Below are 57,671 nucleotides of genomic sequence, written 5' to 3'. Positions count from 1 at the left end.
TCCCATCATCCTGCTGTGTGAAAAAAGCAGTGTTTTTCTTTTTACTCTCTTTTTTAAATAACAATGTGTTTGTCCCCCCATGATCATCAAAAATATCAGACTTTATGTTTTTTATCGGATAATATTGGATTTTTTAAAGGGGAAACAGTGAAATTTTACTGTTCTTTATATGACCTTTTTAGTGGTTTTTTCGCCGGACCTTCTACTACTTCTCCCGTAATGGAGAAACGAGACCCGTGACAAGGACAGTCCCACGTGCGGTCACTATTATTCCACGCGACTTCGCAGCCTAAGTGAGTACAGGTTGTATCGACAAGAAAGAGATCGCCGTCCTCTGACTTAAAAGCGCCACATTTTTTGTGCTCATAAGATACAATGCCGCCTTCACCCGGTTTTAAATCATCAATTGTTTGATCAGCTCGCTTTAATTTACCGCTGATCAGCTTTGCTGCAACATTGGTGTTTTCTTTGATAAAGTCTTTTACGAATGCGTCTGACACGAGTCTTGATGGAGTAAAGAGGGATTCGTAAGGATTCGATTTTCCTTCGATCAAATCTCCGATCAGTGTCGCTGCTACGTGGCTTGTGGTCATGCCCCATTTTCTAAAGCCTGTTGCCACAAAAATATTCGAATGATGTGATGTCAGGCGGCCAATGTAAGGGATTTGATCCATTGTGACCATATCATGAGTGGACCAGCGGTAAAGGACTTCCGTTATACCAAGGGTGGCTTCACCAAACCTTTCTAGTGCTTCATAGTGTGCGGATTCATCTCCGCCTTGTCCGGTTTTATGACCTTGTCCACCGATGAGCACGACATCTTCTCCATGGAATCTCGCCGTTCTTAATGAATGGGCAGGCTGATCAATTCCTAAGTACATGCCGTCTGGGAGCGGTTTTTTTGTTTTGGCTGCGACGACATAAGATTGCTCAGGATGGATTCGAGTGAAATACAGTCCTTTGCCATCGTAAAAAGGAAAGTGTGAGCATGAAATGATAGAGCGCCCCATCAGATGATGGCCACTTTTTGTGATGACAGCAGGGTGTTTTCCTTCTTTTACATCGACTGCCGTTGTCTGTTCAAATATGCGCACGCCTCGGTCAATGAGCTGATCGATCAGTGCATGAAGATAATGAAGAGGATGAAATTGTGCTTGCTGCGTCATGGCGAGGGCTGCCTTGATGCCAGCATCAAACGGGAGCTCTGTTTTCCATTCGCGATCGATACCGAGCTGTTTGTACGCATCTAATTCCTTCTTTAACTTTTTGACGCCGTTTTCTTCTGTTGCATAAAGGTAAGCATCTTTTACCTCAAGATGACAATCAATGTCATACTCTTTCACACGTGCTTGGATGAGTTCCTTTGCTTTTTCATTTGCTTCTACATATAAACGGGCTTTCGGCATACCTATATGCTGAATCAGCTCATGATAGTACACATCATGCTGGGAGGTAATTTTCGCTGTCGTATGTCCGGTGGTTCCTTGCAATACTTGATCAGCATCTATGATGATGACATTCAGTCCGCGTTCTGTCATTTCAAATGCAGTAGCGATACCGGTAATACCGGCACCGACAATGATGACATCTGCTGTAAGATCTTCGCTGACAGTAGGAAAAGAGGGCTTCTCACTATCAGCTAGCCATAACGACTTTGCTTGCTCCGATCCTTTATGTTCTTGTTCCATGTTGTCGCCTCCAGTCACTTGTTGTGTATAATTTTTCCACGATGCTGAAAATCATACATTTTAGTGAAAACAAGAGCGAAATACATAAAAAAATGAGCAACACATAAAAATAAACGAGATAAAAAGGAAGGAGTGGACTGACGTGTCAACAAAGCAGCCAAAGAAAACGTTACCGCCTCAGCATCAGAACGAACGTCCAGGACTTGAATATAAAATGAACCCTAGACCTATCTTTGATCGAGAGGTGCAAGGCAAAAAGCTGACAGGGAAAACGGCGATTGTCACAGGTGGAGACAGCGGGATTGGACGAGCAGTATCTGTCTTATTTGCGAAAGAAGGAGCCAATGTAGCAATTGTTTATTTGAATGAACATCGCGATGCGGAAGAAACGAAGGATTATATTGAAAAGATGGGAGGACGCGCCATTTTAATAGCAGGTGACCTAGGGGATGAAGCTTTTTCAAACGAGGTCGTCAAAAAAACAAAAGATGCTTTCGGTTCGATTGATATTTTGGTCAACAACGCAGGTGAACAGCATCCGCAAAAAAGCATTGAACAGATTACTTCTCACCAGCTTCTTCGGACATTTCAAACGAATATATTTGCCATGTTCTATTTAACAAAAGCGGTGCTCCCTCATTTAAAGAAAGGAAGCAGTATTATTAATACAGCATCGGTCACTGCTTATAAAGGTCATGAAACCTTAATTGATTATTCATCGACAAAAGGGGCGGTTGTAACGTTTACAAGATCATTATCTCTATCTCTGATTAAACAAGGGATTCGGGTAAATGGGGTAGCGCCTGGACCGATTTGGACACCGCTGATTCCATCCACATTTACGGAAAAGGAAGTGTCTGAATTTGGTGGTGATGTCCCAATGGAGCGGCCTGGTGAACCAGTAGAGTTAGCGCCGAGTTATTTATTTTTAGCGAGCGAAGACTCTTCTTATATAAATGGACAAATGATTCATGTGAATGGCGGAACCATATTAAATGGATAAAAACAAAAAACTTGCGGTAAAGAGACAAGTTTCTGTCTCTCTGCCGCAAGTAAAATCATCATGATTGATGTAAGCAGTGTTCTGCATATTGAGCTGACAGGTCATTAAAACGTTTTTCATCACGCTGATCTAGCGCCTTGTCAATCTCTTCTCTAAGGAAGGTTAAGCGCTGTTTATAAAGCGCCTCATCTAAAACCATTTGAATATAAATGTCTAAAATAGTAACGCCATTCTCTTCGGTTTTTTGGGTGTTGCGGGACTTCATGAGCTCAGCATACGTTTTTTTCTCTTTCATAAAGAATCCCCCCGATGCCTTTTTTATAGTATATGGATTGGCGGAGAAAAAATCAACAAGAATTTATAATTTTTAGACAATTTATTTTTGAGCCATATCGACACCCCTTGTCCAGTCGACAAGATGCGATATATCTTTAAAAATGGCTTTTAGATAGATCGAATGTACTAAAAAACATGATAAAAAGATAATTTTAAATAAATATTGAAAAAATCCTGTCGTTTCTTATACGTTGGTGATAGATTAATAGTATCTAAAATAACCAAAAATTAACACAGGAGGAAATGAAGTGTCAGGAATTAGTGAAACACCATTAGATTCATACGTCATTAATCAAACAACAATGGCGGTCCTTCCGGTTGAAGAAGGAAAACGAGTATATTCAAAAGTGATCGAAAGAGAGACAAGCTTTTATGTTGAATTAAAGCCGCTGCAAATTATAGAACGCAGTTGCAGGTTCTTTGGCTCAAGCTATGCAGGCAGAAAAGCGGGAACATATGAAGTAACAGGTATTTCCCACAAGCCTCCCATCGTGATTGACTCATCCAATCATCTGTATTTCTTCCCAACCTATTCATCCAACCGCCCTCAATGCGGATGGATCTCCCACAAATACATTCATATCTTTCAGGAATCATCCCTCGGAGACACGGTTGTTACTTTTACAAATGAGCAATCGGTCAAACTAGATGTCTCATATAAGTCATTTGAGAGTCAGGTACACCGAACAGCGTATCTCCGAACGAAATTTCAAGACCGACTTGATGGAGGTCTTCCTAAGAAACAAGAATTTATGCTGTATCCAAAGGAACAGCAGCTCAACCTTGTGTATGATTTTATCTTAAGAGAACTTCGTAATCGTTATTAGTGAGAGACCAGCGGCAGACAGCCGCTGGACTGCTTACTCATCGCCATCACTTTTTTGCAGAAAAAACCATTGATTATCGTATAAAAAAATATATAATTTATCTATATCGTATAATTTTTTATATAACGAAAGGGGTCATGGGGATGATGTATGAAGAGCTGGACACGCCGGCACTACTCATTGATAAACGGGTGATGATGGAGAATGTAGCGGCGATGCAGCAATACGCAGACCGTCAGCATGTCAAATTGCGCCCTCATACGAAAACGCATAAAACGCCTGCACTTGCCAAGCTGCAGGAAGAGAAAGGTGCATCTGGCATTACGGTAGCGAAAGTAGGAGAGGCTGAAGTAATGGCAGCCCATGGGCTCAAGGATATTTTTATCGCCAATCAAATTGTAGGTGAGACTAAACTCAAGCGGATTCGTAAACTGGCAGAGTCGATACAGATTTCATTCGGTATAGATTGTGTTGAGCATGTGAAGCAGATTGAGCAAGTCTTTTGTGAATCAGAGAAAAAAGCGGAGGTTTTAATTGAGATAGAGGTTGGAGAGGGAAGGTCTGGTGTCATTGAAGAACGTGATTTCTGCCACATATTAGAGGCGATTCAAACAAGTGATGCCGTTCATTTAAAGGGGATTTTTTCTCATGATGGTCATACGTATCAAGCGGAAAGTAAAGCACATTGCCAGACATTATACAATGAGGCTGTAAATCGAACGCTCCGTTTTGCGCAGATTGCAGAAGAAGCTGGTATACCGCTAGAGGTCGTCAGTATTGGATCAACACCGCCATTTTTATTTCAATTTGATATTCCAAAAGGAGTCACAGAAATACGGCCAGGCACATACATCTTGATGGACGCTTCCCAGTCCAATGTAATCGGCACATATTCACATTGTGCAGCATCTGTGCTGACGACGGTCATTAGTAAACCGACAGAGCGCCGGGTGATTACAGATGTAGGGGCCAAGGGGCTGACGGCACAAACGCGTACAAAAGGGCTGACCAAAACAGAGGGTTTAGGCAAAGTGAAAGAACATGATGATGTATTTGTTTCAAGCGTATTTGACGAGCATGCCATTATCTATCATGAAGGCTTTCGTCAAAGTGTACAGATCGGTGAGAAGGTACAAATTATTCCGAATCACATCTGTCCTGCTGTGAATCTTCATGAAAAAGCATACCTCATTCAAGATGGCGAAGTGGTAGAAGAGCTGGAGATTGCTTGTAAAGGAAAGTTGCAATAAATGGGTAGGATCATAGAGGGTGTTGCCGCTATGCACAGCAGAATATAAGGCAGCTTCCATGCTAAGAAAGATCATCATTTGAAATCCATACATCTAAGGAAAAGGCGCCGAAAGGGGTCTTTTTTATTTGAGAAAAAATGACGAAGATGAAATAGATTGAAACCAAATGTGCCTTTCTCGTCGTCTATTGACTGTATCATCATGAAATGGCAGGGAAATGTGAACCATTAGAAGGATTTTCATTCATTTCCGCATAAATCACAGAAGTGATACATGCGGTCTGTTACAATAAAAATAAGTCATTTCTTGCAATGTGTTCGTATGAGGTAAAAGTTGATCATATTTGACCGATATGAACAAATGGGAAAGAGAAATGGGGGCCCTGTATGAAAAAACGATGGCATTTGATGCTGCTATTTACCGTGACAGTGACACTACTCACGGCCTGCAATCAAGCAGGTCAGCCGCCTTCAAAACAAAACACAAAAGAAGCTGCGTATGAACAATGGGTTCAGCGTTATATGGATGAGTTAAATGAAGCATATGAAAACATGACCGATCAATTTATTTCAGATGGACATGGAAAAATTCAAGTAAATGAAAAATTGACAAAAGCGACGAAAGCATTCGACCGTGTCATTCAAAAAGGGCTTACTCATCAAGAAGTGCCAGCTGTGTATCAAAAGGCAGACAAACAATTAAAGACAGGTCTTGCTTCATTTGAAAAAGGAATGAGCAAGGTAGAGCAGCTGTTGAAGCGTCCTGATCAAGAAAAGCTGTTTATGTCAGCAACTCAACATTTTCAAGATGGATTGCAAGAGACAGCCTCTTTCATTGAAGAAGTAGGAAACGTTCAGCAATCACAATGAAAAGCCTGGAAGAGAGACTTCCAGGCTTTTTTAGATGTGCAGTGTTTGCTTTAATCGGCGTACACCTTCTTGAATCATGGCTTCATCCGTACAGGCAAAGCCAAGCAGCAACCCTTTCCTTTTGCTTTCATAACAATAGGGGCTTAATGGATAAATGCCGACACCTGCCGCTTTTGCGGCCTCAATCGTGCCTTGTTCATCAAAGTCTGATGTTCCTTCCAAAAAGACGTGAAGGCCTGTATCGGTTCCATATAAACGGAAGTGTTTGTCAAAGTGATGTGTCAAAAGAGCATCCATCATCGCTGCCTGCCGTTTTTTATACACCTGTCTCATCCGCCTGACATATCGCGTAAACTCGCCTTCTCTGAAAAAAGAGGCAAGAGTGATTTGCTCCATGATCGGCAGCTGTCTTTGAATAAGTGATTGCAGTGCAGCGATTTCTTTGATGACTGCTTTGGAGCCGATGATGGCAGCAAGGCGGATGCCTGGTGCAAGCACCTTGGAAAAACTGACAATATAGATCACATGATCGGGTGCTTCTGAAAATAAAGAAGGAAGCGGTCCGCCATGATAACGATAATCCCCATCAAAATCATCTTCTAATATGTAAGATTGATGCCGCACAGCAAACTGCAGCAGCTCCCGTCTTCTATTGACGCTCATACAGACACCGGTTGGCCGCTGATGAGAGGGCGTTACAGCGATCAGCTTTGTACGTTCTGGCAATGTATTCACCATCATTCCTTCTTCATCGACTGGTGCGGGGTAAATAGTCATTTCGCGATGTAAAAAGGACAACCTAGCTCCAGGAAAACCAGGATCTTCAACAGCGACTGTATCTCCTTTTTTGAGCATGACTTGTGAAATTAAGTCAATGGCTTGCTGTGTGCCCCCTGTTAACACCATTTGGTCTTCTTCTATATCAATGCCGCGTTCAACCGATAAGTATTGGCGAATTTCTGAACGCACTTCCCATAATCCATGCGGAGAAGAATAGCCCCAATCCTTCATATTTAAGCGCTGTAGTGCTTTTAGAAGCGAGCGTTTCCATATGTTTTGAAAATGGTCGTCGATGGCTGGTTCTTGATGGCGGAAATCAATCTCAAGTGTGTCATGAAATTGATTGGCCGAGAGCCAGTGATCCATTTGTTTTTCAGCCTCGTCAAAGTGAGGTCTTGTCGGAAGTGCAAAAGGCGGTTCGTTTTGATGTGGGGGAGAAGCAGCATAGTGATTACTTGAAATGACCTTTGTCCCGCCTCTTCTAGAGGTGCTGACATAGCCTCTTGCTAGCAGTTCATCATAGGCAAGCTGTACGGTGGATCGAGATACGTTGAGCTCTTGTGCTAATACTCTTGTCGGAGTCAACTGATCATCAGGATTCAGTGTGTTTGTATGAATTTTTTGAATGATGCCATTGACGATTTGCTGCCAGAGCGGGGTAGAGCTGGAACGGTCTAAATGAATGTACACAGTGCACCTTCTTTCCTTTGTCATGTCATCATTGATGATGACATGGAATTATGGACTGGTCAATAGCTTCATTTTTGGATGTGGGAAGAAATCCAAATGATGTGTACACTGGTTCATATCATTTACACAGAGGAGAGAGTCCCATGATTCCTGCATCAAAAGAAGAAACAGCACAGCTATCCATGATTCCGTTTGTGTTCGTTTTATTTAGCCTTTTTATGATTACAACAGCAGTGAACCTGCAAGTCCCTCTTTATACGGAATATGCAGAGCAGGCAGGATACGGAAAGGCGTCAACAGCCCTTGTGTTTGCTGCGTATGTTTTCGGACTGATTCCAGTATTACTGTTACTTGGCGGCATGTCTGACCGGGCTGGACGAAAACCGATTTTATTGATCGCTCTTTGCTTTTCATTATGTGCCACCCTGCTCATGATCGTGCATCCGACCATACAAATGCTCTTTGTCGCCCGGCTGCTGCAAGGAGTGGGACTTGGGTTAAGTGTTGGCACATGTACTGCCTACTTGATTGCTTTATATCCAGAGAAATCGGGCTGGATCCCAACGTTTATCGCATTATGCAGTTCAATTGGATTTGGTGGAGGTGCTCTTTTTACAGCGATTCTTTCTTTTGAGCAAGTGTCACTGACGCCTCTTAGCTATTGGATTGTGTTGGTCTTGATTATGTTGACGATTGTTGCTGTATTCTTTTTGGTGCCGCCTGTACAAGGGGATGCAAGTAAACCGCTCATGAACATGCCGAGGTTTCCAAAAGGGACAATGCCTGCGAACATAGCCATTGCTATCGCATGGTCTGTGTGCGGTCTTGTCATTTCGATTTTGCCAGCACAGCTTAAATTAAATGGCTATGAATTGTGGGTAGGCCCGGCGCTGTTTTTTATTAATATGGCAGGTGTTCTGATGCAGCCTTTTGTCCGAAAGATGAATAGCAGTGCAGCGCTTCGTATCGGTTTTATTTGTCTTCCGTGCGGATATGGCCTGCTGTTATTCGGTGCTAATAGCGGGTCTATATTCCTTGTCCTTGCTGGAACTCTTTTAGCGGGCACAGCTTGCTATGGATTTACTTACTTAGGCGGTCTCCAGCTGATTGTTGAGAAAGGGAAGAAGGAAGCGGCTAGAGCCGTTGCTGGATATTACTTGTTTGCGTATCTAGGTCTTGGCATACCAAGTGTGTTCGTTGGTCTCTTTGCTGATATGTACGGTACTCAGACAGTGTTAACGCTCTTTTTCATGCTCGTGCTGGCAGCCTGTCTGATCTTGTTTAGTTTAAGTTTCAGAGAGAGGCAAAAGTGAAATGGATTCTTTCTCTTTCCTCTCCAATTCGTTTAAAATAAAGACAGAAGAGGGGGAGGGAAATGAAAAAAGTACAGCTAAATGGAGCGATGTGCAGATCACAAGAGGAGCTTCATGATCAACTAAAAACAGTGTTACAACTTCCTGATCATTACGGGAAAAATCTTGATGCCCTTTGGGACTGTTTAACAGGAGAAGTGAGCTTGCCTGTAGAGCTTACATGGATTCATTATCAAGCAAGCAAAGACGAGCTTGGTGATTATGCAGAGAATTTGCGGCAGTTATTTCAAGAGGCTGAAGAGGAACTGCAAGGGCAGTTTCAATTGAATATTGAAGTGTAAAAAAGCAGCTGATCCCAAAAGCTGTTTTTTTATGCAGTTTTCACCCTTTCTCATTCTACTATTGAATATTTCACTAAATATGATAATATATGAACTGCCGTTAATTGATAATGATAATCATTTGTGGCAGAGAGCTTGATAGAAAGTGTGAACCCTGTATGAAGTTGTACCAATTAAGTTTGTTGTTTGTGTGTTTGGCATGTGCGTCGCTGTTTGTCGGAGTACAGGACCTGTCTCTTTTACAGTTGTTTCATCTATCAGATGAACAAATGAACACCTTATTTTCAAGTCGCATCCCGCGGCTGATGAGTATTGTGCTTGCTGGCATGAGCCTGAGCTTATGCGGTTTTATCATGCAAAGCATGACGAGAAATAAATTTGTCTCTCCAACGACTGCAGGAACAATGGATTGGGCCAAGCTGGGTATTTTAACCGCTATGCTTGTTTTTACACAGGCAAGCCCGCTGATGAAAATGGCGATTGCGTTTTTATTTACGTTAGCTGGCAATCTATTATTCTTAAAAATTCTACGCCATATTAAGGTGAACGATACGATCTACGTACCGTTAGTCGGCTTAATGTTTGGCGGAATTGTTAGTTCAATTTCCACGTTTATAGCCTATAAATATGATTTGATCCAAAACGTATCCGCATGGCTGCAAGGGGATTTTTCTCTTATTGTTCAGGGGCGTTATGAACTGCTCTATGTGAGTGTTCCTCTATTGATCATCGCGTATTTATATGCTGACCGCTTTACAGTGGCTGGTATGGGTGAGAGCTTTGCCGTCAATTTAGGTTTAACGTATAAACGTGTCATGGCAGTTGGTTTGGTGATTGTTTCGATGATTACTTCTGTAACGATTTTGACTGTTGGCATGCTGCCATTCCTTGGCTTAATCATTCCGAATATTGTATCGATCTACCGAGGGGATCACTTGAAAAAGAGCCTGCCGCATACGGCTTTATTAGGGGCCATTTTTGTGCTCATATGTGACGTGCTCGGACGGGTGATTATTTATCCATATGAAATATCTGTCGGGCTTATGGTCGGCATTATTGGAAGTGCGATCTTCCTGTACATGTTATTAAGGAGGAAGCGCTATGCATAAGAAACGAACATTATTTCTCATTGCAGCCATTGCAGCCGTATTCGTTGTCATCTTCGTCACCTTTCAAATGGGGTACTGGGAGTACACAGTGCCGAGCCGTTTAAAAAAGGTGCTTGCCATGACTTTGACAGGAGGCGCGATTGCCTTTTCCTCTGTTGTGTTTCAAACATTGACCAATAACCGAATCTTAACGCCAAGCATTTTAGGGTTAGACGCGCTTTACTTGTTTTTGCAAACGGCGATTATTTATCTTTTTGGTTCGACCAACTTGATGATCGCGAATAAGAACCTGAATTTCTTTCTCTGCGTTGGATTAATGATTCTGTTTTCTGTGCTTCTCTATACGGTCATGTTCAAGCGCAAAAACAAGCATATTTTCTTACTCCTGCTTGTCGGGATTGTGTTTGGAACATTGTTCAAAAGTCTTTCTTCCTTTATGGAAATGCTCATTGACCCGAATGAATACCAAGTCGTACAGGACAAGTCCTTTGCCAGCTTTAATCACATGAACACAGATATTTTACTCTTCGCTTCTCTTTTATTTGCGGCGCTTTGTCTTTATATTTGGACCTTCCGCGCGAAATTAGATGTCATGTCGTTAGGAAAGGAACAGGCTGTGAATCTCGGGATTGACTATGACGGGATCACAAAAAAGATGCTGATCGTCATTGCCGTCCTTGTTTCTATTGCGACGGCCCTCGTCGGCCCGATTACGTTTCTTGGCTTACTCGTTGTAAATGTGGCAAGAGAGCTGTTTCGTACATATCGGCACACGTACTTGCTATTAGGCTCGTTTTTCATTAGTGTCATTGCGCTTGTAGGCGGGGAATTTCTTGTGGAAAAGGTATTTACGTTTCAAACACCGCTTAGTGTGCTGATTGATTTAGTCGGCGGACTGTATTTTATTTATCTACTTTTAAAGGAGAGTCGTTCATGGTCGTGATGAAGGGAGTTAGTAAGACATATAACGGAAAAACAGTGCTTCACGAAACAACTGTCAGTGTAAAAAAAGGACAGCTGACCTCTCTCATTGGTCCAAATGGCGCAGGCAAAAGTACGCTTTTGTCCATCATGAGCCGCCTGATTCAACCTGATACTGGGGAAGCTTATTTAGAGGACAAACCTTATCGTGCGTACTCTCCTCAGGAGCTTGCGAAAAAAATGAGCATCTTGAAGCAGTCGAACCACATGAGTGTGCGTCTGACCGTTCGTGAGCTTGTCAGCTTTGGCCGCTTTCCTTACTCTCAAGGCCGCTTGACAAAAGAAGATGAGAACATGATTGATGTGTCGCTTCAATACATGAGACTCGTCGAAATCCAGCATCAATATTTAGATGAACTAAGCGGCGGACAAAGGCAGAGAGCCTTTATTGCCATGGTGCTGGCTCAGGATACGGATTATATTTTCTTAGATGAGCCTTTAAATAATTTAGATATGAACCATTCAGTTGAAATGATGAAGCTGTTTCAGCAGCTCGTGAAAGATCTTGGAAAAACGATTGTTGTTGTTCTCCATGATATTAACTTTGCATCTGTCTATTCAGATCACATCGTCGCCTTAAAAGAGGGTCAGGTAATCAAAGAAGGAAGCGTTGATGAAGTGATTCAAACAGAAGCACTTGAACACATTTATGACATGCGCATACCGATCGAAGTCATTCGTGGTGAGCGTATTTGCTTATATTTTTCTTGAAAAAATGAAGAGGTGATCAATCATGAAAAAATGGATTTGGATGATAACAGTATTAACAGCGATTGCTGTCCTTGCTGCCTGTGGTAACCAAGGAAAAACAGCGGGAACGAATGAGGAAACCGTAACAGTAAAGGATATGTTGAATAAAGACGGTGTGAAGGTCAAGAAAAACCCGAAAAAAGTCGTCGTTTTTGATATGGGAAGTCTCGATACACTTGATAAGCTTGGTGTCAACGTGACAGCCTTACCAAAACAAGTGATTCCTCACTATTTATCTAAATATGAAAGTGACAAATATGAGAATGTCGGCGGGTTAAAAGAGCCAAACTTTGAGAAAATTGCAGAGATGAAGCCTGACTTGATCATTATTCAGCACCGTCAAGCAGATGCATTTGATGAATTTTCTAAAATTGCTCCGACGATTTATATGGATGTAGATAATGCAAACTATATGGATTCATTTAAAAAGAATGCTGAAACATTAGGGAAGATTTTTGATAAGGAAGACAAAGTCAAAAAAGAACTTTCTGCCATTGACCAAAAAGTGGCTTCATTAAAGAAACAAGCCAAAGAGTTAAAGAAAAATGGTCTCGTCATCATGGCGAACGACAGCAAAATGACGGCATTTGGTCCTAAGTCAAGATATGGTCTGATCCATGATGTATTTGGGATCACACCAGCAGATCAAAAGCTAGAGCCATCTGATAAACACGGACAAAGCATTTCGTATGAGTATATGGTCAAAACGAACCCAGATTACTTATTTGTCGTGGATCGCGGCGCGGCGATTGGAGAAGAAACGTCTGCGAAACAGCTTGTTGAAAATGATTATGTGAAATCAGTCAAAGCGGTTAAAAACAATCATGTGGTGTATTTAAACTCTGACATGTGGTATTTAGCAGGCGGCGGCCTTGAATCATTGAATGCGATGATTGATGAAGTGAAAAAAGGAATTGAACAAAAGTAATGGATGAAAAGCTGCTCATTTTGAGCAGCTTTTTTATTGTGGATACATAAAAATATGTTGCATGCAGGAAACTTTCATCAAAATATGTTATAGTGGAACCTACATTGTGAGACTAAGATAGAGTGAGGGTTCGGAAAGGATGAAGGAGAAAACAAGATCAAAAAGAAGGCTAAGACCTTGGGTGAAAGTCGTGCTGTTTATCATGGCATTTGTCATGATCATGGCAGTATCTGTCACAGGATACGCATACTATAAAATTTCAAAAGCGTCGAATAAAGCGCAAGTATCTTTAGAAAGAGGAGAGACCTCGCAAAAGCGTGTGAAAGCTTTTGATCCAGGAAAGGATAGCTTTTCGGTGCTGCTCTTAGGGATTGACAGCCGTCCAGGTGAAACGGTAGACGAAGCAAGAAGTGATGCGGTCTTACTGGCGACGGTGAATCGAACAGACAAAACGATCAAGCTCCTAAGTATTCCTCGTGATTCTTATGTTGATATACCGGGGAGAGGATATGATAAAATTGCTCACGCCCATGCGTTTGGGAGTGCAGATTTATCAGTCAAAACGGTAGAGAATTTGTTAAACATCCCGGTAGACTATGTGATTGCAGGAAACTTTAAGGCGTTTCAAGACATTGTCGATGAGCTAAATGGAATTGACGTAACGATTGAAGATGAAGGCATTGCAAAACAAATGGAAAAGGATTCAAAAGGAAAAGTTCATGTGGAAACAGGCACGCATACGCTCAGTGGTGAAGAAGCATTAGCGTTTGTGAGAACGAGAAAGGCAGATAGTGATCTCATGCGCGGAAAGCGCCAAATGGAAGCACTTCAAGCCATCTTTGAAAAATCCAAATCCATTTCTTCCATACCGTCTTATGACAACATCATTGATACACTTGGGGATAACGTCTCCACCAATTTATCCATGAAGCAGTTGATCGGTCTATTCCCTTTACTGAGTTCATTAAAATCAGTGGATACCATTCAGTTAAAAGGGCACGATTACCAGCCTGGGAATGTGTATTACTTTGAGTTAGATGGACCAGGATTAGAAGAAGTGAGACAAGAGCTGAGAAAACAGCTCGAATTATCATAATGGAGAAAGAGCCTGCCGCTGTGGCAGGCTTTTTTTAATAATAGAGGGTTGCAGGCATCGTTGGGTACCACACACCATTTAAAGCAAGCGCCCAGCCATACACCTTTTGACCTGATTCAATCTTGTCCTTTACCGAAATGAGTGCTTCGTATGAAAAGACTTGATAAGCCTGTCCAGTTTTTTTAGCGACAATGACCGATAGAATATTGTCATTGAATACACTTGGCTCTTCGTCCGTACTCGTCCAAGCAATTCGATTATAGTAATTCATGTTGAAAGGATTTTCGAGTGCTTTCACTTCAAACTTCACTCGTTTTCCAACGATAGAAACCGTTGTATAGGCTACACTTGTTATTTGTGCAGATGCTGCTGGGGCTTGTTTTCCTGTCTGCAGTGGTTCTAATGCTGACACTGTGCTTGGCACAAGTAATCCTGCTGCTAAGGTGAGAGCTGTTATTTTTTTGAACATGAGTTGGAACCTCCTAATTTTTGGTATAACAATCAATTCGTCAAAAACTGAAGAGTTCCTTCTATAAATGTAAAATATAACCATTTTATTTTCCTGAATGGAGGAAATAATGGGTGAGCATTTCCTCTACACGATGACGTATACGGGGATTAAAATATTTATGCTTTTCTTCATAGCCATTGATCAGAAATAAATATGTCGTAAATCCTTCATCGTGTTCAATTTGCTGTACGTTCATTTTTTCTTTACGTAACTGTTGTTTCAGTTGATAAAGGGCTTTTTGTGCTTCTTTTAATGAAGAGGTGACTAGCTGAATATATGGTTCATTTAGTTTGAATGTTTGATGTTTTTTAAGGTGCGTCAAATCACGATTGAGGATGGAGATGACCATTGGAAGAAAGATGGCCTGTTCCATCATCTGAAGTTGTACGCTTGATAATCTCGTCATGTCCATGCCTGCTTTCTTTGTGTATAGAACACTTGTTCTTATTTATTATATCGGATGAGTTAAAAAATCTCAAGAGGGGCTGAGAGGGATTCATTTGTATATTTTTATGTTTTCCATGTAAAATGAAAGATAGACAAACCTTGAAGGAGTCAAACAAGTTGCCATCATTTCTTGCTATATTTACTCATGAAAATATCACATCATTTTTTGAAAGCTACAAGGCTTTTGGACCCATTGTGGCTATATTACTCCCTTTAATAGAAGCATTTCTACCGTTTTTACCTCTCGTGGCATTTGCGGTGGCCAATGCAAATGCTTTTGGACTATGGGAAGGCTTTTTATTGACCTGGATTGGTGCAAGTGCAGGATCTATCCTTGTCTTTTTATTGATCAGAAAATTTGGACAGATGAGGATGCTGAACTTTATTAGCAGACACCCTTCTATTCAAAAGCTAATGCTTTGGGTTGAAAAGCGGGGATTTGGTCCGTTGTTTATTTTACTCTGCTTTCCTTTCACACCTTCTGCTGCCGTTAATGTCGTAGCAGGTCTATCAAGAATCAGCGTCTGGCAGTTCTCATTAGCTGCTTTATCAGGGAAGTGTGTCATGCTCTTTATTATTAGTTTTATCGGCTATGACATTTCTGCTTTAGTAAAGAATCCGTTAAGAAGTGTTTTTGCGGTTCTAGTCATTGCTTTATTATGGTATGTTGGAAAGAGAGTAGAAAATAGGTTGAATATTCGGATGAGTCAGCGTGAGGACAAAGGAGGCTCTTAATGAAAAAGAAGCCATTGCTATGGTTCATGATTATTACATGCATCGTCTTGTTGTTCCAAGTAAAGAATTTCATGTTTGTCACGTACAAAGTAGAAGGGGTTAGTATGGACCCGACATTTACAGATGGAACAGAATTATTAATTAACAAGTTCTCGCCAAAACTCACGAAAATTAGCCGGTTTGACTATGTATTATTTCATGGCCCTAAAAATCAAATCTTGATCAAACGGGTCATTGGACTTCCAGGAGAAACAATTAAATATGAAGATGATCAACTGTTTGTTGATGGTGTAAAGTGGAAAGAGCCGTATTTAAAAGAGCAGAAAAAACATAAAATGGGCAACGTCCTAACAGGTGATTTTCAGCTGAAAGCCATCACCGGTCGTCAGAACATACAAAACAATCATTACTTCGTGATCGGAGATAATCGAATACATAGCTTTGACAGCCGGCATTTTGGAACGATCTCAAAGGATCAAGTAGTCGGTGTAAAAAGGAATCATGATGAATAAAAAAGAGCCGCTCTGCTTATGCAAAGCGGCTCAGCGTGTAGACAAACCCTCGCATTCGTTGTCATGTCTGCGCTCCAGTGCTCACGAATGTCAAATTCGCTCCGTTCTGGTGCTCGACCTTCCTAGACTTCAAAGGTTTTCTATCACGCTGAAAAGAAGATAACGGGCTAAAATCAACATCATTTTAGCCCGTTGTCAGACAATCTGAAAGCCGCTCTGCTTATGCAAAGCGGCTCTTTTTATTTAGCGGCTTTATAATCAGTCTGTCTTTTTGCCCAGACATGATGTAAGAAACGAAAAAACGGTGGCAGCATGGCGATGACCAAAATTATTCTGACGACTTGTACAGCCACAACAAAGGTGGAATCCTCATGAAGTGTAACAGCTGTTGTGGCCATTTCTGCAATACCGCCAGGCGAAAAAGCAAGAATGGCTGTAATGACAGAAATACCTGTTATTTCTGCGATGGCAATTGAACTGAGAACGGTCGCAGCAATCAATCCGGCTGAGCTGACGACGGCCACAATCAAGGTATTTTTTAACCCGACAAACATTTGTTTATTCATTTTTGACCCGATGGTTGCCCCTAGAAATACCTGTGACGCAATGTTCGCTTGGGCTGGCCAGTAAGGAATCAAATCATGACCTGTCAAGGCGCCTGCCCCTACTTGGAGAGCCGCCACACCTAACATACTGCCGATGAGCCAAGGGGCGGGAAAGTGAAGACGCACGGCTAGGCGTGACATCAGCCATGCCCCTAAAATGAGTGCAGCAGTCCAAGAAATGTTTGATATTGTGAAAACGCCTGATGAGAAGGCGCTGCCTTGGGCGACTACCACATCTGATTGGCTTTTTGTATTTAAATAAAATACCGTAAATGGAATGGTCAGTACGACCATTAACACACGTATCGTTTGTACAAGACTCACTACAGCTGTATTTGCTCCAACCTCTTGGGCGATGCCCGGCATAGCGGAAAGACCGCCGGGGGCAGTGCCGACAAAGCTGGTCAGCATATCTGTTTTACTCAGCTTCCATAAGACAAACCCGGAGAGCATGGCTAATAAAATAGAAAAGACGAGCATGAAACTCACGGGAAGCCAATTTTCAGCGAAAATGTGAAGGACTTTCATGTTCATTTTTTGTCCTAGTTCGATTCCGAGAATGAATTGACCAAGGAGTAGCCATCTGCTGTGAATACGTAAGGTATTCTTTCCTTTACGCTGAAACAGGGCGGGGCGGCGCATGGCAATAAATGCAGCTGTCATTAATGTGCCAATCATCCAGCCGATAGACATCCCTGTTAGAGATAAAAGGAATCCACCTAAACCGCTTACCGCAATCAAAATGAGATCGGTTCGAAGGCTGTTTCCTTGCTTCATCACGTATAAACCTTCTTCCTGTATATTTGTTCAGTAAGTGAAATGTTGTTATCTTCACTATAATACAAAAGTCTCTATAAATAAAATACGAATTTTTTTAGTATTTTCATAAGATTAACTTATGTTTAACTCTGTTAGAAAAAAGATTGTTTTTGATATAAATGACATATAATTTTTGTCAAAAACAAATACAATATACAACGATTTTCCCCTATTTTTGTTATCTGTTGACTATCATTTTCAATTACACTACAATGCTTAGTGTGAGGTGATGACATGAAAATTCCTTCTTTTAAATATAACGAAAAGGGATTGAACCGCTTTTTCGGTCCTTTAGAAGGAAGGATTATGGAGATCCTTTATCAAGGTGAGGATATGCCGATTAAAGAGGTACAGCAGAAACTGTCAGATGAGAAGCCAATTAATTTCAACACGGTCATGACGGTACTCAATCGATTAACCGAAAAAGGAATTGTGGAAAAGAAAACAAAAGGGCGTTCATCTATCTATAACCCTGTTTTAACAAAAGAAGAATTTCTAAATGAGCAAACGAAATGGATTACTCAAGGACTGATGGATGATTTCGGCCCCCTTGCAGTCAATCATATGGTGGACGCAATTGAAAGTGCTGATCCTGAATTACTGAAGGTACTCGAAGCAAGGCTTGCATCCAAAAAAGAGGAGAAACGACATGATTAAAATGAAGTCGAGTCTGCTGTTTTTAGGCGGTATATTGATTGGCTTAGTGATCTTTTACCAGATGGGCTATTATGTACTCTCAAGTTTTTTTGGCTGGAATCAAGCATATAACCTGATCCATGTGTGTCAATCTGTTCTCGAATTTTATGGATTCACTCCGTTAAAGTATTTTCTGGATGCGTTCGTCTTGTATACGCTTGGTTTTGCCGTTTTCTATATGACGAAGCAGGTCAGAAAGTATCTTCATTTCAAAAGAAATATGATGATGGCAGTCGATCAACATTCAACGCAAAGTCTATCAGACAAGTATAGAAATGAGATCATTGTGTTTCATTGCCATGAACCGCTTGCTTTCGCAATGGGGATGCTTCGGCCAAAAGTGTATCTCTCAACAGCGCTTATAGACATACTGGATGAAGGAGAAATCGATGCTGTTGTCTATCACGAATTACATCACAAATACAGCTACGATCCTTTAAAGACTTTCACTTTCTCTATGCTCACAAAAGTGATTTGGTACATTCCTGTGTTAAAGCATATGAGACAAAGTTACTCCGTTTTTCGTGAAGTCATTGCAGATGACTATGCCATTCAGCAGACAGGGACTGAGCTTGGAGTAGGGCAAGCCCTTTTGAAACTCATTAAAAATAGAACCCAGTTTCAAAAACAAACGAAATTTGCCGTGTCCTTTGGAGATAGAGCATTGAATTTAAGAATCCAAAAAATCTTAAACCCAACATACAACATACCGTTCAATGTACCACTTATCCCAATTGTGACATCAACCATCCTCATGTTGGTCTTAATGATTATGCTCAACTTAAATTACTAATTTTTTTTACGAATGAACATTACATGATGTAGTGTAAAAATGGGAGGAAATCACTATATGAAAACAAATCAAGAAATAGGAACACTTTTTGTACGCGTCATCTTAGGCATTATTTTCTTTTTACATGGACTTCAAGCATATCAAGGTGGACTAGGAGGCACTGCGGCATTTTTTGGTCAAATTGGTGTTCCTGAATTTATGGCCTATATTGTCAAAACAATTGAACTGGTTGGTGGAATTGCCCTGATTCTAGGTTTAGGCACACGTCTTTTCGCAGCTTTATTTGTGCCAATTATGGCTGTAGCCATTATCACAGTTGGTTTTGCAAGAGGATTTGTGGGCGGTTATGAATTTGAACTTTCTTTAATGGTCATGGCGCTTTACTTGACACTTAGTGGCAGCAAGATGCTTTCGATTGATGGATTGTTAAAACAACAGCAACAAAGCAATGAAGCAAAATTTCATTAAATAACAAAAAACTCCTTCTGCGATTTGTAGCAGAGGAGTTTTTTTATGGTCAAAAGGTCGTTTTATCATTAAAAAAGGAAAAGCGAAGAGTCGTTTTGATGATGACAGCCCTTTATTTCACATATTGAATGAGCAAAAAAGCAATTTCATTTTTTGACGGAACATACGATCTCCTATTAAAATAGGGGTAACTAAGAAACATGGTGCGTTAAAAGATATAGAAACCAGACAGCATGCTGCTGTTCATCTTGAGCAATACGCTTCATTAATTCCTTTGTTCCTTGATCACGGACATAGTCTGATACCGTTAAGTAAAAATCGACTGTTTTTTGTTCGTCTTTAAAGGCAAATAAGAGACCTTCCCTAAATTGGTCTGGACAAGGCTCTGTTATGCTTGGTTTGTGGTTTTTACCAGTCAAAGAATAGTATAGCTTTGTAAATAGCTGATAATGTCTGACTTCATCCTGACGTATTTCTTGAATGATTTTTTTCGCTTCAGGATTTTTTGCTTTTTGTGCAAGTTTTTCATAGCATTGGATCGCAGAATATTCGCCATTGATGGCCTTTTCAAGGTCTGCAATGATCCTTGTGTTTTGGCGCATGTCATATGGCGAGTAGTCATAATAACCGTAATACATGATATTGCCAGCCTCCTTTTAGATCATGATGGTTTATGATATGAAAAGAGTCGGGAAAGGTGCCTATTTTCTTTTCAATCGGAGGAGAAAGGGAAGGTGATAGGAAAATAGCTATTTACCTTTATTTTCGCTAGAATATGAGTACATAAGAAAGGTGTTGTGGAACGTGGAGATTCAGTTTTTAGCAGGCAGATCAGGGAGTGGAAAAACGACTGCAATTCTAGAAGAAATCAAAGAACAACTTCGGCTTGATCCGCTGGGTCCGCCAATCATTTTTTTAGTCCCGGATCAAATGACATTTTTAATGGAATATGAGCTTGCAAAAACATCTGAAGCTGGTGGAATGATCAGGGCCAAAGTCTTTAGTTTTACTCGGCTTGCCTGGTCTATATTACAGCAGACTGGCGGTGCGAACCGTCAATTTGTCACAAGCACAGGAATTCAAATGCTCTTAAGAAAAGTAATAGAAGAACAGAAAGACAAGTTTAAGGTATTCAAAAAGGCGAGTGATAAACCGGGATTTGTTGAGCAAATAGAAAAGACGATGGCTGAATTCAAAAGGTACTGTATGATGCCGGAGGATATTGAAAAAATCTCGGCATCCAGTATGCATTCAGAGTATACAGAAGAAAGACGTGCGGCGGAAAAATTGCATGATCTTCATGTTCTTTATCAGCAGATGGAGCAGCATCTGCAAGATGAGTATGTGCACTCAGAGGATTACTTGACACTTCTGGCTCAGCAAATTCCTTTATCAGAAGAATTGAGAGGGGCACACATTTATATAGATGGTTTTTATCAGTTTACCCCCCAGCAGCTTCTTGTCATTGAACAGCTTTTGCTACATGCAGAAAAAATAACAGCTGCATTCACAGTGGATCGTTCCTATCATGACACGCAGCCAAATGAACTTGATTTATTTCGCATGACAGGTAAGACATATTCCCAGCTTTATCAGTTGGCCAAAGAGTGCGGAGCGGCTATTTCTGAGAACATTTTGGAGAGAAATAAGCGGCATCTTCATACCCCAGATCTAGCTTATTTAGAAAATCAATATGAACAGAGACCTTTGCAGCCGTATCAAGAAGAAACGCCTCACCTTACCGTATCGAAAAGTGCAAATAAACGAGCTGAAATTGAGGGAGTAGCGAGAGATATTCTTGATTTAGTAAGAGGGGAAGGTCTTAGGTTACGAGACATCTCAATTGTTGCAAGACATGTAGACGACTATAAAGATACGTTAAAAGAGGTGTTTCGAGATTACGATATTCCTTTCTTTATTGATGGAAATGAATCGATGCAGTATCATCCGCTCATTGAGTTCATTCGTTCGAGCCTCGATGTCATAAAAGGGAACTGGCGGTATGAGGCGGTGTTTCGCTGCGTGAAAACGGAGTTCTTATTTCCGCTTGAACTCGCTAAAAACAAAGCAAGAGAACAGGCGGATCAGCTTGAAAACTATTGTATTGCTTACGGTGTAAAAGGTGAACGCTGGACGAATGGTTCACGATTTCATTATCGCCGCTTCCAATCACTAGATGAAGATTTTGGACAAACCGATCAAGAAATAGAAATGGAGCAAATGCTGAATGATGTAAAAGAATGGATTGTTCCGCCTCTCTTTCAATTGCAAAAAAGATTGAAAAAAGCGCAAAAGCTAAGAGACATGGTGGAGGCAGTGTATGTCTTTCTAGAAGAAGCCCAAGTGCCAGAAAAGCTTGAAAAGGCAAGGCTTGAGGCAGAAGAAGCAGGCAGGTTAGCTGAAGCGATGCAGCATGGGCAAGTGTGGGATGCTGTCATTCAATTGATGGATGAATTTGTTGAAATGCTGGGCGAGGAGGAGCTCTCATTTCCATTATTTCAACAGATGATAGATACAGGACTGTCCTCTCTTAAGTTCGCTTTGATTCCCCCTTCACTTGATCAAGTGTTTATCGGAAGTATGGATTTATCCAGAATGTATCAAGTAAAGTGTACGTTTGTCATTGGAGTAAATGATGGGGTTATACCTGCACGGCCCTCTGATGAAAGTGTATTGTCTGAAGACGACCGGGAATGGTTAAAACGGGCAGGAGCAGAGCTGGCAGAGACAGGGAAGGAACGGCTGCTGGATGAACAATTTTTGATATATCAAGCGCTGTCCAGTCCATCGCACTACCTGTATTTATCCTATTCAGCTTCAGATACGGAAGGGCGGTCTCTTTTGCCTTCGACCCTCATCAAGTATTGTGAGGAACTGATGCCAAACCATCAGCAAGCCCTCTATGTGTTAGATCCAGAGCAGTTGGATGATCAGGAGCAATTAAAATTTGTAACAAACGAGCATGTCTCGTTATCCTATACCGTTTCGCAGCTGCAACAATGGCTCAATCAATATCGGATCAGCGGCGTATGGTGGAGTGTATATAATCATTTGATGACCTCGTCCAACCGCGACGTATCAAAAAAAATCATGTCCAGCTTGTTCTTTACAAATAGAGCGAAACGTTTAAATCCGAATGTCACAAAAGAACTTTACGGTGACCATATTCAGGGCAGTGTTTCAAGAATGGAGAAATTCAATGCATGTGCATTTTCTCATTTTGCTTCCCACGGGTTAAAACTAAAAGATCGACAATTTTACAAATTAGAAGCACCTGATATCGGCCAGCTCTTTCACTCGGCTTTAAAACTGATTTCAGATACGCTTGTTGAACAAAAAAAGGATTGGAAAAACTTAACGAAGGAAGATTGTGTGACCTACTCAAGGCATGCAATTGAACAGCTAGCTCCACGTCTACAAAAAGAAATTTTATTAAGCTCTAATCGGCATGCTTATATAAAAGAAAAGCTTCAAAAAATCCTCATCAGGGTGTCTTCTATATTAAGCGAACATGCAAAAGTGAGCGGATTCTCTCCGGTTGGACTTGAGTTAGGTTTTGGAGGTCAAGGACCTCTGCCGCCGTTTACTTTTCAATTAAAAAACGGCTGCACGATGGAGCTTGTTGGAAGGATTGACCGAGTGGATAAAGCAGAAGGATCAAAAGGACTTCTTTTAAGAATTGTCGACTATAAGTCCAGTGAGAAGGGGCTTGATCTAGCAGAAGTTTACTACGGTTTAGCCTTGCAAATGCTCACTTATTTAGACCTGACCATTACGTATTCTAAAGAATGGCTTGGCATGGAAGCGACACCGGCAGGAATTTTATACTTCCATATTCATGACCCGCTGATTCAAGCGCCTATTCCGCTTGGAGAAGATGCAATTGAGCAGGAAATATTGAAGAAATTTAAAATGAAGGGTCTATTGCTCGAAGATGTGGAAGCAGTGAAGTTGATGGATCAAACACTCGAATCAGGAAGATCACAAGTCATCCAAGCTGGTTTGAAAAAGGATGGTTCTTTCCGATCTGACTCTGCGGTATTAAGTGAAGATCATTTTCACATTCTCACAAAACACGTTCGGCGAACCTTTGAAGAGGCAGGAGAAAGAATTACAAGCGGTGAGGTAGAGATAAACCCATATAAATTAAAGGATCAAACCCCTTGCCGCTTTTGCTCCTTTAAGTCTATTTGCCAATTTGATGAATCAATAGAAGATAATGAATTTAGGGTGCTCACCTCTGAGAAGGATGATGTCATGTTAGACCGGATCAAAAAAGAAGGGGATCAGTATGCAAATACCAAAACCGAATAACAGTACTTGGACAGATGACCAATGGAACGCCATCGTTTCAGAAGGACAAGATATTCTTGTTGCTGCGGCGGCAGGGTCAGGGAAAACAGCGGTCTTGGTTGAACGGCTGATTCGAAAAATGACTCGGCCTGAGCAGCCAGTTGATGTGGACAGGCTGCTCGTAGTGACTTTTACCAATGCTTCAGCAGCAGAAATGAAGCACCGGATCACTGAAGCACTTGAAAAAGAACTATCTAAAAACCCTGGATCACTTCATATGCGGAGACAGCTGTCACTTATGAATCGTGCCAATATTTCTACCTTGCACTCTTTTTGTTTGCAAGTTCTCCGTACCTTTTATTATGAGATTGACCTTGATCCAGGTTTTCGTTTGGCTGATCAAACAGAAGGAGAATTATTAGGAGATGAAGTGTTAGATGAACTGTTTGAGGATGAGTATAAGGCTGGAAAGCCGTCATTCTTTGAACTCGTTGATCGTTACACATCTGATCGGCATGATTTAGATCTTCAATGGCTTGTCAAAAGAATTTATGAGTTTTCTAGGTCACATCCAGCTCCCGAACAATGGATGCGGGCATTCCTTTCTCTTTATGATGTGGATACACAGACAAAGGTAGAAGAATTACCCTTTTATCCATATATCAAAGAGGACCTTTCTCTCGTTTTAAGAAGCTGTCAGGAACTGCTGGAACAAGCGCTCACTTTATCAAAAGAGCCGGGCGGTCCAGCACCGAGAGCAGAGAATTTTATAGATGATTTAGAGCAAGTAAATGAATTAATAAGGCATCAAGATGATTTTGGGACACTTTATGAGCTTTTGCCAAACATCAATTTTAAAAGGTTAAAGACTTGCAAAGGGGATGACTATGACCCGGCTCTGTTAGAAAAAGCAACAGATGCACGCAATCAAGCCAAAAAACAATTAGAAAAGCTAAAAGATGAATACTTTATGCGCAGTCCCGATCAGCATTTAAAAAGCTTGGCTGAAATGAAGCCAGTTGTAGAAACACTTGTAGAGCTTGTGATTCAATATGGAGAGCGTTTCGAAAGAGCAAAACAAGAAAAATCAATCGTAGACTTTTCTGATCTAGAACATTATTGTTTGCGCATTTTAGCGAAGCAGGACGCAGAAGGAAATCTCATTGAAACAGAAGCGGCTAAATACTATCAACAGCAATTTGAAGAAGTACTCGTGGATGAATACCAGGATACAAACCTTGTCCAAGAAACGATTTTAAAGCTCGTGTCTAAAGGAAAACATCCTGCCGAAGGCAACCGCTTTATGGTTGGTGATGTGAAGCAGTCCATTTATCGCTTTAGACTTGCAGAGCCGATGCTCTTTTTAAATAAATATAAACAATTTAAAGCAGACAGCAATGAAACAGGTAAAAGAATTGATCTAAATAAAAACTTCCGTAGCCGGGCTGATGTTTTAGACAGTACCAACTTTCTGTTCAAACAGCTGATGGGAGAAACGGTTGGAGAAATTGAATATGATGAACAAGCTGAATTAAAGCTTGGAGCGAGTTATCCGCAAAGCGAAGACACGACGACAGAAATGCTTCTTGTTCATTTAGATCAGCACGACACAGAAAGCGATGAAGAACGAGAAGAGCTAGAGACGGTACAATTTGAGGCGAGAGTGATTGCAAAGAAAATAAAAGAATTGGTAGAACAGCCTTTTCAAGTGTACGATGCAAAACAGCAGCTGACCCGCAACTTGCAGTATCGAGACATTGTGATTTTGCTTCGATCAATGCCGTGGGCTCCGCAAATGATGGAAGAGTTGAAGAAGCAGGGAATCCCTGTTTATGCGAATCTTTCCTCAGGTTATTTCGAAGCTACAGAAGTATCTGTCATTCTTTCTTTGTTAAAAGTGATTGATAATCCATATCAAGATATTCCGCTCGCTGCTGTTTTAAGGTCACCTATTGTTTATTTAGACGAAAATGAGATGGCACTGATTAGAACCAGTGATAAAAAAGGCACTTATTATGATGCTGTGAAGGCATTTATGAGTGTGACACACTCTGATCATCCGACGTGCAGAAAGCTGGAGCGTTTCTTCCTTCAATTACGCAAATGGCGTGATTTTTCTATTCAGCATTCGGTAGCAGAACTGATTTGGGAAGTGTACCGAGATACACAATATCTAGATTATGTCGGCGGGATGCCAGGAGGCAAGCAAAGACAGGCAAACCTTCGGGCTTTATATGATCGAGCAAAACAGTATGAAAAGGCTGCATTTAGAGGGCTGTTTCGATTTCTTCGATTTATTGAAAGAATGCAAGAGCGTGGAGATGATCTTGGAGCGGCAAAAACGTTCAGTGAAACAGAGGATGTTGTCCGCATGATGACCATTCATAGCAGTAAAGGACTCGAATTCCCTGTTGTATTTACTGCAGGACTTGGCAGGAACTTTAACATGATGGATTTAAACCAGTCCTATTTGCTCGATAAAGAATTAGGTTTTGGCAGCAAATATATTCATCCTGAGCTGAGAATTAGTTATGCAACCTTACCGCTGATCGCGATGAAAAAAAAGATGAGAAAAGAACTATTATCTGAAGAACTGAGGGTTCTATATGTGGCGCTCACAAGGGCGAAGGAAAAATTATTTTTAGTCGGCTCTGTCAAAAATCAAGTGAAAGCTTTAAGCAAGTGGCAAAATGCCGCAAACGGAGATGACTGGCTTCTTCCTGATTTTGAACGATATCAAGCGAGAACATACTTAGATTTTATTGGCCCAGCCCTTATCCGTCATCAAGCGATGTCTTTTCTTTTAGAAGAATCGAGAGAAGTCGTTCTCTCGCATCCATCATCATTTTCTATCACCTTTCATCAAGCGTCCGATCTTCTAAAAGAAGACATGTCACTTGAAAAACAAAAACAAGACGAAGTGGTACAAGCATTAATGGAAGGTGTGCCTGTTCAAGGATATGGCGATTACGAGGAGGAAGTAAAAGAAAGACTTACATGGCGTTATCCATATTTAGCGGCCTCCCAAGTAGGGACAAAGCAGTCAGTTTCTGAGATCAAAAGAATGAAAGAAATACAGGATGAATACAGTGTGCCTTCTTCCATCCGAAAGACTCGTGCGACACTGTACGAACGACCGGCTTTTATGAAGAAAAAAACACTCACAGCCGCAGAACAAGGGACGGCCATGCATACAGTCATGCAGCATATCCCTCTTCCTTCAAATGAACCATATGATGAATCTCGTGTAGAAGAGCTGCTCCATTCTTTAAAAGAGAAAGACTTACTAACAGATGAACAAATCCAGTCCATCAATCGAGAAGGAATTGTGGCCTTCTTTTCTACTGCTATTGGTCAAAAACTGCGGAAAGCGGACTGGGTGAAACGAGAAGTATCGTTTAGTATGGTTTTACCGGTTAAAGAGGTATACAGCCATATTGATGCAGAAGGTGAACCTGTGCTCATTCAAGGAATGATTGATTGTTTATTTGAAGCAGATGGCAAGCTCTATTTACTTGATTATAAAACAGATCGAGTGACTGGCAGATTCTCAGGTGGATTAGAGGAAGCTGAGGCGATGTTAAAAAAACGCTATGAAACGCAAATATCGTTGTATACAGCAGCGGTAGAACGTTTAACAAACAGAACATTAGAGGAGAAAATCCTTTATTTCTTTGATGGAAATCTAGAAATTTCTTTATAGGTGGAATGAATGAGAGGTGAATCACATGAGGATTCTGCATACAGCGGATTGGCATCTAGGGAAAACCCTTGAAGGCCGAAGCCGGCTTGAGGAGCAAGCTGAATTTTTAGATGAATTAAATCAAATCGTCAAGGATGAACACATTGATGTCATTGTGATGGCTGGAGATGCCTTTGATACAGTGAACCCTCCTGCTCGCGCAGAACAGCTTTTTTATGAAAGTCTGTCTGCATTATCTGATAAAGGAAAGCGTCAGGTGGTTGTGATCTCTGGCAACCATGATAACCCAGACCGTTTATCAGCCGCATCTCCTTTAACGAATGAGCAGGGGATTCATTTAATTGGATATCCGACAAATGATTTAATTCATGTCGATGTTCCTTCTGCAAGTGAACGTCTATCTATTGCAGCACTCGCTTACCCGTCCGAAGCAAGGCTAAACGAAGTGCTGGCTGAAACATTTGAAGAGAAACTGCTCCGTGATCAGTACAATTTAAAAATACAACAAATGTTTCAACATTTAAGCAGCCAATTTCAGGCGGATACGGTTAATATCGCAACAAGTCATATTTATGTGGCAGGTGGCAGTCAAACGGATTCGGAAAGGCCGATTGAAGTGGGAGGCGCATATACCGTTGCGGCCGAAAGTCTGCCTGAGGCGGCTTGTTATGTCGCACTGGGGCATTTGCATCGCCCACAAACCATTAAACGTGCCAAAACGATTGCCCGCTATTCTGGATCTCCACTTGCATACAGCTTTTCTGAAGCAGGCTACGCCAAATCAGTCACCATTGTAGATGCAAAACCGAATGAAACAGCAAGCTGGAAAGAAGTGTTTTTATCAAGCGGTAAACCACTTATGAAGTGGAAGGCGACTGAAGGACTGAGCCAAGTACACAGTTGGCTGGATGAAAAGCGGGATCTTCAAGCCTGGATTGATTTAGAGATTCACTTAACAGATCAGCTGTCGATCGAACAAATTCATCAGCTTAGAAAACAGCATAGTGGATTTGTCCATATTAGACCAAAGTTTAAAGAGTTACAGCAAAAAGAAGAACAAAAACAAGTGGAAAAGCTCTCGATTGAAGAGCGGTTCGTGAAATTTTATGAGCGTCAGACAGGTGGAGGTCTACCTGATGAAAAAACCGTCAAGCTATTTTTAGAGCTTGCCAATGACATGCAAGAGGAGGAAGCGAATTGAAGCCGATCACGCTAACCATTAAAGGACTTCATAGCTTCAGAGAAGAGCAAACCATTGACTTTAGCTCCTTATGTGATGCAGGTGTGTTTGGTATTTTTGGACCGACTGGAAGCGGAAAATCGTCCATATTAGATGCCATGACACTAGCACTCTATGGCAAGGTCGAACGTGCACTCAATAATACGCATGGTATTTTGAACCAAGCTGAAGAAAAGCTGTCTGTCTCCTTTACGTTCGCTTTGCAAAGGGAACACCATATTTCTTATAAAGTGGAACGTGCCTTTAAAAGGGCAGATGAAATGAAGGTTAGAACGACGTTATGCCGATTGATTGAAATTGGTGATACGCAGACAGTTCTTGCAGATAAAGCAAGTGAGGTCAATCGTAAAATAGAAGAATTACTTGGTTTAACCATTGACGATTTTACGAGAGCGGTTGTTTTACCCCAAGGAAAGTTTGCGGAATTCCTTTCATTGAAAGGAGCCGACAGACGCCAAATGCTGCAGCGCTTGTTTAATTTGGAGAAATATGGTGATCAGCTCGTCAAACGTTTACGCGCAAAGGCTCAAAATCACTATGGACAGAAAAACGAACTGCTGGCTGAACTGACTGGATTAGGAGAAGCTGGTCCAGAGGCATTAGCGAAAGCTAAAGAAGCAGCTGCGCAGGCGCAAGCTATTTTTCTTGAGAAAAAACAAACGCGGGACGAAGCGTTCACTACTTTTACAAAAGCGCAAGCCATCTGGCAGTATCAAAAGGAACAAGAAGCGTACGAGAAGGAACAACACAACCTCAATCTGCTGGCATCCACGATGGAAGAGAAAAAGAATCAACTTCACATTGCAGAGCAGGCAGAGACATTAAAGCCTTATGCGGATGCATTAACAAAGGCTGAAAAGCAGCTCTCTCAAGCATCAAAAGAGAAGCAGGAAGCAGAAAAACATTTACTTCATCAACGAACGATCTATGATCAAATGACGCAGGAGTATGAGCAAACGCGGCAAAAGAAAATGGAAAATGAGCCAGAGCTTCTTCAAAAGAAAGAGCAGCTGATTCAATTAAAAGAAATTGAACGAAAAAAAGAAACAGCTCTTCAGGAAAAGACCGTACTAGAGCAGCAAAACAATGAAAAAGCGCAGCAATTGACTCAAAAAAAAGCGGAAGCAGAAAACGTGCAATCTTTATTAGAGCGTGCGCTTGCGAAACAAACACAGTTGAAGCATGAGCTGGAACAATTACAAGTCTCTGTCAAAGAGCGAAAACTTGTACAAGACGCACTTCGTTTCAGTGAAAATGTTCAAAGAATGAATGTGAGCATTCAAAAGGAAGAACAAAAGATTGAGGAGCTAAGACAGCGTTCAGCACAGGCGACACAATCGTATGAAAAGCTTCAAAAACAGCAAAAAGATCATCATGAAAAAATAAACCAATCGTTTCAAGCGATAGAACAATTGTATTTTTATGTATGTGAATTTGAACGAGGTCTTACAGAATGGAGTCATAAAGAGCAGGACAAAAAACAAGAAAAATTAAAACAGCGTGATGTTGTCAGATCGGCAGAATTAAGAAAAGAATTAGCGGCAGAGCTAGTAGACGGTGAACCATGTCCTGTTTGTGGATCGATTCATCATGATCCAAAGGCTGTGATAGACAATGACCATGAAGAAACGGTTGCCCAAATTGATGAATGGATTGTAAAAATGGATAAGGAGCTCAAGCTGGCAGAGGAATATGCTAGAGACATGTTTGCTGCAAAGCAGCTGCTTGAAACGCATGCCAATCAATTAGTTAAACAGTTCTCCTTTTTATCTCAAAAAGCCCCCGATTCGGAAGTAGCTGCAGCAGTAGAAGTAGTACAGAATCCGCAGTCTTTGCAACAGCTGATTCAAGAATGGAAAGGCGTAAAACAAGATATTCAAGCAATCGAAAGCAAACGAGCTCGTTTAATGGACGTTACTTATGATCAAGCGGCAGAAATGAGCAAAGTCAAAGATCAACTGACATTTGAGCAGCAGCGCATACAAGAACTAGACATGCTGATCAAGGAGCTTCGATCTGAGCTTTCCGAACAACTGACGCAATTTGAACAGACCTTTCCTCATCTGACAATCAACCAAGTGCAGGAAATGCAGCAACAAATTGACGAAAAGGATCAACAAGCGGAAGGTTATCAAGAGCGTATTGAGAAGAGTATTTCTTTTCTAGAGGAAAAACAGCAGGCAAAAGAGCATCTGCAAACAGCCATATACGATCTAGAGAAGGAACTCGATAAGTTGGCGCATCAGCTCGGAAGCCAGCAACACCTGATCGATCAATATGAAACAGATTTACAGCGATATCCTTTAAAAGCCGCTTCTCTTTCTGATGAACTGGACGAAGTTCAACAATCTCTTGCTCATCTAAATGAAAAAGAACAGCAATCGTACGAGCAATTCAAGCATGCACAGCAATTATTTAGTGAGGCGCAAAGCCATTTCTCAAGCAGTGAACGTCAGCTCCAAGAGGCGAAGCGGCGAAAACAAGAAGCTGAGAAAGCGTGGCAAAAAGAAACAGCATCTACTCCTTTTGCTCATCCTCAGGAGATAGCACCTGCTTTAATGGATCGATCTGTACGTCTTACAGTCAAACAGGAAATTGATGAATTTGAGGATAAAAGAAAGCAATGTGCAGCAAACTTAAAGCGAATTTCTGAACTGTTAAAAGGTGAGTCGCTGGATGAAGACGAGTGGACAGATATTCAACTAAAAAAAGAAGCGGCGGAAAAAGCGCTTGAAGAAGCGACAGCGCTGAGTGGATCTGCACAGGAGCATCTGCGAGTGATTGAAGCAAACCATCAGCGCTTTGCAAGCATTCATGAACGCCTTGAAGAACTGCAGCAAGAAATTGACCGGCTGGATAAGCTTCAAACTGTGTTTAAAGGGAATACATTTGTTGAGTTCCTAGCAGAAGAACAGCTAGAAAGTGTCAGCCGTGATGCTTCTCATCGTCTTGGGATTTTGACAAGACAAAGGTATGCCATTGAAGTCGATTCAGAGGGCGGTTTTGTGATGCGGGATGATGCCAATGGAGGTGTCAGACGTCCGGTATCCAGCTTGTCTGGGGGAGAAACTTTCCTGACGTCTTTAGCACTTGCCCTTGCTCTGTCTGCACAAATTCAGCTGAGAGGTGAGTTCCCGCTGCAATTCTTCTTCTTAGATGAAGGATTTGGTACGCTCGATCAAGACTTGTTAGATACGGTGATTACAGCATTAGAGAAGCTGCAGTCTCAAAATTTAGCTGTTGGTGTGATCAGCCATGTGGAAGAATTAAAGATGAGACTGCCAAAGAAACTGATTGTCCACCCAGCAGATCCAAGCGGGAAAGGAACAACAGTCTCGATGGAATTAATGTAAAGTGAGGTGATCTCAGGATGGCAAAGCAAACGATTGGATTATGTGAGCTGTGCGGAAGACAAGAGGTCGTCCTTACGGAACATCACTTGACGCCAAGAGAAGAGGGAGGGGCCTTTCTACCGACTGCCTTCCTGTGTATCCCTTGCCATAAACAAGTACATGCTCTTTATACAAACCAGGAGCTTGCCGCACGTTTGAATACGCTGGATGCACTAAGACAAGATGAAAAGCTTGTTCCGTACATCAAATGGATTCGAAAGCAGCCGGCAAGCAAGCTGGTCAAAACAAAGAAATCAAGACAACGCAGAAAGAAATAAGCATAAAAAAGCGCTCCACTAAATGAAATGAGTGTAGAGGAGCCGCTTTATGCATTGCCTACCATATTCTGATCATTTAAGTCAGGATCCACATAGTTGGTGGCGCTAATGCCATTATTTAAAATCAAGAAATCTCCGGTATTCCCCGCTCCAGAGCCTAAAGCAGATTTTGAAGAACTTTTAGGCGAAAGATAAAATGAGTCACCGACGTTTACGACGCCCCCAGAAATCGAGTTAATGTAAATGGGTCCGACAATTGCTGGCATAATCGACATCCTTTATTCGAAGTCATATCACCATCATATGCGCAGGTAGGTCCAATTGTGAGTTTGGCGGATGTTCGTCATTGTTGCTAAATAACTCTCGAATATGCTTCACTCGCGCAACGGCATTTATTCCGCACGTAGAGCCAATTTGATAGATAGAGGAGGAAGAGACCCCTTCTACATGAATGGACGACACTTTAATGAGAGGCTTTTCATGATAAAAGGCCGTTCTAACCGCTCGTTCTGGCAGCATCAATGGGATCGGCTCATAATACACTTCAAATTCTTTTTCATCTAGGTTTTCAGCTTCATTTCCATAAAACAAACTAATGGTTCGCTGAACAGCTAGCACCTTCACGTTCGGGCATAGCTCTTGTGTATCACCAATTTGAACAACACTCGCAATCCCGACAGAATTCACCTTCGAGAACTTCACTTGAGATGTGCGCTTGATCATTATCGAGGGGCTAGAGGAACAAACGGGCCAATAATTAATGATTCTGGCGGTGTATCGAAAATCGATGACAGTTGTACGTGATCCGTGTCCCCAATAATAAATAGGGAAGAGGACGATACCCCAACTACTTTAATGCTTCCGGTTTCGATGTTGCGGTTGACGACTGTGAAATTCATCCGTTTTCCTCTCCTTTCGTTTCATTTGGAATATGGGCTAAAAAGTGCTCGATTGCCCGTTTGACATCCTGTTTCACGTATTCAGCAATTTGCTCGGAACGTTGAAGCGGGGTCATATCTTCCCTTTGTGGCAGCTGCCCCGCATAATATTTGATTCTACTGTCTATTTGTTTTCGAATGTCCTCAATGATATGGTGTTTGTTGCTTTCATCAAGCGAGCCTTCGTATCGCTGCTCTAGTTCTTCAAGAAGCTGCGGTGCTTCTTCATTTAAGAATGCATCGACAAGCTGGCGTGTTTGATTGAAAAATTGATCAGCCATTTCTTGCTGCATCATTCCAATTCCCGGGGTTGTTGTTTGGCCCACTTCAAAATTTTGAACACTATTTGGATCAGATGGATTGAGGCCGATATTTAATGTGCCTTCCAGCCGCTCGATTTTCAGTTGATCAAATTGATAATCAATCCGTTCAATCGTTGTTGTCGGTTTATCTTTGATCATTTGCATTTCCTGCTGAAGCTCGTTAAGCCTTTTTTCAAGCATCATGATTTGCTGTGTTTGCTTTTGAATGATGCCATACATTTGTGAAGCGCTGTTTTGATAGTCATACATATGCATACACCTCCGGGGATTGCAGATGAACTTATGTTGTTGGTGACTGAAGCGGTACAAAAGGTGCCGTGCTTGCGCCCTGAGACTCTTCAATTCCTTGTGTGCCTGCTGCGGCAGGTGCTGACTCTACGTAGCTTCCAGTGTTATACAGATTGGAGAGTGCCTTGATTGATCCAGCACTTCCGATTTGCAGAACGGATGAGTTACTCACAGACTCCACACGTAAGTAATTAATTTGTATCGCTTGATTAATATAGAAGTTCAACGGATTCTCACTCCTTACAAGTTACCAACAAGCGGTTGATCAATGACATCACTATCATACGTATTTGTCACACTTTTATAGTTGCTAATGCGTAATTGATCACCAGTGTTAAAACTGCCTGCGCCGGCAAACGTTTTAACCTGACTATTTGGAGAAATGGTGATGCAGTCTCCAACATGAACGACTCCGCTCGTTCCGACGGCATTTACTTTAAAGGCTCCAACAATAGCCGGCATAGCGGTGCACATCCTTTAGAAAAATAGGGCACTTCGTTTTTGGGCGTTTCACCATAGCTTATGATGGGTCTTTTAATATGTGATTGTCTTTTTGAAGAACTTTGATGAGAGGAATGAAGTGTATGGTTTACCCTTTATTCGAGCATTCTTTAGAGGTGGTTTTGATGCCTTTATTTAAGAGTGTGTCAAGCTCTTGACTGCACCTGATGGTTTCTTCGGCATTCATTCCGAATTTTTTTGCGGTCTCAATCAAATGTAATCTTTTTTGTTCAATTTCATAATTGATCATAACGGACGCCAACTCTCACATTTTTTATCAAATAGAAGGATATGGTTAGTATACCCTATTTTTCTATAAAAAAAGCTCTTTCGTCAATATGAGAACTAAAGTGACAAAATTCGAAAGTGTCTTTACAGGCGCGATGTCTCTTTTTTAATCTCAGTTTGTAAATAACGTCGTCTTTTGTTGATATACTGTCGGATTAATTCTCGCTCTGAACGCAGCATGTCTTGTCGGTTTTTCGTATATGGATCATCTCCAATTCGCTGCTCAATCGAAGCATGCCATGTCTCAATGATGGGGAGAAGCCGTTTTTCTAAAAAATGTGTATCTAGTACGTGCTGGAAAAGGGTATAATAGTCTATTTTAAATGCAGGGATGTCTAGTAATCTAGCGGTTAATGTATTGAAACCGCTGACTGGAATATAATCAAACGCCATTTCTTCTCCGTGAATATCACGACCCCAAGTCGCATCATAATCCCAAGGCATTACTTGAAACCTTCCTTGATCATTCACATAAAGGGCATAGTTATGAACAAAGCCATCAAAATTTTGGGTACACACGACACCAATGAGCCAGCGGAAATATTGTGTCACATCAAGATACTGCTCAATCTTATTTGCAAACGTGTCGTCCCTTGCGGTGTTCAAAAAGTAAATAAATTCACTCAGCTGCTTGTCGTGTTCAGGAGTTCCCGTTTTTTTCTCATAACCGAGAAGAAGATGTTTTTTTGGCTTTTTATCAAATGAACTTAAAAGAGAGAAATTGGCGTCATCATCTACAGCATAATAAATGCCGCCACCATGCAGCTGTCGTTTTTGGAGGAACAGCTCATCTACAGATTCTATTTTTAAATATATGCCTTCTTTTCTTCCATTAATGGTCAGAAACACATGAGAAGCGGACGGGCTGAACACACCCATTTGTTCAAAGAAATAAAAAGACAGCCTGTTGCGAATGAAAGAAGGATCATTGTACTCTGCATTTAAGTGAAAAAGGGATTCGCCCTGTCTTTGCTTTGGTTTTCGATATTCAATTTGATAGGATTTTTTCTTGAGCTTTCGGATGTGTGATCCTCGGTATGAGGCATAAATATGTGACTTCGTTTGGCCGGTTTTCAGAATGGCCTCGACGGGTTCATCGTTCCATACGTCCTTTTTTAAATCCATGAGATCTTTTGGATGAATCCAGATATCCAGTTGTTTTAAAGGTTCTGTGTCCATGCGTTCATCACCCTCCTATATCTCCTCCACTATATGAAAATGAAGGAATGTCCTGTACCTGCTGGTAGGTATTCATGGAGTTTTCTAAGAAAGAGGCATTCGCCAAGAACACTTGTCTATCGAGTCTCGTAACATAAAGCAGAGAAGATAAACAGCTTTGTCTGTTTGTTTTGTCAGAGCACAGATTGGGAGGGGAATTGTTCGTGAGCACATTTGATCATTCGCATATTGAACATGCAGTTGATTCACTTCGAAGTGAGGGGCGTGATCATCACTTAGATCGTGAACCTGAATCGGGACATTCGCACAAATCATCTCGTTCTCGTCATTCAAATCGCCGTCACTGGTTCTTTGGTGGGGGAGGCTGCCGTAAGTCACATCGCAGCAAAAAAAGCCATAAAAGCTATCGCTCTAAAAAAAGTCGCTGCTCAAAGAAAAGTGTAAAGAGCGAGAAACCATGCAAAAGTAAAAAGTCGTATAAAAGCAAAAAGTCTTGCCGTAGCAAAAAGAGTGAACCAAAAAAATCATGCCGCAGCAAACACAGATCACATCATAAGAAAAGCTGCCGCAAATCACACCGCAGCCATCGATCTAAACGTTCTCATCACCATAAACGGAGTCACTCTTGCCGAAGATGCGGGAAGAAAAAACATCATTCCCGCCATCAAGGAAATGTTGATCGTAAATGGGATCAAGGGAATATGTGGGAGTATCGACGCTACCGCTAAATGTCAGGTCTTCATTTTTGAAACCCTTTTTAAAAGAGAGTATGATAAAAAAGGGTTTTTTTTATTTCGTAGAGAAATAAAAATGAGACATCATAATGTAGTGAAATGAAGATTGTGAGGGGAAAACATGAAGTTTTTTACAGGTGAGATACATAACAGATTGTTTATCGGGGTCGTCATTGATGATGAATGGGTGATGGACGTCAAAAAGGCAGAAGCAAAACTATTTGAGCTAGAAACATTGCCAAACTCTTTATTTGAATGCATCAACATGGGGGACAAGTTTGTCGAACACGTCAAACAGCTTCTTGATTGGGCGGAGAAAAAAGAAGAAGACCGCGGCTCTTATGTCTATCCGCTTTTGGACGTGACACTCCATGCACCGATTCCAAAACCAACGAAAAACATCATGTGTGTTGGGAAAAACTATCAAGATCACGTCATGGAAATGGGAAGTGCGGCAGATATTCCTAAAGACGTGATGATCTTTACAAAGGCGCCTACCTCTGTTGTAGGGCATGAAGCGGACATTCTTCTACATGAAGATGTGACAAGTGAATTGGATTACGAAGGGGAGCTTGCCATTGTCATTGGCAAAACAGGAAAGAATATTGCTCCTGAAGAGGTCCACGATTACATTTTCGGTTACACCATTTTAAACGATATAACGGCAAGAGATTTGCAGAAAAAACACAAACAATTTTTCATCGGAAAAAGCTTAGATACAACTTGTCCAATGGGACCTTATATCGTTCACAAGTCAGTGATTGAGGATCATGGAGCACTCCATGTGGAAACAAAGGTAAACGGAGAGGTTCGTCAGTCTGCCAGTACGGAATTAATGATCTTCCCAATTGAAGACATTGTGTCAACTCTTTCAAAAGGGATGACGCTGGAAGCGGGAGACATCATTGCAACAGGTACACCTTCTGGAGTCGGCAAAGGTTTTGAACCGCCAAAATTTTTAGCCTCAGGCGATCAGGTTGAAGTAACAATTGAACCAATTGGGACGTTATCAAATCGCGTCAAATAAAGGCGTGTTGACACAGGATTGTCGCTTTGTGTTCGACTTATTTCGTGGTACGATGAGAAGGTAATTGTTCTGATAAAGGGGGAAATCACAAATGGGAACACATTTACATATTACAGCGTGGGTGCTAGGTATTATTCTATTTTTCGTTGCCTTTGCATTAGCAGGTAAAAACGATAAAGGCGCTAAAATTGTGCATATGATCGTACGCCTATTTTACTTGATTATTATTGCAACGGGTGTAGAGCTGTATGTTCGCACAGGAATGAAAATCCCGGGTTACGGGGGCGAGTATGTTGGAAAAATGATACTTGGTATTCTTGTGATTGGTTTCATGGAAATGGTCCTGGTACGCAAGAAAAAAGGAAAATCGGTGACGGGTGTATTCATTGGTTTTATCGTGGTTGCTATTGTGACCATTCTTCTCGGCTTACGTCTGCCGATCGGTTTCCATATCTTTTAAGATAAAAAGGGCATTGCTTATCAAAAGCAGTGCCCTTTTTATGTGAGATCAAACTGAGACATCAGCCGGTGACCGTCAGATGTCGTCCATTCCAATTGAACTTGATTTGTACCCGAATGATGGTGGCATTGAAGGGCAAGTGATTGCATGTCTCCTGAAAACTGAAAAAAAGACACGCGATGAGAAGGATGGAAGGAAGAGAAGACACAATCATAGACGGAAAAGCCAAGCTGTTCTACATGGTCAATGATCTGATAAAAGACGCTTTCTGGTACGAACATAAGCAAATCAAGCCACCCTTTAGAAAGAGACGCTGTATATTGAATGCGTTCACCGCCTTTTACCTCCATCAACTTCCCATTATCACAAAGAACGACAGACCCGAGCAATTCTCCTTTTGTCCATCGATCCTTTTCTTTCAAACAGATCATAGAACTTTGAAGGCTTTCAGGCATCATGATGTCTCCTTCTTCGTCTTCAATCAGACAATGACCGTTTTCCATCAGTAAGTACCCGTTACACCATTTTGGGTGGTTTTGCTGAAGATAGGTCATGCGGTTCTCCATTCGCAAAACCTCCTTTCCTCTTTCTTTTCTTACCAAATGAAGCTTGTCCTATACACAGGAGGAAAAAAGGACAAATCAACTATCAAGGAGACGATGCATAAACTAAGAAAGGCTAAATGAGAACACTTGATGAAAAACGGATGGGAGCTGATGATGATGTGTGGAATAACAGGCTGGGCAGACTTTAAAAAGCAGCTCATCCAACAGGATCATGTAATCAATCAAATGACAGATACATTATCTAAACGAGGGCCGGATGATACAAATACGTGGAAAAGTGAGCACGTTCTTTTCGGCCATAAACGGTTAGCCGTTGTCGATGTTGAAGGCGGAAAGCAGCCGATGACATATACCCATCAACACCATGATTATACGGTGGTATACAATGGAGAACTCTATAACACAGAGGATATACGAAAAGAATTATTCAAAAGGGGGCACCGCTTTCTTGGGCATTCTGATACAGAGGTTCTTCTTCACGCCTATACAGAATGGAAGGAAGAGTGTGTGACCCATTTTAATGGAATTTTTGCATTTGTCATTTGGGATAGTGAGCGTGAATTATTATTTGCAGCGAGAGACCGGCTCGGTGTCAAGCCATTTTTCTATACAGAACGTCATCATTCCTTTTTGTTTGGCTCAGAAATCAAAGCACTTCTGGCTCATCCTGAGATGAAAGCCAAAGTCGATCATGAAGGCTTATCAGAAATTTTTGGCCTAGGGCCGTCTAGAACACCAGGGCAAGGCGTATTTAAAGGGGTGAAAGAGCTGAGACCTGCTCATGCTTTAACCTTCTCAAAAGATGGTTTGCGTGTGTGGAGGTACTGGAATGTCAAAAGTAAGCCACATACAGATTCGCTTGATGACACCGCTCAGCACGTGAAGGAACTTTTTACGGATGCCGTTACAAGACAGCTCGTCTCTGATGTGCCTGTATGTACGTTTTTATCTGGCGGCGTGGATTCTAGTGCCATTACAGCCATTGCCGCCAAGCACTTTGAGAAAATAGGGAAAGCCCCGCTGCATACGTATTCCGTTGATTACGACGGAAATGATCAATTCTTTGAAGCAAGTCAATTTCAGCCCAATGCTGACGGGCCGTGGATTGATCGAATGACCAAAGCGTTTCAAACGAATCATCACAGCTGTATCATCGGGCAAAAAGAGCTGGCTTCTTATTTGAAAGAAGCGGTTGAAGTGCGAGATTTGCCGGGGATGGCAGATATTGATTCTTCCTTACTATGGTTCTGCCGAGAAATTAAAAAGGATTTTGTTGTCGGTTTATCAGGTGAATGTGCAGATGAGATTTTTGGAGGTTACCCATGGTTTCACATGGCAAGCGAAACCAATGGGTTCCCGTGGATGAGATCAACGGAAGCACGCATTCAGCTTCTTCAAGACTCATGGCAAAAGAAATTATCACTGAAGGAATATGCGCAAAGCAAATATGAAGAAACCGTGGCAGAAACCCCTCTTTTAGATGGAGAAACCGGAGTAGATAAAGCCCGAAGAGAACTTTTTTACTTAAATATGATTTGGTTTATGACAACACTGCTGGATCGAAAAGATCGTATGAGCATGGGTGCGAGCCTTGAGGTACGTGTACCATTCGCAGATCATCGTCTTGTTGAGTATGTATGGAATATTCCTTGGGAAATGAAAATGTATGGAAATCGGGAAAAAGGGGTTTTGAGAAAAGCATTAGAGGGAATTTTACCGAATGAAGTGCTTTATCGCAAGAAGAGCCCTTATCCGAAAACACATCATCCTGCTTATACTCAGGCGGTAAAAGAGATGTTAACAGATTGTCTCGCGCAAAAGGATTCTGTGCTTCATGAATTTTTAGATCCACATCAATTAAAACAGCTGATTGAAACGGAAGGGGCTTCTTTCCAGGTTCCTTGGTATGGTCAGTTAATGAAAGGCCCACAGCTCATTGCCCATTTGGCACAGATTCATCATTGGTTTGAAACATATCGAATTGATATAGAAGCATAACAAAGGGTCGGCTTTCTTGCACTTGTTGAAAGGAAGTCGGCTTTTTTGCTACATAACATGAGACTTTTAGAGCACATCAAAAGTTGATCTAACCGCTTCAATTTGTATAATTAACTTAAAGTGAATTAATTTGGAGGAAAAAGGATAATGAAAATCATTGTGATCGGAGCAGGACCAGGGGGACTTGCAGCAGCTATGATGTTGCAAAGCAAAGGACATGATGTTCATATATATGAAAAACAGTCCTTTGTTGGCGGACGTAACTCTAAGTTTCAACTTGGTGATTTCACGTTTGATACAGGTCCTACTTTTCTCAGTATGATTCATATTGCAGAGGAACTATTCACCTTTGCCGGTAAAAATCTCTATGATTATATAGATGTGATTGAATTAAAAGAAATGTATAGGTTAATCTTTCAAGATGAGAAGCTTGATATGATTCGAGATCGAGACGAAATGTACAAACGGCTAGAAGCCTTTGCACCTGGTGAGGGCGAGGGGTATGTACGTTTTATGAATGATACAAAACGAAAAATGGACCGCCTAACGCCGATTCTACAAAGTAAAATGGATCGTTTCCATCATTATTTGCGTCCAAAGGTCATCAAAGCACTTCCTCAGCTCTCATTAAATAAAAGCTTATATGATGTGCTGTCGGATTATTTCTCAAATGAATCAGTGAAATATGCCTTTACATTCCAATCAAAATATTTAGGGATGTCACCTTGGGAATGCCCAGGAGCGTTCTCAATTCTTTCCTTTATGGAGCATGACACAGGCGTTTATCATCCAAAAGGCGGAGTGAATCAGCTGTCAGAAGCGATGGCAAAGGCAGCTGTTGAATCTGGGGCTACCCTTCATCTATCAACTGGAGTTGAGAAGTTGCTGACGGAAGGCAGGAAAGTGAAGGGCATTCGCTTAGAAACCGGTGAAGAAATACAGGCAGATGAGGTCGTCGTAAATGGTGATTTTGCACACGTGATGACAAAGCTTGTAGAGCCGGGTCTTTTAAAGAAATATAGCGAGAAGAAACTGAAAAAGAAAAAATTCTCATGCTCCACCTTTATGCTGTACCTAGGTTTAGATACGATATATGATGAGCCGCATCATACCATCGTTTTTTCCGATGACTATGCGAAGTTCGTCAAAGAGATTACGAAAACCTTTGAGCTGCCGGATGATCCGTCCATTTATATTCAAAATGCAAGTGTGACAGATGATTCGCTTGCGCCAAAAGGCAAGTCCGCTCTTTATGTGTTAGCACCCGTTGCCAATAATCAAAGCGGTATTGACTGGGAAGCGCATCAAGAAGAATTTAGAGAGCTTGTGCTGGATACACTGGAGCGGAAAACGGGCTTTAAGAATATCAGGCAGCATATTGAAGTCGAGCGGATGATCACGCCGAAGCATTGGGAAGAAGAGCTGTATGTATATGAAGGAGCTACATTTAATCTGGGTCATCAGTTGACGCAGATGATGGTACTCAGGCCGCATAATGAATTTGATGAGTTGAAACACTGCTGGCTCGTTGGTGGAGGAACCCACCCAGGCAGTGGATTGCCAACCATTTTAGAATCAGCGCGTATTACGACAAATGCGATTCTGGCAAAAGAGAAACATACGCACAAAAGAGTGCCACATCAAGAAAAGGGGAGCGCCTCATGAAAAAACATATATTGATTGCTGGCGGCGGTATTGGCGGAATGATCTCAGCCCTCTATTTAAAAAAAGCTGGACATGATGTCACCCTTGTTGAAAAAAATGAACGGCTCGGCGGGAGACTTGCTTTTGTACGTGAGAAAGGATATAAAGTAGATGAAGGTCCGACCATTGTCCTACTTCCTGATATGTTAAAAGGCATTTTACATGACGTAGGCATTGATGAAACATCTCTTGAACTCTTGCAGCTCGATCCGCTGTATACGATCCACTATCAAGATGGAACCTCCTATACGAAATACTCTGATACACGGCGACAACTAGAAGAAATCAAACGTGTATTTCCAAAGGAAGAACAGGGATATTTAACATTTATGCAAGAAATGACGGATCGGTTTCAAGAAGGGCAGGAAGCTTTTCTAGAAAAATCATTTCATGAAAAACGAACCTTTTTTACAAAAGCGAACATGAAGATTTTAATGAAATTAAAAGCATATCGAACCGTTCAAAGTTCTCTCAAAAAATATTTTTCAGATGAGCGCCTCCGAGCTGCATATGCACTTCAAACCCTCTATGTCGGAGGAAATCCGTATGAAGCATCTGCCATTTATTCGCTTGTTTCATATAGTGAGCACGCACACGGAATTTACTATTTAAAAGGCGGATATGCGAGTTTAGTAGATATATTGGAGAGACAGCTCTTAAAGACGGGTGTACACATAAGAAAAAGTGAAGAAGTCGCACAATTTGAGTTTGAGGGGAGACGTGTGGTCAAGGCAAAAATAAATGATGAGCACATAGCAGCTGATGCATTTGTGATGAACGGAGATTATCCAGCGGCGTTAAAACAGCTTGGTTTAGGTGAACAAGACCGGCGTAAATACGTTCCATCCTCCGGCTGCGTGATGGTGTATCTAGGGTTAAACAAAGTATACGATGAAGCACCTGTTCATCAATTTTTCATGGGAGAACACTTTGATCAGCATATGAGAGAGGTGTTCCAAACGAAAACGATACCTCAAGATCCATCATTTTATACGTTTAATCCATCGACCATCGATCCATCCCTTGCCCCAGAAGGCAGCAGTGTCCTATATATGCTCATTCCTGTTCCATCAGGAGATCACATCAACTGGGAACAAGAGACAGACTTTGTGGATAAAATGGTGGAGCGTCTTGAAAAAAGAGGCTTTCCACAGCTGCGAGAGGCGGTTGTCTGGCATAAGGTGAGAACACCGAATGATTCAATGCGAGAAGGATTGTTTGAAGGCGGCAGCTTTGGACTCGCTCCTAATTTGTTTCAATCAGGTGTGTTTCGCCCGCAAGTAAAGGTTGCAGATGTAGACAATCTATATGCGGTAGGTGCTTCCATCCATCCCGGCGGCGGGGTACCGATCGTGATGCAAAGTGCAAAGCTCATGGCTTCTGTACTGCTTAAAGAGCTGAACAACAGAAAGGAAGTGAAGCTAAGTGGTTGATGTGCAAACAGCATTGAAAATATGTGAAGAGACCATTCAAACCCATTCAAAAACGTTTTATCGTGCCTTTTCCATGCTGCCTAAAAAGAAAAGACAGGCTGTTTGGGCTGTTTATTCCTTTTGTAGGAGAGCGGATGACATTGTAGATGAGTCTCCTTCACCAAAGGAAGAACTGGCGTCTTTTCAGGAGGCATTTGATCGTTTCTTGCAAGGAGAAGTAGATCGTGATGATCCAATGTGGGTGGCGCTGGAGTATACATTTCAACAGTTTCGTATGGATGAATCCCCATTCCGTGACCTGCTGCGTGGACAGGAGATGGATTTAGAGCAGCACCGGTATGAAACGTTAGATGAACTGCTCATTTATTCCTATCATGTCGCAAGTACAGTTGGATTAATGCTGCTTCCGATCATTGCACCGCGTAAAAAAGAACAGCTAAAAGAAGCCGCGATTTCCCTTGGGATTGGCATGCAGTTGACCAATATTCTTCGAGACATTGGTGAGGATAAGGCGGAAAGGAACCGCATTTATTTGCCAAAACAAGTCATGGATCAATTTGGGTATACAGAGCAAGAATTACAAGAAGGGATCGTCAATCAAGCCTTCCAGCATGTATGGGAATATATTGCGTTTGAGGCAGAGGCGTACTATGAGGAATTTTTTGACCATCTACATGAATTCCCACTTTATTCAAGGATACCGGTGAAAGCAGCTGCTCACTTTTATAAGGCTATTTTAGATAAAACTAGAGAAAACGAATACCGCGTCTTTACGAAGCGGTCATATATTTCAACACAAGAAAAAGCACTTATTTTAGAAGATATTACGTAATGAAAAGAAGACAAAGGGGTAAAATAAAGTTCGTTTTAGCCCTTTCAGCGTGTAGACAAACCCTCGCATTCGGTGTCAGTCCTGCGCTTCGGTGCTCACGAATGTCAAATTCGCTCCGCGCCGATGCTCGTCCTTCCTAGGGCTGCAAAGGTTTTCTATCACGCTGAAAAGAAGACAAAGGGGTAAAATAAAGTTCATTTTAGCCCTTTGTCAACAATATGAAAGGACTGCACCCGCAGTCTTTTTTATGTGGAAGTAAATCGATACTCCGTCCACACCCTTGAACGCCACCGCCTATACATGAAGATACCTCTTACCCATTCATCCACGATAAAAGAAATCCAAACCCCGATAAGGCCCATTTCAAGTTGAATGCCTAATAAATAAGCGATCGGAAGGCCGATGCCCCACATTGAAATCATCGCCATATAGACTGGAAACTTCGCGTCACCAGCTGCCCGCAAGGAGTTGATGATGACCATATTAAAAGAACGTCCAGGCTCTAAAATAATCGTCAATATGAGGAGGAGACTCGCTATTTGAATGATCTCACTGTTGCTAGTGAAAAAAGTAAGTAAATGCGTCGATGATAAAGATAAAGCAGTAGAAGAAAGAAGCGAGATGGCAATGGCCCAGTATAAGCTTTTCATGCATCTTCGATAGGCCGCATCAAATTCTTTCGCCCCGATCAGGCGCCCAATTAAGATTTGTGTTCCTTGGCTAATGGCAGCACCAAATAACATAATGAACATCATCAAATTCTGGGTATAGACTTTTGCTGCCAGTGCTTGCGTGCCCATAAATGTGATAAACAGCGTAATAATCATTTGCGAGCCATTATAAGAAAGTTGTTCTCCAGCAGAAGGAATGCCGATTTTTAGCAGTTTTTTTAAATGCGTTCGCTGGATGTAAAACATTCGCTTGAATGAAAACCGCAATCCAATGCGGTGTCGAACAATGAGTATCATGGCTGTAAGACCGATCAACCGTGCAAATGATGTGGAAAGAGCGACACCCATGACACCTAATACAGGGAAGCCAAATGGTCCGAAGATCACCAAATAATTACCAGCAACATTTAACAGATTCATACCGATGGTGACATACATCGTATCTCTCGTGAATCCATAGCTTTTTAAAATAGCACTATAGGTCATAATGAGCGCCTGAATAAAAGAAAGCAGGCCGACAATCTGTAAAAAGACGGTTGCATCTGGCATGAGCTCGCTTGATAATCCCATCATATGCAGGATAGGCACAGCTAACACAAACATAAGAAGACTGATCACAAAGCTAATGAGGAAGTTGGTGCCTAGTGATACATAGGCAACTTGGGTCGCTTCCTGCTTGCGGCTCGCTCCTAAAAGCTGCGCAATGACAATCGTCGTCCCAGTCGTAATGAAGCTGAACATCACAATCAATAGATTTAATAGCTGATTGCTTACCCCTACTGCGGCAACACTATTGTCAGAATACTGGCTGAGCATCAGTGTATCTGCGCTCCCCATCAGCATATATAAAGAGATTTCGATAAAAATAGGCCAAGTTAATGCAAATAATGAAGGGTGGGATTTTTCACTTTTGGCTTGAACCTTTTGTATTGTCAGTGCTTGTGGTTTCATCACATCACCTTCTTTCGTATAAATCCGATTTATAGTGTACCTTGCATCGACTATAATAAGAAGAGATGAAACCGAAACTTATTGGAGAAATCCGACTTCATAAGGGGATGAATATGGGTCCGTTTATTACATTTACTGTACCGCCATTTCCAGTCTATATTGCTTCAGGCAAAGGTGTATTCCACCCAGGAGAACGACATATCTCCAGAATTTTCACCGTATTTGATCTTCTTTATGTCACGAAAGGTGAACTGTGGATCACAGAAGACGAGGTGCCTCATCACGTAAAAGAAGGAGAATATATCATCTTATCACCGGGACTTGCCCATGGTGGACATCTGCCATGCAAAGAAGAAACACTTTATGAGTGGCTGCATTTTTCAATTGATTCATTTGAGTTTACAGATCGGCCGAGAGAACACTGGTTTGACATGAAGCAAAATCAAGCCACTTTTGAAAAAGCAGCAAGCTATGAATTTCGTCTGCCCCGAAAAGGAAAAGTGAAAGGGGAAAGCGTGCTACAGAAGCATCTTTCAGCGATGCGCGCTTTAAATGATGATGCGTCTGAACTTCAGCTCAAAAAGCAGCTTCAATTTGAGGAAATGCTCATTCATTTACAAAAAGAAGCATTTCATATTCCAAGTGCAAAGGAGACTGTCGCTTCAGAAGTGGTTCACTATCTTGAACGTCATTTTACACAAAAATTACAGATGGAGAAGCTGGCAGAGATTCTTCATTATCATCCTGATTACATGACAAGGTGCATGCAGACCGTGTACGGACTGACGCCGAGCCAGTACATCAATCGACTCAAAATTGAAAAAGCCAAAAGCCTGCTTGCTTCAACGAATGAAAAAATAGCTCTCATTGCAGAACATGTAGGCATTGATGACCCAACGTATTTTTCAAAGCTGTTTCGGCAAAATGAAGGCATGACGCCTATCGAGTATCGTCATCTTGCTAAAAGAACGACAAAGTAAAGGAACGTGAACAGATGAAAGGAAAAAAAGAAGAGATTGTGAGCATACGTCCATTAGACGAAACCGATTTAGAAGTGGTATGGCATTTAAGGTTTAAAGCACCAGATCAGGCCTATCGAAAGTGGAATGCTCCGTATTTTATTGAACATGACATATCGCTTGCTGCATTTAAAAAACGCTATTTACAGGATGATTCTGTCCTGCCAAAACTATTTGGCATTGATGTCGGAGGTGAATTAAAGGGCACAGTTTCTTATTATTGGGAGAATGAGCGCACACGTTGGCTGGAGTGTGGGATTCTTATTTATGACTCACGTTTTTGGAATGGGGGCGTTGGAACGAAGGCATTGCGTCTATGGATCGATGAACTCTTTTCACACATTGATATTCCACGCATCGGTCTGACCACCTGGTCTGGAAATGAACGCATGATGCGTTGCGCAGAGAAATGCGGGTTTATCCTTGAGGGAAGACTGCGTAAGGTTCGTTACTATCAAGGGGAATATTATGATTCGATGCGGTATGGGATGCTGAGAGAAGAATGGCAAAGCCTTCCGAATCATTCATTTGAATAGTTGTTTTTAAGATTAGGAAAAAAGTATAGTAAGATTCAATAAATTGAAAAAGAAGGGTGGCGGATGAATGTGAAATGGATTACAGGTTGGTTTGTATCCATCTTAGTCGCAATCTACCTATTCGTTGATGCACCAAAACACGGGAAAAATAAATGGTTATGGGCTATCTTAGGTCTTTTACTCGGGCTCTTCACACTTGGAATATATCTCATTCAAACAGGAAGAAAAGGGTTGGGCTGGACAGTACTGATTGTGTCCATTTTCATCTATGCGATTGCCATCCTCGTCTTTGTCTTGTACTTTCTCATGCTGGTCTTCGGGTACTCCAACGCAAATTAGAGAGTACGGCTGTGGCGATTTGTTTCACTTCAAGTTGCTACCGATTGATGGTTTGATTGCGCCAAAGCATCTTAGGATAAATGGTGATGGGGCTCGGGCAGGATGATCCTCATGTTTATCCATCTTATTTTATCTCATGTGGCTCACTGCTTTGGTCAAGTAAGTCCTTCATAAAGAAGGGCTTTTTTCTTTTATTTTTTGAGCAGGGACACCTGCAATGACAATCCGCTCTTCATGAAAGGAGCGATTCACTACTGCATTTGCTCCGATGGAAATATGATTCGCAATATAAATATTTCCAAACAGTTTAGCGCCAGGGCCGATCCATACATGATCTCCAATGACGGGCACATCTTTTTCATGATGGTTTTGACCGATATTCACGCCTTGATGAATATCACAAAACGATCCGATTTTGGCGTGCTTGTTCACAATCAACAGCCCAGTATGGTTGATTCTGAGCCCAGGTCCAAATACACCAATTGGGATATCAAAGCCAAGCTGCATGCCTTTCTTTTTATGTAAGTAACGATAAAACCATTTGCGTAACGTAGCACCGCTATTCGTATAGTACTCATATTTTCGTAAATATCTTTGATATTTCCAAATATCATCCCCAAGCCACTTTGGTCTTTTTCGATTGATGGCAAGTGCTTTCTGATCTTGTGCCAAGTAGTGGTGAAGGTCATGCTTCGTTAAAATCATCAGATCTCCCTCGATTCCCTTTCGTTTCAGAGAAATTATACCATCATAACCATTTATATCAAGATAAAATAACGTTCATTTTTTGTTTTACTGCATTCATTTCATTCGGCCGTCGCGTATCAAGCAAGGGAGCTACAACGCATAGAGCAAAAGAACCAGGAGAATTGTTTTGTAATTTTTTTCAATATTTTTCATACTCAAACGTTACATCGCCCTTATGGCTGTAGATGTTTGTAAAAAATACACGAAATTACTCGTTAAAAAGAGAATATAGCATTCATATGCTTTTAGAATCATCTTTTTGAATACAATTGACTTTCGTATCTTACATCCTCTAGGCTAGTAAATGAAAATGATAATCTTTATCAATTGGAGGAGTGTTTTATTATGTCCATCAAAACCGTTTCTAAAAATCAGCAATTTTTAGAGCAACAAAGTCAAAGAGAATCTAATGCAAGGTCTTACCCGAGACGGTTCCCATTAGCCATGCAAAAAGCCGAAGGTATGATCGTGACAGATGCAGATGGTAGAGAATTTTATGACTGCCTAGCAGGTGCAGGAACACTTGCCCTTGGTCACAATCACCCGGTTGTTATAGATGCTATTGAACGTATGCTTCATGAAAAAAGACCGTTGCATACGCTGGACATCACTTCAGAGATTAAAGAAGAATTTGTGAATGAGATTTTTTCTCACTTGCCAGAAGAGTTTGCAAAAAGAGCAAAAATTCAATTTTGTGGACCAACTGGTGGTGATGCTATAGAAGCAGCAATTAAATTAGTCAAGACAGCGACGGGAAATCGTTCCATTCTATCATTCCACGGAGCATATCATGGTGCTACACATGGCACGATGTCATTAAGCGGCAACTTATCGCCAAAAGAAAAAGTACAAGGATTAATGCCAGATGTTCACTTCCTGCCTTATCCATATGAATACCGCTGCCCATTTGGAATCGGCGGTAAAGACTCACATCGCATTTCCAGTTCTTATATTGAGCGTGTATTAAATGATCCTGAGAGTGGAATTCTCCCGCCAGCAGGCATGATCTTTGAAGCGGTGCAAGGGGAGGGCGGCTCCATCCCGGCATCAATTGAATGGATACAAGAAATGAGACGAATCACAAAAGAAAAAGGAATTCCACTTATTATTGATGAGGTTCAATCAGGCATCGGCCGAACTGGTAAGATGTTTGCCTTTGAACATGCTGGTATTGTGCCAGATGTCATTGTGTTATCAAAAGCAATTGGGGGAAGCCTGCCACTATCCGTTGTGATTTATGACAAAGACTTAGATCAATGGAATCCAGGTGCACACATTGGCACGTTTAGAGGAAATCAAATGGCGATGGCAGCTGGAACTGCTACGCTTAAATATATAAAAGAAACCAATCTGCTTGATCATGTAGAAGCGCTTGGTCAGCGTATGCAGGCCAATCTAAAAGACATTCAAAAACAAGTGCCTGCTCTCGGTGATGTGCGAGGAAGAGGATTAATGATTGGTGTTGAAGTTGTGAATCCAGATGAGAAACAGGATGTGGACGGCAGTTATCCAGCAAATCCAGAGCTAGCCAGTCTCATTCAAAAGAATTGTTTTGATAAAGGCTTAATTGTGGAGACAGGAGGCCGTTTTGGAAGTGTGATTCGATTCTTACCGCCTTTGACCATGACAGAAGAACAGCTTGAAAAAGTCATCACGATTTTTAAAGAGGCAGTTTACGATGCAGTCAACTAAACCATCTGTCGATTCATTATTTATTCAACAAAGCCAGCTTGGGAGGGAGTCCTTCCAAGCGGCTCTCTACACATCCATCGACAGCTTACTGGCAGAGTGGCAAACAAGCAGAGGACCGTATAGCGGAATATTGCCTGGGAAATTAGCGACTCATGTCGAATCGTTATTCCAGATTCAACCGGCTGGTGAATCCATTGAGTCTGTTTTTCAAGATATAAAAAATCACCTTTTACCGCATTTGGTTGATGTGTCACATCCTAAATGCCTGGCACATTTGCATTGCCCACCTCTTATCCCTGCTCTGGCAGCAGAGGTGATCGTAAGTTCCTTTAACCAATCAATGGATTCCTTTGATCAAAGCGGCATTGCATCTTTGGTTGAGGAGGAAATCCTCAAGTGGTTATGTGAAAAGTTTTCTTATGGAGAACGAGCAGATGGGACCTTTACGAGCGGTGGAACCCAATCTAACTACATGGGACTGCTTTTAGCAAGAGATGCATTTTGTGAAAACACTTGGCAATGGAATGTACAGCAGAAAGGGTTGCCGAGCGAGGCAAATCGTATGCGGATTCTTTGCTCCAAGAATGCCCACTTCACTGTAAAAAAATCAGCATCTCAGCTAGGTTTAGGTGAACAGGCTGTTGTGTTAGTTGAGACAGACGAACATCACCGAATGGACCTGCATGATTTGCAGAAGAAGCTTATGGAGCTTAAGGAGCAGGATTTGCTTCCATTTGCAGTCGTGGCGACTTGCGGGACAACTGATTTTGGCAGTATTGATCCTGTATGTGACATATATGACATGGTGAAGCCTTTTGGTTTGTGGATTCATGCAGATGCTGCTTATGGAGGAGCGCTTGTATTAAGCAAAACCTTCCGAGGAAAATTAGATGGCATCGAGCTTGCTGATTCGATCACAATCGACTTTCATAAGCAATTTTATCAGCCGATCTCCTGCGGGGCATTTCTACTAAAGGATAAAAGACATTTTGGTTTGATTGATTACCATGCAGATTATCTCAATCCAAAGGAAGATGAACTGGAAGGCATTCTGCATCTCGTGAATAAATCTGTTCAGACGACGCGCCGGTTTGATGCGCTAAAACTCCTTCTCTCTCTGCGTATGATTGGAGAAGAAGGATTTGCAAGTATCATTGACCATACCATCCATTTTGCGAAAGATGTGGCTACGTTGATTGAGAAAAATGATCATCTTGAGGTGATCAATCCTGATCCAGAAATCAATGCAGTCGTGTTTCGTTTTATAGATGATCATCAAGCAGAGGACATCAATAAAATCATTCATCGCACACTTTTCCAAACAGGAACGGCTGTCGTAGCAAAAACAGTAGCCGATGGTCAAACTTGCTTAAAATTCACTTTGTTAAATCCGAGAACGACTATTACACATATTGAGGAAATCCTTTCTGACATTGTTGATATCGGGATCGCTCATATTCAATCCGGGAGGGTACTACGTTGAGTCAATATAAACAAATGGCTGAAAATGCAACGATGCAAAGCTTTTTAAACTGTTTTTTACGTGAAACAGGAATTGATCGATCTGCAAAGAAAGAGACAAAAGCAGACGGCTCACTTGTATTTGTAGCAGCATTAGCAAAACAAGATCTTGAGCTTGTCATTCCGATTCGATATTTTTCGCCTGTAGGCCGTCATCTCTTTGATTTTCCCGTTCGCTTTCGCCCGCAAGGCAGTGAGCAACAGGGAACGCTCATCGATTACACCACACTTGTTGCTTTATGTTCAAAGGAACTTCTCATTGAATATGGCCGCACAGATGCAGAGGATGAGTTCATGCTTCGCATCATTTTAAGCTGCCGGAATATTGAACGATTCATCAGAGAGAGAGAAAGTGATCGAGCGGCTCTTTCTTCAGCTGATTTTGAATATATTGAAGCGGAGCAGTCACTTCTTCTTGGGCATTTAACGCATCCTACACCAAAAAGCAGACAAGGAATGAAAGAAGAGGAGGAAGCTATTTATTCTCCTGAGCTGAAAGGCTCTTTCCAGCTTCATTACTTTAAAGCACATCCGTCAATTGTGCTTCAGGATTCTTCAATTTCACAGTCTGCGGCAAGCCTCATGTTTGAGGAGCTCATGCGACAGATACCAGAAGAAAAAGAGAGACTGACGACGTTAACAGAAGGCGGTCAATATGTCCTGATTCCGATTCATCCGCTACAAGTCCAAGTGGTCATGGAGAAAGCGTTCGTCAAGCGTTATATAGAGGACGGAATGCTGACGTATTTAGGGCCGCTAGGATCTGAATACACAGCGACATCTTCCTTTAGAACGGTCTATCAAAAAGACTCTGCGTACATGCTTAAATTCTCTGTCCCTGTAAAGATCACAAACTCTTTACGCGTTAACAAACAAAAGGAACTTGATCGTGGAGTTGAGATGTCTCGTATCTTAAAAACAGAATTAGGCGTTTCATTATATGACAAATTCTCTGGATTCCGTGTGATTGAAGATCCTGCGTATCTATCTATTCAAGGGGATGAGGCGGAATCTGGCTTTGAAGTCGTCATTCGTCAAAATCCATTTTTGCATCATGAAAAAGGGGCAAGCTTAATTGCAGGGCTATGTCAGGATCATGCATACGGAGGAAAATCAAGGCTTTCAGGCATTATCAATGAATTAGCAGATGCTGAAGGCAGATCAACAGAAGATGTCAGCCGTGATTGGTTCACACAATATTTATCGATTTCGTTAGAGCCGATGCTTTGGTTGTTTGAAACGTATGGTCTTGCCCTTGAAGCCCATCAGCAAAATGCTGTCGTACAGCTAAAGAATGGATATCCGCACACATTCTATTATCGTGACAATCAAGGCTACTATTATAGCGAATCGAAAAAGGATCAGCTTGCGAAGCTTGTTCAAAACTTAAGCGTCAGAAGTGAAACCATTTGTGCAGACGATGTAGCGGTTGAGAGACTGCGTTACTATTTCTTCTTTAATCATTTGTTTGGTCTTGTGAATGGTTTTGGTACAGAGGGGCTTGCAAAAGAAGAAGATTTATTAGCCCTGATTAGAGACACACTGCTTGCGCATGAAGAGACATATGGTGCATCTGAGCTGACGAACAGTCTTCTTCGGTCACAGGAGCTGCCTTCAAAAGCGAACTTACTCACGAGGTTTGAAGATATGGATGAGCTGACGGGTTCTTTAGAAACGCAATCCAGGTACACGTCTGTGTTGAATCCGCTCTTTTTACATAAGGAGGCGCTGATTGGATGAGGCATCGAATTGGGTTCATTCGCGCTGAATATGAACGGGACGTCCAGCTTGTCCACAAGTGGATGCAAGAAGAGTATGTCCACCCATTTTGGCATTTGAATATTCCATTTCCTGCTTTTGAAAAGCACTTTTATCAGGCCATTCATGATCCGCATCAAACCCTTTATTTAGGAACCATTGATGGCACGCCGATGAGCTATTTTGAAGCATACAATGTGAAAGGGGATATCATTGAATCGTACTATGAGCCTTCTCCGCATGATCAAGGCATTCACCTGTTAATTGGAGAGCCAGATTATGTAGGGAAAGGATTTGCGGCTCCGCTGCTTCAAGCCATGACAGCATTTCAGTTTGAGCAGAACAAACGAACAGAAAAAATCGTGGCTGAGCCAGATATTCGGAACGAAAAAATGATTCATGTCTTTGAAAAGTGTGGATTCGAACGTGTGAAACCAGTCACTTTACCAGATAAAACAGGTCTTTTGATGTTTTGTCATCGAGATCCATTTGAAAGGAAGTATAACCATGACGCGGTTCAACAAGCAAAATAATGTAGTGGATGTCATTGGGATTGGCATTGGGCCATTTAACCTAGGGCTTGCTGCATTATCTGAAGAAGTAGACGAAATTGACGCTTTGTTTTTTGAAAGAAGTGAAGCGTTCCACTGGCATCCAGGTATGCTCATTGAAGGGACTACACTTCAAGTCCCCTTTTTAGCGGATCTTGTCAGTATGGCGGATGTGAAAAGCAAATATAGCTTTCTCAACTATTTGCAGGAACAAAACCGTTTGTATTCATTTTACTTTCTAGAAGACTTCCATATCCCGCGCAAGGAATATAGTCATTATTGCCGCTGGGTCGCGGATCAATTAGATTCTTGCCGATTTGGCATGAATGTCGAATCTGTCTCCATCGTTGAAAAAGCTGGAGAAAAACGATATGAAGTGCATGTCCGTCATGTGAAAGATCAAACGGTAGAGGTGTTTGAAAGTAAGCATCTTGTTTTAGGTATCGGCACACAGCCTGCGGTACCAGCACCTATTCAGCCAGCTTTAGGGGATCGGGTGTTTCATTCTGCTGATTACTTGAAACGAAAGAAAGAAGGCTGTTTTAAAGGAAAATCCGTGACGGTCATCGGTTCTGGTCAAAGTGCGGCAGAAGTATTCTATGACATTTTATCAGACGATGAGGCGAAGGATATTCATTGGTTTACACGCTCTAAAGGGTTTTTCCCAATGGAATATTCAAATTTGGGTCTTGAGTATTTCTCTCCAGACTATATTGATTTCTTTTATGAGCTTCCGCAACCTAAAAAAGATGCGCTATTAAAGCAGCAAGATTTGCTGTATAAAGGCATCAGCTCAGCGATGATCCGAGATATTTATCACTTGCTTTATGAACGTTCTGCTTGCGGAGAGCAGCTGAACACCGTGCTGCAGGCGATGACGGAGGTCAATTTGATTGAGGAAACGAGGGACGGCTTATCGCTTTCATGCAATCAATGGGTCAAAGAGGAATCCTTTACGCATGAGACAGACATTGTCGTCTTGGCAACGGGCTATCAATCTGTATTACCGCCATTTATTGATCCGATTTCCCATCATATTCAGTGGGATCATCAAGGACGCTTCCAGGTTGAACGTGAATATCGATTGAAAACAAATACATTAGGTGAAAATGATATTTTTGTACAAAATGCAGAGCTTCATACACATGGAGTAGGCGCACCAGATTTAGGGCTAGGGGCGTACCGAAACAGTGTCATTATCAATGAACTGGCTCGTCGACCTGTGTATCCACTTTATCAAAAGCATGTTTTCCAGACATTCGGTACACATAAACACGCAAATACATTTGAAGAAATTAAAGGGTAAGGAGGATGAACCGATGAGTATACAAGATGAAATGAAAAAAGCGGTCAATCCTGCTGCTTGGAAAAAAGCAAACCAGCGAATGGTGGCAAAAATGCTGTCCGAATATATGTATGAGGATATGCTTCATCCCGTTCAGCTAAATCATCAGGATGGCATCGCCCAATATGAATTAATCATTCACGAACAGAAGAAATATCGTTATCTCGCAAAACCTCGTTTGTTTGATAGTTTTGATACGATTGCTGAATCGATCGAGTGCTGTCAAGACGGAACGTGGACAAAGGATGTTAGTGCCATTGTGTTTTTACTAGACATTCAGCCGATCATCCCAATGTCTTCTGAAACAACTGGCCATCTGATCAAAGAGCTTCACCATACCTTGTTAGCTGATGTTCATTTGCTGTCGAAAAAAGCACTTCGTGCAGATGAGCTGACGGATACAGATTACGCATGGATTGAAGGCGAGATGACTGGTCATCCGTGGATCGTCTATAACAAAGGGCGTATTGGGTTCAGCTACGAGGATTACTTAGCCTATGCACCTGAAAGGCAGGAATGTGTGCAGCTGTCTTGGATTGCTGTTCACCGAGAGCTTGCGACTTTCCATGCGGTCGATCATGAGAACTATGAGCACATCATTGCCAAGGAATTAGACGAAGTCACGATTCGTCAATTCCAACGTGTGTTAAAGGATGAAGGGCTGAATGCGGCTGATTATTATATGATGCCTGTTCATAAATGGCAGTGGACACATATGATCATCCAACATTTCCCCGAAGATTTAGCGATGCGCCGTATTGTGTATTTAGGAGAAGGGCTGGATCAATATATTCCACAGCAATCGATCAGAACCTTTACGAACATCTCAAATAAAGGCAAGCATCATATTAAATTGCCAATGAGTATTTTAAATACGCTAGTGTACCGGGGGCTCCCATCAGAACGTACGGTGATTGCTCCTCGTATTACAGCGCATATTAAAGGCATCGCCGATCAAGACGTCTTTTTGTCCGATGTATGCCGCGTCATTTTACCAGGTGAGAATGCGAGTATCAATGTTGATCATCCTTATTACAGCAAGCTACCTGGTGCGCCATATCAATACCTTGAAATGCTTGGAGTCATTTTTAGAGAAAGCATTTATACGTATTTAGATGAAGGGGAGAGCCCTGTTACGCTGGCGGCACTGACGTATGAAGATCATGAAGGCGAACCTTATCTGAAGCAGCTCATTGAAAAATCGGGTCTGTCAGCAAAAGAATGGATGGCGTCATTCTTCCATGTTGTCATGCCGCCGCTTCTGCACTTTATGTATCAATATGGCACGGTGTTTTCACCGCACGGACAAAATACAATTCTTGTATTAAAAGATCATAAGCCGCATCGTTTGGCGATCAAAGATTTTGTTGATGATGTGAACATTAGTGATCAACCGCTGCCTGAATTGGCTTCATTAGAAGAAGATCTAAAGGAAGTGCTGCGTAGTGAGCCGCCTGAGGGTCTTGTACAATTTATTTTTACGGGCCTGTTTATTTGCAATCTTCGTTACGTGTCAAACGTGTTAGACAATCACAATCTGTTAGATGAAACGACGCTTTGGCGCTTGCTTGCAGAAGAAATTCAGCAGTATCAAAAGCAATTTCCACAACTAAAAGATCGTTTTGCTTTATTTGATCTATTCCAGCCTCAGCTGACAAAGCTTTGCTTAAACCGTAATCGCATGATTGATTATGGCTATGGAGATGGAGATGACCGGCCGCATGCATCAGAGCATGGCAAGGTCACAAATGCACTCGCTCAAGTTCTCTCATCCGTAGGCGAAAAATAAATAAGAAAAGCTGTAGACAACATCTGTC

At 41.6% G+C, this 57,671-nt stretch carries 56 protein-coding genes and 1 pseudogene (1 of these 57 running past the window's edge); 38 read left to right on the top strand and 19 right to left on the bottom strand.

Annotated elements, in window-relative coordinates; genetic code table 11:
* A protein-coding gene (locus N521_RS18165; protein WP_370539267.1) for a globin-coupled sensor protein crosses the window boundary here: on the bottom strand, window positions 1-130 show its start. It extends 1,232 nt beyond the left edge of the window; 130 of the gene's 1,362 nt are visible here — the first part of the coding sequence; the start codon lies at window positions 128-130; its stop codon lies beyond the left edge, outside the window.
* Between the two features lie 25 nt (window positions 131-155).
* Window positions 156-1,688, bottom strand: coding sequence for an FAD-dependent oxidoreductase (locus tag N521_RS18160; RefSeq protein ID WP_035392509.1), 1,533 nt, complete (start codon window positions 1,686-1,688; stop codon window positions 156-158).
* A 142-nt stretch (window positions 1,689-1,830) separates the two neighbouring features.
* Here N521_RS18160 and N521_RS18155 point away from each other — a divergent pair, with 142 nt between their 5' ends.
* A complete protein-coding gene (locus N521_RS18155) occupies window positions 1,831-2,691 on the top strand; it encodes an SDR family oxidoreductase (protein WP_035392508.1) in 861 nt (286 codons plus the stop codon).
* Window positions 2,692-2,749: 58 nt separating this feature from the next.
* Here the strand turns inward: N521_RS18155 and N521_RS18150 are convergent, their stop codons facing one another.
* A complete protein-coding gene (locus N521_RS18150; protein WP_008348804.1) occupies window positions 2,750-2,986 on the bottom strand; it encodes an IDEAL domain-containing protein in 237 nt (78 codons plus the stop codon).
* A gap of 289 nt (window positions 2,987-3,275) precedes the next feature.
* Between N521_RS18150 and N521_RS18145 the strand changes: the two genes are divergently transcribed.
* The 3 genes from N521_RS18145 (at window position 3,276) to N521_RS18135 (ending at window position 5,973) form a co-directional block, all read left to right on the top strand.
* Window positions 3,276-3,854: a competence protein ComK gene (locus tag N521_RS18145; protein WP_017366958.1), complete on the top strand. Its 579-nt coding sequence runs from the start codon at window positions 3,276-3,278 to the stop codon at window positions 3,852-3,854.
* Window positions 3,855-3,997: 143 nt separating this feature from the next.
* Window positions 3,998-5,104, top strand: a complete 1,107-nt coding sequence (locus tag N521_RS18140) for a D-TA family PLP-dependent enzyme (protein ID WP_035392505.1) — start codon at window positions 3,998-4,000, stop codon at window positions 5,102-5,104.
* 386 nt (window positions 5,105-5,490) lie between these two features.
* Entirely contained in the window at window positions 5,491-5,973 is a 483-nt protein-coding gene (locus tag N521_RS18135) for a hypothetical protein (RefSeq protein WP_007499155.1), read from the top strand.
* Between the two features lie 30 nt (window positions 5,974-6,003).
* On the opposite strand, the gene pdxR is transcribed toward N521_RS18135, so the two are convergent.
* Complete coding sequence (gene pdxR, locus N521_RS18130; protein ID WP_197025618.1) at window positions 6,004-7,443, bottom strand: MocR-like pyridoxine biosynthesis transcription factor PdxR; 1,440 nt, start codon at window positions 7,441-7,443, stop codon at window positions 6,004-6,006.
* Window positions 7,444-7,586: 143 nt separating this feature from the next.
* Between pdxR and N521_RS18125 the strand changes: the two genes are divergently transcribed.
* From N521_RS18125 to N521_RS18095, 7 genes are all read left to right on the top strand, one after another.
* A complete protein-coding gene (locus N521_RS18125) occupies window positions 7,587-8,756 on the top strand; it encodes an MFS transporter (RefSeq protein WP_017360232.1) in 1,170 nt (389 codons plus the stop codon).
* Window positions 8,757-8,818: 62 nt separating this feature from the next.
* On the top strand, window positions 8,819-9,097 hold the full coding sequence (locus N521_RS18120; protein ID WP_025207101.1) for a barstar family protein: 279 nt from the start codon (window positions 8,819-8,821) through the stop codon (window positions 9,095-9,097).
* 158 nt (window positions 9,098-9,255) lie between these two features.
* On the top strand, window positions 9,256-10,206 hold the full coding sequence (locus N521_RS18115; protein WP_017366964.1) for an ABC transporter permease: 951 nt from the start codon (window positions 9,256-9,258) through the stop codon (window positions 10,204-10,206).
* Window positions 10,199-11,149: an iron chelate uptake ABC transporter family permease subunit gene (locus N521_RS18110; protein ID WP_019743340.1), complete on the top strand. Its 951-nt coding sequence runs from the start codon at window positions 10,199-10,201 to the stop codon at window positions 11,147-11,149. The genes N521_RS18115 and N521_RS18110 overlap by 8 nt, the downstream gene beginning before the upstream one ends.
* Complete coding sequence (locus N521_RS18105) at window positions 11,140-11,898, top strand: iron ABC transporter ATP-binding protein (RefSeq protein WP_019743341.1); 759 nt, start codon at window positions 11,140-11,142, stop codon at window positions 11,896-11,898. Before N521_RS18110 ends, N521_RS18105 begins: the two co-directional genes overlap by 10 nt.
* A 22-nt stretch (window positions 11,899-11,920) precedes the next feature.
* Window positions 11,921-12,865, top strand: a complete 945-nt coding sequence (locus N521_RS18100) for a siderophore ABC transporter substrate-binding protein (protein WP_035392501.1) — start codon at window positions 11,921-11,923, stop codon at window positions 12,863-12,865.
* 139 nt (window positions 12,866-13,004) lie between these two features.
* Window positions 13,005-13,961 (top strand): LCP family protein, encoded by a 957-nt coding sequence (locus N521_RS18095; RefSeq protein ID WP_007499147.1) that lies wholly within the window; start codon window positions 13,005-13,007, stop codon window positions 13,959-13,961.
* Between the two features lie 34 nt (window positions 13,962-13,995).
* Here the strand turns inward: N521_RS18095 and N521_RS18090 are convergent, their stop codons facing one another.
* The gene (locus N521_RS18090; protein ID WP_035392499.1) at window positions 13,996-14,430 is read right to left on the bottom strand and encodes a hypothetical protein; all 435 of its coding nucleotides are present in this window, start codon (window positions 14,428-14,430) and stop codon (window positions 13,996-13,998) included.
* A gap of 85 nt (window positions 14,431-14,515) precedes the next feature.
* The gene (locus N521_RS18085; protein ID WP_008348633.1) at window positions 14,516-14,878 is read right to left on the bottom strand and encodes a YhjD family protein; all 363 of its coding nucleotides are present in this window, start codon (window positions 14,876-14,878) and stop codon (window positions 14,516-14,518) included.
* Window positions 14,879-15,036: 158 nt separating this feature from the next.
* On the opposite strand from N521_RS18085, the gene N521_RS18080 reads away from it, so the two are divergent.
* Together N521_RS18080 and lepB are read left to right on the top strand one after the other, a co-directional pair.
* Window positions 15,037-15,654: a TVP38/TMEM64 family protein gene (locus N521_RS18080; protein WP_017360223.1), complete on the top strand. Its 618-nt coding sequence runs from the start codon at window positions 15,037-15,039 to the stop codon at window positions 15,652-15,654.
* Window positions 15,654-16,166 (top strand): signal peptidase I, encoded by a 513-nt coding sequence (gene lepB / locus N521_RS18075; protein ID WP_007499139.1) that lies wholly within the window; start codon window positions 15,654-15,656, stop codon window positions 16,164-16,166. The genes N521_RS18080 and lepB overlap by 1 nt, the downstream gene beginning before the upstream one ends.
* Window positions 16,167-16,405: 239 nt before the next feature.
* On the opposite strand, the gene N521_RS18070 is transcribed toward lepB, so the two are convergent.
* Window positions 16,406-17,548 (bottom strand): AbrB family transcriptional regulator, encoded by a 1,143-nt coding sequence (locus N521_RS18070; protein WP_035392664.1) that lies wholly within the window; start codon window positions 17,546-17,548, stop codon window positions 16,406-16,408.
* Window positions 17,549-17,824: 276 nt separating this feature from the next.
* Between N521_RS18070 and N521_RS18065 the strand changes: the two genes are divergently transcribed.
* Genes N521_RS18065 through N521_RS18055 form a run of 3 tightly spaced genes read left to right on the top strand, consistent with a single transcriptional unit; the run spans window position 17,825 to window position 19,547 of the window.
* Entirely contained in the window at window positions 17,825-18,247 is a 423-nt protein-coding gene (locus N521_RS18065; RefSeq protein ID WP_007499135.1) for a BlaI/MecI/CopY family transcriptional regulator, read from the top strand.
* Window positions 18,240-19,079 (top strand): M56 family metallopeptidase, encoded by an 840-nt coding sequence (locus N521_RS18060; RefSeq protein ID WP_035392496.1) that lies wholly within the window; start codon window positions 18,240-18,242, stop codon window positions 19,077-19,079. The genes N521_RS18065 and N521_RS18060 overlap by 8 nt, the downstream gene beginning before the upstream one ends.
* 57 nt (window positions 19,080-19,136) lie before the next feature.
* On the top strand, window positions 19,137-19,547 hold the full coding sequence (locus tag N521_RS18055) for a DoxX family protein (RefSeq protein ID WP_008348626.1): 411 nt from the start codon (window positions 19,137-19,139) through the stop codon (window positions 19,545-19,547).
* Window positions 19,548-19,738: 191 nt separating this feature from the next.
* Here N521_RS18055 and N521_RS18050 read toward each other — a convergent pair whose 3' ends face one another.
* Window positions 19,739-20,185, bottom strand: coding sequence for a ferritin-like domain-containing protein (locus N521_RS18050; protein ID WP_007499129.1), 447 nt, complete (start codon window positions 20,183-20,185; stop codon window positions 19,739-19,741).
* A 166-nt stretch (window positions 20,186-20,351) separates the two neighbouring features.
* Between N521_RS18050 and addB the strand changes: the two genes are divergently transcribed.
* The 5 genes from addB to N521_RS18025 are packed head-to-tail and all read left to right on the top strand — an operon-like array spanning window position 20,352 to window position 32,453.
* Complete coding sequence (addB, locus tag N521_RS18045) at window positions 20,352-23,861, top strand: helicase-exonuclease AddAB subunit AddB (protein WP_035392493.1); 3,510 nt, start codon at window positions 20,352-20,354, stop codon at window positions 23,859-23,861.
* On the top strand, window positions 23,839-27,543 hold the full coding sequence (addA, locus tag N521_RS18040) for a helicase-exonuclease AddAB subunit AddA (RefSeq protein ID WP_035392492.1): 3,705 nt from the start codon (window positions 23,839-23,841) through the stop codon (window positions 27,541-27,543). Before addB ends, addA begins: the two co-directional genes overlap by 23 nt.
* 25 nt (window positions 27,544-27,568) lie before the next feature.
* The gene (sbcD, locus tag N521_RS18035; RefSeq protein WP_025207109.1) at window positions 27,569-28,744 is read left to right on the top strand and encodes an exonuclease subunit SbcD; all 1,176 of its coding nucleotides are present in this window, start codon (window positions 27,569-27,571) and stop codon (window positions 28,742-28,744) included.
* Window positions 28,741-32,136, top strand: coding sequence for an exonuclease subunit SbcC (gene sbcC / locus N521_RS18030; protein WP_035392490.1), 3,396 nt, complete (start codon window positions 28,741-28,743; stop codon window positions 32,134-32,136). Before sbcD ends, sbcC begins: the two co-directional genes overlap by 4 nt.
* A 17-nt stretch (window positions 32,137-32,153) precedes the next feature.
* Window positions 32,154-32,453 (top strand): hypothetical protein, encoded by a 300-nt coding sequence (locus tag N521_RS18025; protein ID WP_017360217.1) that lies wholly within the window; start codon window positions 32,154-32,156, stop codon window positions 32,451-32,453.
* Between the two features lie 47 nt (window positions 32,454-32,500).
* Here the strand turns inward: N521_RS18025 and N521_RS18020 are convergent, their stop codons facing one another.
* The 8 genes from N521_RS18020 to N521_RS17985 all read right to left on the bottom strand — a co-directional run bounded on the left by N521_RS18020 (window position 32,501) and on the right by N521_RS17985 (window position 35,970).
* On the bottom strand, window positions 32,501-32,719 hold the full coding sequence (locus tag N521_RS18020) for a spore germination protein (protein ID WP_003211468.1): 219 nt from the start codon (window positions 32,717-32,719) through the stop codon (window positions 32,501-32,503).
* 22 nt (window positions 32,720-32,741) lie between these two features.
* Complete coding sequence (locus N521_RS18015) at window positions 32,742-33,176, bottom strand: spore germination protein GerPE (RefSeq protein ID WP_035392488.1); 435 nt, start codon at window positions 33,174-33,176, stop codon at window positions 32,742-32,744.
* Entirely contained in the window at window positions 33,176-33,352 is a 177-nt protein-coding gene (locus N521_RS18010) for a germination protein GerPD (RefSeq protein ID WP_003210893.1), read from the bottom strand. Before N521_RS18010 ends, N521_RS18015 begins: the two co-directional genes overlap by 1 nt.
* Window positions 33,349-33,963, bottom strand: a complete 615-nt coding sequence (locus N521_RS18005; RefSeq protein WP_035392486.1) for a spore germination protein GerPC — start codon at window positions 33,961-33,963, stop codon at window positions 33,349-33,351. Before N521_RS18005 ends, N521_RS18010 begins: the two co-directional genes overlap by 4 nt.
* 31 nt (window positions 33,964-33,994) lie before the next feature.
* The gene (locus N521_RS18000) at window positions 33,995-34,228 is read right to left on the bottom strand and encodes a spore germination protein GerPB (RefSeq protein WP_035392485.1); all 234 of its coding nucleotides are present in this window, start codon (window positions 34,226-34,228) and stop codon (window positions 33,995-33,997) included.
* 14 nt (window positions 34,229-34,242) lie between these two features.
* A complete protein-coding gene (locus tag N521_RS17995; protein WP_003211745.1) occupies window positions 34,243-34,464 on the bottom strand; it encodes a spore germination protein in 222 nt (73 codons plus the stop codon).
* 127 nt (window positions 34,465-34,591) lie between these two features.
* Entirely contained in the window at window positions 34,592-34,753 is a 162-nt protein-coding gene (locus tag N521_RS17990; protein ID WP_008348605.1) for an aspartyl-phosphate phosphatase Spo0E family protein, read from the bottom strand.
* 122 nt (window positions 34,754-34,875) lie between these two features.
* Complete coding sequence (locus N521_RS17985) at window positions 34,876-35,970, bottom strand: CotH kinase family protein (RefSeq protein ID WP_035392483.1); 1,095 nt, start codon at window positions 35,968-35,970, stop codon at window positions 34,876-34,878.
* A 203-nt stretch (window positions 35,971-36,173) separates the two neighbouring features.
* Between N521_RS17985 and N521_RS20020 the strand changes: the two are divergent.
* The 4 genes and pseudogenes from N521_RS20020 to N521_RS17970 form a co-directional block, all read left to right on the top strand.
* Window positions 36,174-36,635: pseudogene (locus N521_RS20020) on the top strand (CotG/ExsB N-terminal domain-containing protein); the annotation flags it as partial.
* A complete protein-coding gene (locus N521_RS17980; protein ID WP_442852764.1) occupies window positions 36,520-36,807 on the top strand; it encodes a hypothetical protein in 288 nt (95 codons plus the stop codon). The pseudogene N521_RS20020 and the gene N521_RS17980, both read left to right, overlap by 116 nt.
* A gap of 18 nt (window positions 36,808-36,825) precedes the next feature.
* A complete protein-coding gene (locus N521_RS17975; protein WP_035392480.1) occupies window positions 36,826-37,731 on the top strand; it encodes a fumarylacetoacetate hydrolase family protein in 906 nt (301 codons plus the stop codon).
* 91 nt (window positions 37,732-37,822) lie between these two features.
* The gene (locus tag N521_RS17970; protein WP_007499115.1) at window positions 37,823-38,191 is read left to right on the top strand and encodes a YisL family protein; all 369 of its coding nucleotides are present in this window, start codon (window positions 37,823-37,825) and stop codon (window positions 38,189-38,191) included.
* 38 nt (window positions 38,192-38,229) lie between these two features.
* On the opposite strand, the gene N521_RS17965 is transcribed toward N521_RS17970, so the two are convergent.
* Window positions 38,230-38,757, bottom strand: coding sequence for a DUF2777 family protein (locus N521_RS17965; protein WP_035392478.1), 528 nt, complete (start codon window positions 38,755-38,757; stop codon window positions 38,230-38,232).
* 156 nt (window positions 38,758-38,913) lie between these two features.
* On the opposite strand from N521_RS17965, the gene asnB reads away from it, so the two are divergent.
* The 4 genes from asnB to N521_RS17945 all read left to right on the top strand — a co-directional run bounded on the left by asnB (window position 38,914) and on the right by N521_RS17945 (window position 44,724).
* A complete protein-coding gene (gene asnB / locus N521_RS17960; protein ID WP_035392662.1) occupies window positions 38,914-40,755 on the top strand; it encodes an asparagine synthase (glutamine-hydrolyzing) in 1,842 nt (613 codons plus the stop codon).
* A gap of 147 nt (window positions 40,756-40,902) precedes the next feature.
* Complete coding sequence (locus N521_RS17955) at window positions 40,903-42,420, top strand: phytoene desaturase family protein (protein WP_035392477.1); 1,518 nt, start codon at window positions 40,903-40,905, stop codon at window positions 42,418-42,420.
* Entirely contained in the window at window positions 42,417-43,892 is a 1,476-nt protein-coding gene (locus tag N521_RS17950; protein WP_035392475.1) for a phytoene desaturase family protein, read from the top strand. The genes N521_RS17955 and N521_RS17950 overlap by 4 nt, the downstream gene beginning before the upstream one ends.
* Window positions 43,885-44,724, top strand: a complete 840-nt coding sequence (locus N521_RS17945; RefSeq protein ID WP_017360206.1) for a phytoene/squalene synthase family protein — start codon at window positions 43,885-43,887, stop codon at window positions 44,722-44,724. Before N521_RS17950 ends, N521_RS17945 begins: the two co-directional genes overlap by 8 nt.
* Window positions 44,725-44,969: 245 nt before the next feature.
* Here N521_RS17945 and N521_RS17940 read toward each other — a convergent pair whose 3' ends face one another.
* Complete coding sequence (locus N521_RS17940; protein ID WP_019743129.1) at window positions 44,970-46,346, bottom strand: MATE family efflux transporter; 1,377 nt, start codon at window positions 46,344-46,346, stop codon at window positions 44,970-44,972.
* 113 nt (window positions 46,347-46,459) lie between these two features.
* On the opposite strand from N521_RS17940, the gene N521_RS17935 reads away from it, so the two are divergent.
* From N521_RS17935 to N521_RS17925, 3 genes are all read left to right on the top strand, one after another.
* A complete protein-coding gene (locus N521_RS17935) occupies window positions 46,460-47,326 on the top strand; it encodes an AraC family transcriptional regulator (protein ID WP_035392474.1) in 867 nt (288 codons plus the stop codon).
* A 14-nt stretch (window positions 47,327-47,340) separates the two neighbouring features.
* On the top strand, window positions 47,341-47,901 hold the full coding sequence (locus N521_RS17930) for a GNAT family N-acetyltransferase (protein ID WP_035392472.1): 561 nt from the start codon (window positions 47,341-47,343) through the stop codon (window positions 47,899-47,901).
* Between the two features lie 63 nt (window positions 47,902-47,964).
* Window positions 47,965-48,240, top strand: a complete 276-nt coding sequence (locus N521_RS17925; protein WP_035392471.1) for a hypothetical protein — start codon at window positions 47,965-47,967, stop codon at window positions 48,238-48,240.
* 168 nt (window positions 48,241-48,408) lie between these two features.
* Here N521_RS17925 and N521_RS17920 read toward each other — a convergent pair whose 3' ends face one another.
* Window positions 48,409-48,945 (bottom strand): serine O-acetyltransferase, encoded by a 537-nt coding sequence (locus tag N521_RS17920; protein ID WP_008348575.1) that lies wholly within the window; start codon window positions 48,943-48,945, stop codon window positions 48,409-48,411.
* 387 nt (window positions 48,946-49,332) lie between these two features.
* Between N521_RS17920 and N521_RS17915 the strand changes: the two genes are divergently transcribed.
* Genes N521_RS17915 through N521_RS17890 form a run of 6 tightly spaced genes read left to right on the top strand, consistent with a single transcriptional unit; the run spans window position 49,333 to window position 57,643 of the window.
* Window positions 49,333-50,679, top strand: coding sequence for an aspartate aminotransferase family protein (locus N521_RS17915; protein ID WP_035392469.1), 1,347 nt, complete (start codon window positions 49,333-49,335; stop codon window positions 50,677-50,679).
* Window positions 50,666-52,162: a pyridoxal phosphate-dependent decarboxylase family protein gene (locus N521_RS17910; RefSeq protein WP_035392468.1), complete on the top strand. Its 1,497-nt coding sequence runs from the start codon at window positions 50,666-50,668 to the stop codon at window positions 52,160-52,162. The genes N521_RS17915 and N521_RS17910 overlap by 14 nt, the downstream gene beginning before the upstream one ends.
* The gene (locus N521_RS17905) at window positions 52,159-53,940 is read left to right on the top strand and encodes an IucA/IucC family protein (RefSeq protein ID WP_035392466.1); all 1,782 of its coding nucleotides are present in this window, start codon (window positions 52,159-52,161) and stop codon (window positions 53,938-53,940) included. Before N521_RS17910 ends, N521_RS17905 begins: the two co-directional genes overlap by 4 nt.
* Window positions 53,937-54,491: a GNAT family N-acetyltransferase gene (locus N521_RS17900; RefSeq protein ID WP_035392465.1), complete on the top strand. Its 555-nt coding sequence runs from the start codon at window positions 53,937-53,939 to the stop codon at window positions 54,489-54,491. Before N521_RS17905 ends, N521_RS17900 begins: the two co-directional genes overlap by 4 nt.
* On the top strand, window positions 54,466-55,815 hold the full coding sequence (locus N521_RS17895; protein WP_035392464.1) for a lysine N(6)-hydroxylase/L-ornithine N(5)-oxygenase family protein: 1,350 nt from the start codon (window positions 54,466-54,468) through the stop codon (window positions 55,813-55,815). Before N521_RS17900 ends, N521_RS17895 begins: the two co-directional genes overlap by 26 nt.
* Before the next feature lie 13 nt (window positions 55,816-55,828).
* Window positions 55,829-57,643 (top strand): IucA/IucC family protein, encoded by a 1,815-nt coding sequence (locus N521_RS17890; RefSeq protein WP_017366993.1) that lies wholly within the window; start codon window positions 55,829-55,831, stop codon window positions 57,641-57,643.
* Window positions 57,644-57,671: the final 28 nt, after the last annotated feature.

Origin of the sequence: Bacillus sp. UNC125MFCrub1.1 (assembly GCF_000701305.1) — a bacterium.
GTDB classification, from domain to species: Bacteria; Bacillota; Bacilli; order Bacillales; family Bacillaceae; genus Bacillus; species Bacillus altitudinis.
Note: the sequence above shows the minus strand (reverse complement) of the source record. Positions and strands in the feature narration are given on the sequence as shown.

Excerpts from the sequence above, each read along its gene's own strand:
- N521_RS18160 (WP_035392509.1), bottom strand. The coding sequence starts at position 1,688 with ATGGAACAAGAACATAAAGGATCGGAGCAAGCAAAGTCGTTATGGCTA.
- N521_RS18150 (WP_008348804.1), bottom strand. The coding sequence starts at position 2,986 with ATGAAAGAGAAAAAAACGTATGCTGAGCTCATGAAGTCCCGCAACACC.
- N521_RS18140 (WP_035392505.1), top strand. The coding sequence starts at position 3,998 with ATGATGTATGAAGAGCTGGACACGCCGGCACTACTCATTGATAAACGG.
- N521_RS18135 (WP_007499155.1), top strand. The coding sequence starts at position 5,491 with ATGAAAAAACGATGGCATTTGATGCTGCTATTTACCGTGACAGTGACA.
- N521_RS18125 (WP_017360232.1), top strand. The coding sequence starts at position 7,587 with ATGATTCCTGCATCAAAAGAAGAAACAGCACAGCTATCCATGATTCCG.
- N521_RS18120 (WP_025207101.1), top strand. The coding sequence starts at position 8,819 with ATGAAAAAAGTACAGCTAAATGGAGCGATGTGCAGATCACAAGAGGAG.
- N521_RS18115 (WP_017366964.1), top strand. The coding sequence starts at position 9,256 with ATGAAGTTGTACCAATTAAGTTTGTTGTTTGTGTGTTTGGCATGTGCG.
- N521_RS18110 (WP_019743340.1), top strand. The coding sequence starts at position 10,199 with ATGCATAAGAAACGAACATTATTTCTCATTGCAGCCATTGCAGCCGTA.
- N521_RS18105 (WP_019743341.1), top strand. The coding sequence starts at position 11,140 with ATGGTCGTGATGAAGGGAGTTAGTAAGACATATAACGGAAAAACAGTG.
- N521_RS18100 (WP_035392501.1), top strand. The coding sequence starts at position 11,921 with ATGAAAAAATGGATTTGGATGATAACAGTATTAACAGCGATTGCTGTC.
- N521_RS18095 (WP_007499147.1), top strand. The coding sequence starts at position 13,005 with ATGAAGGAGAAAACAAGATCAAAAAGAAGGCTAAGACCTTGGGTGAAA.
- N521_RS18090 (WP_035392499.1), bottom strand. The coding sequence starts at position 14,430 with ATGTTCAAAAAAATAACAGCTCTCACCTTAGCAGCAGGATTACTTGTG.
- N521_RS18085 (WP_008348633.1), bottom strand. The coding sequence starts at position 14,878 with ATGACGAGATTATCAAGCGTACAACTTCAGATGATGGAACAGGCCATC.
- lepB (WP_007499139.1), top strand. The coding sequence starts at position 15,654 with ATGAAAAAGAAGCCATTGCTATGGTTCATGATTATTACATGCATCGTC.
- N521_RS18070 (WP_035392664.1), bottom strand. The coding sequence starts at position 17,548 with ATGAAGCAAGGAAACAGCCTTCGAACCGATCTCATTTTGATTGCGGTA.
- N521_RS18065 (WP_007499135.1), top strand. The coding sequence starts at position 17,825 with ATGAAAATTCCTTCTTTTAAATATAACGAAAAGGGATTGAACCGCTTT.
- N521_RS18060 (WP_035392496.1), top strand. The coding sequence starts at position 18,240 with ATGATTAAAATGAAGTCGAGTCTGCTGTTTTTAGGCGGTATATTGATT.
- N521_RS18055 (WP_008348626.1), top strand. The coding sequence starts at position 19,137 with ATGAAAACAAATCAAGAAATAGGAACACTTTTTGTACGCGTCATCTTA.
- N521_RS18050 (WP_007499129.1), bottom strand. The coding sequence starts at position 20,185 with ATGTATTACGGTTATTATGACTACTCGCCATATGACATGCGCCAAAAC.
- addA (WP_035392492.1), top strand. The coding sequence starts at position 23,839 with ATGCAAATACCAAAACCGAATAACAGTACTTGGACAGATGACCAATGG.
- sbcD (WP_025207109.1), top strand. The coding sequence starts at position 27,569 with ATGAGGATTCTGCATACAGCGGATTGGCATCTAGGGAAAACCCTTGAA.
- N521_RS18025 (WP_017360217.1), top strand. The coding sequence starts at position 32,154 with ATGGCAAAGCAAACGATTGGATTATGTGAGCTGTGCGGAAGACAAGAG.
- N521_RS18020 (WP_003211468.1), bottom strand. The coding sequence starts at position 32,719 with ATGCCAGCAATTGTCGGACCCATTTACATTAACTCGATTTCTGGGGGC.
- N521_RS18015 (WP_035392488.1), bottom strand. The coding sequence starts at position 33,176 with ATGATCAAGCGCACATCTCAAGTGAAGTTCTCGAAGGTGAATTCTGTC.
- N521_RS18010 (WP_003210893.1), bottom strand. The coding sequence starts at position 33,352 with ATGAATTTCACAGTCGTCAACCGCAACATCGAAACCGGAAGCATTAAA.
- N521_RS18005 (WP_035392486.1), bottom strand. The coding sequence starts at position 33,963 with ATGTATGACTATCAAAACAGCGCTTCACAAATGTATGGCATCATTCAA.
- N521_RS17995 (WP_003211745.1), bottom strand. The coding sequence starts at position 34,464 with ATGCCGGCTATTGTTGGAGCCTTTAAAGTAAATGCCGTCGGAACGAGC.
- N521_RS17990 (WP_008348605.1), bottom strand. The coding sequence starts at position 34,753 with ATGATCAATTATGAAATTGAACAAAAAAGATTACATTTGATTGAGACC.
- N521_RS17985 (WP_035392483.1), bottom strand. The coding sequence starts at position 35,970 with ATGGACACAGAACCTTTAAAACAACTGGATATCTGGATTCATCCAAAA.
- N521_RS17975 (WP_035392480.1), top strand. The coding sequence starts at position 36,826 with ATGAAGTTTTTTACAGGTGAGATACATAACAGATTGTTTATCGGGGTC.
- N521_RS17970 (WP_007499115.1), top strand. The coding sequence starts at position 37,823 with ATGGGAACACATTTACATATTACAGCGTGGGTGCTAGGTATTATTCTA.
- N521_RS17965 (WP_035392478.1), bottom strand. The coding sequence starts at position 38,757 with ATGGAGAACCGCATGACCTATCTTCAGCAAAACCACCCAAAATGGTGT.
- asnB (WP_035392662.1), top strand. The coding sequence starts at position 38,914 with ATGTGTGGAATAACAGGCTGGGCAGACTTTAAAAAGCAGCTCATCCAA.
- N521_RS17955 (WP_035392477.1), top strand. The coding sequence starts at position 40,903 with ATGAAAATCATTGTGATCGGAGCAGGACCAGGGGGACTTGCAGCAGCT.
- N521_RS17950 (WP_035392475.1), top strand. The coding sequence starts at position 42,417 with ATGAAAAAACATATATTGATTGCTGGCGGCGGTATTGGCGGAATGATC.
- N521_RS17940 (WP_019743129.1), bottom strand. The coding sequence starts at position 46,346 with ATGAAACCACAAGCACTGACAATACAAAAGGTTCAAGCCAAAAGTGAA.
- N521_RS17935 (WP_035392474.1), top strand. The coding sequence starts at position 46,460 with ATGGGTCCGTTTATTACATTTACTGTACCGCCATTTCCAGTCTATATT.
- N521_RS17930 (WP_035392472.1), top strand. The coding sequence starts at position 47,341 with ATGAAAGGAAAAAAAGAAGAGATTGTGAGCATACGTCCATTAGACGAA.
- N521_RS17925 (WP_035392471.1), top strand. The coding sequence starts at position 47,965 with ATGAATGTGAAATGGATTACAGGTTGGTTTGTATCCATCTTAGTCGCA.
- N521_RS17920 (WP_008348575.1), bottom strand. The coding sequence starts at position 48,945 with ATGATTTTAACGAAGCATGACCTTCACCACTACTTGGCACAAGATCAG.
- N521_RS17915 (WP_035392469.1), top strand. The coding sequence starts at position 49,333 with ATGTCCATCAAAACCGTTTCTAAAAATCAGCAATTTTTAGAGCAACAA.
- N521_RS17910 (WP_035392468.1), top strand. The coding sequence starts at position 50,666 with ATGCAGTCAACTAAACCATCTGTCGATTCATTATTTATTCAACAAAGC.
- N521_RS17900 (WP_035392465.1), top strand. The coding sequence starts at position 53,937 with ATGAGGCATCGAATTGGGTTCATTCGCGCTGAATATGAACGGGACGTC.
- N521_RS17895 (WP_035392464.1), top strand. The coding sequence starts at position 54,466 with ATGACGCGGTTCAACAAGCAAAATAATGTAGTGGATGTCATTGGGATT.
- N521_RS17890 (WP_017366993.1), top strand. The coding sequence starts at position 55,829 with ATGAGTATACAAGATGAAATGAAAAAAGCGGTCAATCCTGCTGCTTGG.